The sequence below is a fragment of the Paenibacillus radicis (ex Xue et al. 2023) genome (genome assembly GCF_024722015.1).
Taxonomy (GTDB): Bacteria; Bacillota; Bacilli; order Paenibacillales; family NBRC-103111; genus Paenibacillus_S.
On sequence record NZ_JANQBD010000002.1, the window covers coordinates 173,014 to 230,684 of the forward strand.

Annotated in this window: 54 protein-coding genes, 1 pseudogene, 1 riboswitch and 1 other annotated feature (2 of these 57 only partly in view); of the genes and pseudogenes, 5 read left to right on the forward strand and 50 right to left on the reverse strand. The window is 44.0% G+C overall.

From position 1 onward, the window contains the following. The 3 genes from NV381_RS03435 to NV381_RS03445 form a co-directional block, all read right to left on the reverse strand. A protein-coding gene (locus tag NV381_RS03435) for an alpha/beta fold hydrolase (RefSeq protein ID WP_258211868.1) crosses the window boundary here: on the reverse strand, positions 1-11 show its beginning. 811 nt of this gene lie to the left of the window's left edge; 11 of the gene's 822 nt are visible here — the first part of the coding sequence; its start codon is at positions 9-11; the stop codon falls past the left edge of the window. Between the two features lie 54 nt (positions 12-65). Next, a complete protein-coding gene (locus NV381_RS03440; protein WP_258211869.1) occupies positions 66-488 on the reverse strand; it encodes a MarR family winged helix-turn-helix transcriptional regulator in 423 nt (140 codons plus the stop codon). 271 nt (positions 489-759) lie between these two features. Continuing rightward, on the reverse strand, positions 760-1,551 hold the full coding sequence (locus tag NV381_RS03445) for a DUF817 domain-containing protein (RefSeq protein ID WP_258211870.1): 792 nt from the start codon (positions 1,549-1,551) through the stop codon (positions 760-762). A 348-nt stretch (positions 1,552-1,899) separates the two neighbouring features. On the opposite strand from NV381_RS03445, the gene NV381_RS03450 reads away from it, so the two are divergent. The 3 genes from NV381_RS03450 to NV381_RS03460 all read left to right on the forward strand — a co-directional run bounded on the left by NV381_RS03450 (position 1,900) and on the right by NV381_RS03460 (position 11,143). Next, positions 1,900-2,538, forward strand: coding sequence for a class I SAM-dependent methyltransferase (locus tag NV381_RS03450; RefSeq protein ID WP_258211871.1), 639 nt, complete (start codon positions 1,900-1,902; stop codon positions 2,536-2,538). Positions 2,539-2,633: 95 nt separating this feature from the next. After that, complete coding sequence (locus tag NV381_RS03455) at positions 2,634-9,467, forward strand: DUF7507 domain-containing protein (protein ID WP_258211872.1); 6,834 nt, start codon at positions 2,634-2,636, stop codon at positions 9,465-9,467. Further along, a complete protein-coding gene (locus tag NV381_RS03460) occupies positions 9,464-11,143 on the forward strand; it encodes a DUF11 domain-containing protein (RefSeq protein WP_258211873.1) in 1,680 nt (559 codons plus the stop codon). Before NV381_RS03455 ends, NV381_RS03460 begins: the two co-directional genes overlap by 4 nt. Positions 11,144-11,343: 200 nt before the next feature. Here NV381_RS03460 and NV381_RS03465 read toward each other — a convergent pair whose 3' ends face one another. After that, on the reverse strand, positions 11,344-11,802 hold the full coding sequence (locus NV381_RS03465) for an SRPBCC family protein (RefSeq protein WP_258211874.1): 459 nt from the start codon (positions 11,800-11,802) through the stop codon (positions 11,344-11,346). After that, positions 11,789-12,109, reverse strand: a complete 321-nt coding sequence (locus tag NV381_RS03470) for an ArsR/SmtB family transcription factor (protein WP_258211875.1) — start codon at positions 12,107-12,109, stop codon at positions 11,789-11,791. Before NV381_RS03470 ends, NV381_RS03465 begins: the two co-directional genes overlap by 14 nt. Positions 12,110-12,227: 118 nt before the next feature. Between NV381_RS03470 and NV381_RS03475 the strand changes: the two genes are divergently transcribed. Further along, the gene (locus NV381_RS03475) at positions 12,228-12,632 is read left to right on the forward strand and encodes a DUF6855 family protein (protein ID WP_258211876.1); all 405 of its coding nucleotides are present in this window, start codon (positions 12,228-12,230) and stop codon (positions 12,630-12,632) included. Between the two features lie 81 nt (positions 12,633-12,713). Here NV381_RS03475 and NV381_RS03480 read toward each other — a convergent pair whose 3' ends face one another. From NV381_RS03480 to NV381_RS03550, 16 genes and pseudogenes are all read right to left on the reverse strand, one after another. Beyond that, the gene (locus tag NV381_RS03480; protein ID WP_258211877.1) at positions 12,714-13,241 is read right to left on the reverse strand and encodes a cysteine hydrolase family protein; all 528 of its coding nucleotides are present in this window, start codon (positions 13,239-13,241) and stop codon (positions 12,714-12,716) included. A gap of 78 nt (positions 13,242-13,319) precedes the next feature. Beyond that, positions 13,320-14,687, reverse strand: coding sequence for an MFS transporter (locus tag NV381_RS03485; protein ID WP_258211878.1), 1,368 nt, complete (start codon positions 14,685-14,687; stop codon positions 13,320-13,322). Between the two features lie 9 nt (positions 14,688-14,696). Then, positions 14,697-15,386, reverse strand: coding sequence for a metalloregulator ArsR/SmtB family transcription factor (locus NV381_RS03490; protein ID WP_258211879.1), 690 nt, complete (start codon positions 15,384-15,386; stop codon positions 14,697-14,699). A 214-nt stretch (positions 15,387-15,600) separates the two neighbouring features. Further along, positions 15,601-16,074 (reverse strand): pentapeptide repeat-containing protein, encoded by a 474-nt coding sequence (locus NV381_RS03495; protein WP_258211880.1) that lies wholly within the window; start codon positions 16,072-16,074, stop codon positions 15,601-15,603. Positions 16,075-16,412: 338 nt separating this feature from the next. After that, positions 16,413-16,727 (reverse strand): annotated as a pseudogene (locus NV381_RS38350) (NADAR family protein); the annotation flags it as partial. A 92-nt stretch (positions 16,728-16,819) separates the two neighbouring features. After that, complete coding sequence (locus tag NV381_RS03500) at positions 16,820-17,137, reverse strand: hypothetical protein (RefSeq protein WP_258211881.1); 318 nt, start codon at positions 17,135-17,137, stop codon at positions 16,820-16,822. Between the two features lie 138 nt (positions 17,138-17,275). Further along, positions 17,276-18,322, reverse strand: coding sequence for a stalk domain-containing protein (locus NV381_RS03505; protein WP_258211882.1), 1,047 nt, complete (start codon positions 18,320-18,322; stop codon positions 17,276-17,278). Between the two features lie 261 nt (positions 18,323-18,583). Beyond that, entirely contained in the window at positions 18,584-19,123 is a 540-nt protein-coding gene (locus NV381_RS03510; RefSeq protein ID WP_258211883.1) for a hypothetical protein, read from the reverse strand. A gap of 43 nt (positions 19,124-19,166) precedes the next feature. Further along, entirely contained in the window at positions 19,167-19,649 is a 483-nt protein-coding gene (locus tag NV381_RS03515) for a GNAT family N-acetyltransferase (protein WP_258211884.1), read from the reverse strand. Positions 19,650-19,677: 28 nt separating this feature from the next. After that, positions 19,678-20,271 (reverse strand): DJ-1/PfpI family protein, encoded by a 594-nt coding sequence (locus NV381_RS03520; RefSeq protein WP_258211885.1) that lies wholly within the window; start codon positions 20,269-20,271, stop codon positions 19,678-19,680. 57 nt (positions 20,272-20,328) lie between these two features. Then, a riboswitch (ZMP/ZTP riboswitch) is annotated at positions 20,329-20,408 on the reverse strand. Between the two features lie 73 nt (positions 20,409-20,481). After that, a complete protein-coding gene (locus NV381_RS03525) occupies positions 20,482-22,158 on the reverse strand; it encodes a glutamine--tRNA ligase/YqeY domain fusion protein (protein ID WP_258211886.1) in 1,677 nt (558 codons plus the stop codon). Positions 22,159-22,230: 72 nt separating this feature from the next. Then, positions 22,231-22,484 (reverse strand) — a binding site (T-box leader). A 64-nt stretch (positions 22,485-22,548) separates the two neighbouring features. Continuing rightward, entirely contained in the window at positions 22,549-23,346 is a 798-nt protein-coding gene (locus NV381_RS03530) for an aminoglycoside 6-adenylyltransferase (protein ID WP_258211887.1), read from the reverse strand. A gap of 243 nt (positions 23,347-23,589) precedes the next feature. Next, complete coding sequence (locus NV381_RS03535; RefSeq protein ID WP_258211888.1) at positions 23,590-23,970, reverse strand: VOC family protein; 381 nt, start codon at positions 23,968-23,970, stop codon at positions 23,590-23,592. A gap of 135 nt (positions 23,971-24,105) precedes the next feature. Next, a complete protein-coding gene (locus NV381_RS03540; protein WP_258211889.1) occupies positions 24,106-24,432 on the reverse strand; it encodes an ArsR/SmtB family transcription factor in 327 nt (108 codons plus the stop codon). 268 nt (positions 24,433-24,700) lie between these two features. Next, positions 24,701-25,339 carry a nitroreductase family protein gene (locus tag NV381_RS03545; RefSeq protein ID WP_258211890.1) on the reverse strand — a complete coding sequence of 213 codons (639 nt, stop codon included), beginning with the start codon at positions 25,337-25,339 and terminating at the stop codon, positions 24,701-24,703. Between the two features lie 42 nt (positions 25,340-25,381). Further along, entirely contained in the window at positions 25,382-25,975 is a 594-nt protein-coding gene (locus NV381_RS03550) for a TetR/AcrR family transcriptional regulator (RefSeq protein WP_258211891.1), read from the reverse strand. A gap of 133 nt (positions 25,976-26,108) precedes the next feature. On the opposite strand from NV381_RS03550, the gene NV381_RS03555 reads away from it, so the two are divergent. After that, on the forward strand, positions 26,109-27,299 hold the full coding sequence (locus NV381_RS03555; protein ID WP_258211892.1) for an MFS transporter: 1,191 nt from the start codon (positions 26,109-26,111) through the stop codon (positions 27,297-27,299). Positions 27,300-27,638: 339 nt separating this feature from the next. Here the strand turns inward: NV381_RS03555 and NV381_RS03560 are convergent, their stop codons facing one another. The 29 genes from NV381_RS03560 to NV381_RS03700 all read right to left on the reverse strand — a co-directional run. Beyond that, positions 27,639-28,103, reverse strand: coding sequence for a GNAT family N-acetyltransferase (locus NV381_RS03560; protein ID WP_258211893.1), 465 nt, complete (start codon positions 28,101-28,103; stop codon positions 27,639-27,641). 196 nt (positions 28,104-28,299) lie between these two features. Continuing rightward, on the reverse strand, positions 28,300-28,473 hold the full coding sequence (locus NV381_RS03565; RefSeq protein ID WP_258211894.1) for a hypothetical protein: 174 nt from the start codon (positions 28,471-28,473) through the stop codon (positions 28,300-28,302). A gap of 157 nt (positions 28,474-28,630) precedes the next feature. Beyond that, positions 28,631-28,807 (reverse strand): hypothetical protein, encoded by a 177-nt coding sequence (locus NV381_RS03570; RefSeq protein ID WP_258211895.1) that lies wholly within the window; start codon positions 28,805-28,807, stop codon positions 28,631-28,633. A gap of 116 nt (positions 28,808-28,923) precedes the next feature. Next, a complete protein-coding gene (locus tag NV381_RS03575) occupies positions 28,924-29,349 on the reverse strand; it encodes a hypothetical protein (RefSeq protein ID WP_258211896.1) in 426 nt (141 codons plus the stop codon). 217 nt (positions 29,350-29,566) lie between these two features. Further along, positions 29,567-30,436, reverse strand: coding sequence for a PhnE/PtxC family ABC transporter permease (locus NV381_RS03580; protein WP_258211897.1), 870 nt, complete (start codon positions 30,434-30,436; stop codon positions 29,567-29,569). Beyond that, a complete protein-coding gene (locus NV381_RS03585; RefSeq protein WP_258211898.1) occupies positions 30,437-31,222 on the reverse strand; it encodes a PhnE/PtxC family ABC transporter permease in 786 nt (261 codons plus the stop codon). Next, a complete protein-coding gene (phnC, locus tag NV381_RS03590; protein ID WP_258211899.1) occupies positions 31,212-32,000 on the reverse strand; it encodes a phosphonate ABC transporter ATP-binding protein in 789 nt (262 codons plus the stop codon). The genes NV381_RS03585 and phnC overlap by 11 nt, the downstream gene beginning before the upstream one ends. A 43-nt stretch (positions 32,001-32,043) precedes the next feature. Beyond that, positions 32,044-33,102 (reverse strand): PhnD/SsuA/transferrin family substrate-binding protein, encoded by a 1,059-nt coding sequence (locus NV381_RS03595; protein ID WP_258211900.1) that lies wholly within the window; start codon positions 33,100-33,102, stop codon positions 32,044-32,046. 85 nt (positions 33,103-33,187) lie between these two features. Beyond that, positions 33,188-33,916 (reverse strand): phosphonate C-P lyase system protein PhnL, encoded by a 729-nt coding sequence (locus tag NV381_RS03600; protein ID WP_258211901.1) that lies wholly within the window; start codon positions 33,914-33,916, stop codon positions 33,188-33,190. Between the two features lie 14 nt (positions 33,917-33,930). Further along, positions 33,931-35,109 (reverse strand): phosphonate metabolism protein PhnM, encoded by a 1,179-nt coding sequence (phnM, locus tag NV381_RS03605; protein ID WP_258211902.1) that lies wholly within the window; start codon positions 35,107-35,109, stop codon positions 33,931-33,933. Positions 35,110-35,314: 205 nt separating this feature from the next. Beyond that, positions 35,315-36,160: an ATP-binding cassette domain-containing protein gene (locus tag NV381_RS03610; protein WP_258211903.1), complete on the reverse strand. Its 846-nt coding sequence runs from the start codon at positions 36,158-36,160 to the stop codon at positions 35,315-35,317. A gap of 15 nt (positions 36,161-36,175) precedes the next feature. After that, positions 36,176-37,018, reverse strand: a complete 843-nt coding sequence (locus NV381_RS03615) for an alpha-D-ribose 1-methylphosphonate 5-phosphate C-P-lyase PhnJ (RefSeq protein ID WP_258211904.1) — start codon at positions 37,016-37,018, stop codon at positions 36,176-36,178. Between the two features lie 5 nt (positions 37,019-37,023). Then, a complete protein-coding gene (locus tag NV381_RS03620; protein ID WP_258211905.1) occupies positions 37,024-38,169 on the reverse strand; it encodes a carbon-phosphorus lyase complex subunit PhnI in 1,146 nt (381 codons plus the stop codon). Continuing rightward, complete coding sequence (gene phnH, locus NV381_RS03625; protein WP_258211906.1) at positions 38,169-38,762, reverse strand: phosphonate C-P lyase system protein PhnH; 594 nt, start codon at positions 38,760-38,762, stop codon at positions 38,169-38,171. The genes NV381_RS03620 and phnH overlap by 1 nt, the downstream gene beginning before the upstream one ends. Before the next feature lie 14 nt (positions 38,763-38,776). Continuing rightward, the gene (phnG, locus tag NV381_RS03630) at positions 38,777-39,202 is read right to left on the reverse strand and encodes a phosphonate C-P lyase system protein PhnG (RefSeq protein WP_258211907.1); all 426 of its coding nucleotides are present in this window, start codon (positions 39,200-39,202) and stop codon (positions 38,777-38,779) included. A gap of 80 nt (positions 39,203-39,282) precedes the next feature. Further along, complete coding sequence (locus NV381_RS03635; RefSeq protein ID WP_258211908.1) at positions 39,283-39,984, reverse strand: GntR family transcriptional regulator; 702 nt, start codon at positions 39,982-39,984, stop codon at positions 39,283-39,285. Positions 39,985-40,007: 23 nt separating this feature from the next. Further along, entirely contained in the window at positions 40,008-40,640 is a 633-nt protein-coding gene (locus NV381_RS03640) for a DapH/DapD/GlmU-related protein (RefSeq protein WP_258211909.1), read from the reverse strand. A gap of 29 nt (positions 40,641-40,669) precedes the next feature. Next, positions 40,670-41,530: a PHP domain-containing protein gene (locus NV381_RS03645; RefSeq protein WP_258211910.1), complete on the reverse strand. Its 861-nt coding sequence runs from the start codon at positions 41,528-41,530 to the stop codon at positions 40,670-40,672. Between the two features lie 875 nt (positions 41,531-42,405). Beyond that, entirely contained in the window at positions 42,406-43,059 is a 654-nt protein-coding gene (locus NV381_RS03650; protein ID WP_258211911.1) for a YdcF family protein, read from the reverse strand. A gap of 184 nt (positions 43,060-43,243) precedes the next feature. Further along, the gene (locus NV381_RS03655) at positions 43,244-43,723 is read right to left on the reverse strand and encodes an NUDIX domain-containing protein (protein ID WP_258211912.1); all 480 of its coding nucleotides are present in this window, start codon (positions 43,721-43,723) and stop codon (positions 43,244-43,246) included. 76 nt (positions 43,724-43,799) lie between these two features. Beyond that, entirely contained in the window at positions 43,800-44,141 is a 342-nt protein-coding gene (locus tag NV381_RS03660; protein WP_258211913.1) for a hypothetical protein, read from the reverse strand. 142 nt (positions 44,142-44,283) lie between these two features. Beyond that, positions 44,284-44,934 (reverse strand): HAD family hydrolase, encoded by a 651-nt coding sequence (locus NV381_RS03665; RefSeq protein WP_258211914.1) that lies wholly within the window; start codon positions 44,932-44,934, stop codon positions 44,284-44,286. Then, positions 44,927-45,661 carry a hypothetical protein gene (locus NV381_RS03670; protein ID WP_258211915.1) on the reverse strand — a complete coding sequence of 245 codons (735 nt, stop codon included), beginning with the start codon at positions 45,659-45,661 and terminating at the stop codon, positions 44,927-44,929. The genes NV381_RS03665 and NV381_RS03670 overlap by 8 nt, the downstream gene beginning before the upstream one ends. A 102-nt stretch (positions 45,662-45,763) precedes the next feature. Then, positions 45,764-46,285 (reverse strand): GrpB family protein, encoded by a 522-nt coding sequence (locus NV381_RS03675; protein ID WP_258211916.1) that lies wholly within the window; start codon positions 46,283-46,285, stop codon positions 45,764-45,766. Positions 46,286-47,073: 788 nt separating this feature from the next. Next, entirely contained in the window at positions 47,074-47,742 is a 669-nt protein-coding gene (locus NV381_RS03680) for an alpha/beta fold hydrolase (RefSeq protein ID WP_258211917.1), read from the reverse strand. 27 nt (positions 47,743-47,769) lie between these two features. Beyond that, positions 47,770-49,305 (reverse strand): extracellular solute-binding protein, encoded by a 1,536-nt coding sequence (locus tag NV381_RS03685; protein ID WP_258211918.1) that lies wholly within the window; start codon positions 49,303-49,305, stop codon positions 47,770-47,772. Positions 49,306-49,847: 542 nt separating this feature from the next. Further along, positions 49,848-50,363, reverse strand: a complete 516-nt coding sequence (locus NV381_RS03690) for an SRPBCC domain-containing protein (protein WP_258211919.1) — start codon at positions 50,361-50,363, stop codon at positions 49,848-49,850. Between the two features lie 30 nt (positions 50,364-50,393). Next, a complete protein-coding gene (locus NV381_RS03695; RefSeq protein ID WP_258211920.1) occupies positions 50,394-50,738 on the reverse strand; it encodes an ArsR/SmtB family transcription factor in 345 nt (114 codons plus the stop codon). A 1,348-nt stretch (positions 50,739-52,086) separates the two neighbouring features. Beyond that, on the reverse strand, positions 52,087-57,671 hold the 3' portion of the coding sequence (locus NV381_RS03700; RefSeq protein ID WP_258211921.1) for an S-layer homology domain-containing protein. Its footprint extends 2,410 nt past the window's final position; 5,585 of the gene's 7,995 nt are visible here — the last part of the coding sequence; its start codon lies off the right edge, out of view; the stop codon is at positions 52,087-52,089.

Here is a 57,671-nt window from a genome sequence, read left to right on the forward strand (position 1 = left end):
AAATCTCTCATGATTTTCTCCTCCTCGTTATTTAGTTTTATATCAAACTATTTGATTAAAAATTTTTAAAAATTATTGTAAATCTTTTTTAAAATATTAAGTAAATCTTCTTTTTCTTTATCTGAGATGTTTAAGTAAAACAGGTCTAACAATTCTTTAGATATTGCTTCAAAGATCGGTTCCAGTTCACTCCCCTTAGGGGTTAAAGCAACATAAACAATCCTCGTGTCCTCTCTGTCCCTTTCCTTTGTCACATATCCGAGCCGGACCAACTTGTCAACAAGTGCTGTGACCGTAGATTTATCCTTATTTATTCGTTTAGAAATGTCCGCCATTGTGAGTCTGGAATTTTTAAAAAGCGCATAGATGATATCACCATGCGAAGTGCCAATACCCTCTATCCCCTGCTTCACCATCTCTGCTAAAATGAACCTATTAACTTTCTCTCTAATTTTGGAGATTATTGAAATGACATCTCTAGTTTCCATAACTGCATTATAGTTTGACATCAAACTAATGTCAATACTTGGTAACCCCCCGCTGCAGGATCGAACTTATGAGCAACAAGCGAAAGTTCTTGAGACGGTTATCCGAACGATCTATGAGTTGCGTCTTGAGCTTAATATTTCCCATTACGAGCTCTTTGGACTCCGGGATGCCGATAGTTCCAAAGAAGATCTTTTCCATCAATATGGTATTATGCGGGATGATTATTCTCCGAAACCTGCATACGATACATTTAAAAAATTAATCCAAGAGCTAGGTGTAACTGGACCCTGAAACGTTCGTTGCTCGACTAGCTTTAACATGTTTAAGCTGAGCAACGATAATGACGCTAATAATTACTAGAAGGAACCACGAGCTGATCTTACTGAAACTAACTAGTTGCCAGGTTTGGTGCTGGTCAGGGTATTTCCAAGCGCCCAAAAATGTGGAAATATTCTCAGCTAACCAGATGAAAAAACCTACAATGATAAAAGCGAGCGTTAAGGGCATTCGGTAAGTTACAGTCCGAACCCGATATATGATCCATGTTTTCCGGAAAACAATAAATACAAGCGCCGTCAGCCACCAACGAAAATCGGGCATAAAATGATGGGTGAAAAAATTGAAATAAATAGCTCCACCTAGCAGTACCGAAGAAGTTAGCCCAGGCCAGCCGGTCATGTCCATCCGCAGTCTCCGCCATACCTGACACATATAGCTTGCTACACTTGCATACATAAATCCGCTATAGAGCGTGACACCGAGCAGCTTCGTATACCCAAGCTCAGGGTATGACCATGATCCCATCCATACCTTATATAACTCCAGCACCAAACCAATTAAGTGAAATATACAAATTACTTTGATTTCATCACGTGTCTCTAATCTGCTGCGGTACATGAGGTATTGCACCCCAAGCAATATAATTAGAATGGTATCGTAACGATGAATGAAAGGTACCTTTATAATGCTAGAGAGAGCTAAAGTTCCAAAGATAACAACAGGAAATATGCAGCTCATCGCCTGGTGATAACCAAAATGAAGTAGTTGTATTATAGGTCTCAATAATCTTTCCCTCCTCCCATGCCCTTATTTATCGTACGTTTCATCAATAGCCTACAATTTGAGTACGAGTACTTGTATCTTCTACTACATAATAAAGGTGTATCGATTTGGAAAAAGAGAAAATAACTTGTATAGATTTGCTTATTTTAAGTACACATCCTACGAGTGGAATTTATTGGAATAATTATCATAGGCACATTTGAGTCGTTGAACAAGAAAATCCGTGTTGTCTCTCTATATAATGAACGCATTAACTTGTGCCGTATAGGTACATAGCCGAGTCCACTTCCGCGATTTTTAATACAATGGTGGTAACCATTACAATGAGATCAGGAAGGAGTGATATACGTGAGAATCGATATCGGCTGCGGGTCGGATAAAGCTCCAGGTTTTTTTGGTATCGATCGTCAGTTATTGCCGGGTGTCGACCTGGTCTGGGATCTAAATGAAGCAATTCCGCTGCCAGACAATTCGGTTGATTTTGTTATGGCCAGCCGCTCCCTGCCATATGTTCAGGACCTCCATAAAGTGATGTCGGAACTATACAGACTGTGCATTCATAAGGCGATCGTCTGTATATTGTCCCCTTATGCCCACAGCTTTGTTCACATGTCCAATCCTTATCTCAAGCAAAAATTCGATCAGTATACCCCGCGATATTGGACATCCGATTTTTACCAGCCATCTCATGGAGCGCGCTGTCCAGATCTTGCGGGTTACGTTGAACCGCAACCAGATTTCGATTTCCGGCTGCTTCGCATGGAGCTATTTTACAAACCGCCCTATGTTCCGCCGCTCTATGAGACGGATGAGCTGGAATTACTGCAGGATATAGAAGTTAATGTCGTACACGAAATTATGTATCATCTGGTGGCCGTCAAACTTAACATTTCGCATGATGAGCTTGAGCATATGAGTCGGCAGACTTTTCTTGAACCCCGCTCATTGGAAGCGTACAGAAGGAAAAGGCAGCTTGAAGACAGTTGAAATCGAGTGGTGGAGAAATGAAAGTTAATTGGAGGGCGTAAGCCCTCTTCTTTACTATTCCAGCTGCTGGCTTATCATGACTGGAAGGTAGAATTTTGAGTATTAATAATTCTTATATTTGGACAAACAAGTTTTGGGATGAAGTTAATATACTTAATTGGGGAATTTTGAAACAAGAGTTGCAAAAGTGGTCTTCCTTTATCGAGATCAAGGGGGTGATAAACATTCCTCTCATAGTTCGAGCTACGTTCAACGCAACCGGCGCTATCACCTTTACAGGAAATACTTTGGGATTAAGCCGATCTGATACAGCAGGTGTACCCGGCGTGCAGGACAGTATCGGCGCTTTCATTACAACAAATACCGGTTCTACTTACGGTACTTATCCAAGTGGCACTACAAGTCTGTACCAGAGCAACAGCTCGGCGGCGATTTTGAGCTTGCCAACCGGTAGTACTGTGCTATACGCAGAATTAATTTGGGGCGGTACTTATGTTAACGGTACGGTCAATCTCACATCGGCGATAAATAACCCTGTTACATTTACTACACCGGCAGTAACATCAAGCATCGTGCCTGATTCCGCAACAGCAAATCAGGTCGATCTGGGAAATGGGGCCCTCGCTTATGTTCGTTCAGCTAACGTTACCTCACTTATACAGCAAGGCATGGCTGGTACTTATATAACAAGCGGTGTGGTTGGAACGATAGTTATCCCAGGCGATTCAACAGCAAACCATGCGGGATGGACACTCGGTGTTATTTACCAGAACCCTTCCCTTCCCTTCCGCAATATGTCAATCCGGGCCGGAGCGGTTCTCGTTCAAGCAACATCGTCGGCGGTTAACACAACGATTACCGGTTTTGCCACACCTGTGACAGGGGCTCTAGGTGGCAGGGCCCTTTTCAGCGCCCAGGAAGGAGATGCGAACCGAACAGGAGATCAGGCGCTATTCGGACCAACAACCACCTCTTTGGTAGCATTATCGGGGCCGAATAATTTCGCCGCCAACTTCTTTGCTTCACAAATTAACAACGACGCAGGATTGATCAACACGACAGGCACCTTCGGTAACCGCAACCAAACCAACGGTGCTCCGGGAACCAATATTACTGGAGGAAGACAAGGTTGGGATATTACCAACGTAGATATTTCTGCAAGGCTGGCAAATAACCAATCTTCGGCGGTTCTAAGCCTGACTACTTCCGGAGACGCCTACGTCGTTAATGGAAACGCTATACAGGTAGATATTAATGCGCCCCAAATCAATGTTGTCAAAAGTGCCAATGTGTCCGGCGTCATCAATGGAGATTCCGTGACCTATACGGTAACAGTCAGCAACACAGGAACGGCTAGCGCTGCAAGTGTCGTTCTGTCGGATGCTCTGCCTCCCGGCTCTTCTTTTGTAAATGGCTCTGTTAGCGTTGCAGGTGTAGTCAAGCCTACCTATGACATTACAGCGGGAGCTCCGCTCGGCTCATTAAGCTTCGGCAGCTCGATTACCGTTACATACCGGGCTAACGTAACGTCTGTACCGAGTCCACAACAGCTTGTGAATACGGCTAATGCTGCCTTTACTTTTCAAAGCGTTGCTGGAGGATCGATTATTACCGGTGTTATTCCCTCCAATAGTGTGACGCTTCCAGTGTATTCTCCTATCCTTACGATTGCCAAAACCGCAAGCACCTCCAACGCAACGGTAGGCAATCTGGTCACCTATACCTTGCAGGTTGTGAACTCAGGCAATATTGGAGCGTTGACGACGATCACCGATAATATCTCAGCAGGAAGCACTTTTGTGCCAAACAGCTTTAGAATCAATGGTGTCGTCGTTACTGGTGCAAACCCGTCTACCGGTGTGGTTATTGGTACTGTGGCAGCCGGGGCCACGACTACTGTAACTTTCCAGGTGCTCGTTAACACTCTCCCTTCTCCTCCCCAACTGGTCGATCAAGCTAATTCAACTTATACCTTCCAACCACCGGATGGACGTACAGTTTCAGGTTCTGCTTCTTCAAACACCTTATCCGTTCCCGTTTCGCTGCCTAACGTTACAGTCGTCAAAAGCGTTAGTATGGCGGATGCAGCTGTCGGTGATACGATTAATTATACGTCTGTCGTATCTAATAACGGCGTAGAAGCTGTCAGCAATGTCGTATTTACAGATCCTCTTCCAGCCGGAACCGCTCTGGTCGCAGGAAGTGTTACCGTAGGTGGCACGGCAAGGCCAACCGCTGTGCCAGCAAGCGGGATATCCATAGGTACGGTTGCAGCAGGCACCTCCGTATCGATAAGCTTTCAGCTTCTGATCACTTCGCTTCCCGCACCTGCCCAGCTTGTGAACCAGTCAACCGTATCCTACAGCTCTGGTACCTTCACCGGACTATCATTATCTAACAGCACGACTACCCCGGTTTACCAGCCGATTATTGGGATCAGCAAAAGCTCCAGTCTTTCTAATGTTGTCGTTGGAGACAACGTGACGTACACATTGATAGTTCGCAATACTGGCAATATTGCCGCGCAGGTTACCTTGACCGACAATATTCCTGCAGGCTCGATTTTTATACCGAACAGCATTACCGTGAATGGCGTTATTCGAACTGGAATCTCCCCTGATACAGGTATTCCGATAGGAGCCATAACACCAGGCAGCATAGTAACCGTAACATTCCAAACTTTGCTGAATTCACTTCCTTCTCCTCCGGTACTGACCGACCAGGGGATAGCCGGTTATACGTATCAGCTTCCGAGCGGTAGAAGCCTTTCTGGCTCTAGCAGTTCAAATACTTTGAGTCTATCTGCGTCCACACCTCAAGTATCGATAAGCAAAAGCGTCAATCTGACGGCAGCAGCCGTCAACGATGTGCTAACCTATACACTCGTTGTCAGCAACACCGGAATAGAGGCCATTACCAGTGCGGTGATATCCGATCCGATCCCGACAGGGGCTGCCTTCATTACAGGAAGTGTAATAATAAATGGAACGACAGCCGTAAACGCAAGACCCGATTCAGGTATCTCTGTGGGCACTATTAATCCGTCGGCAGCTATAACCGTCACCTTTCAAATCAAGGTCACATCACTTCCGAGCCCTGCTCAGCTCAACAACTTGGCCAATGTTGCCTACAAGTCTGGTTCATTTAGCGGAACCGCAGTTTCGAATACGGTAGTCACACCTGTATATCAGCCAATTGTAGCATTGAGTAAAAGTGCGAGCACCACGAACGCAACCGTAGGAGATACCTTTAATTACTTGATCCAAGTCAGCAATGCTGGAAATATCGCGGCCAATGTGACAGTAACCGATAATATTCCAATTGGAGCGACCTTTGATATTAACAGCGTGATTATAGGGGGGGTACCCACACCAGGAGTAAGCCCTATTACAGGAATTCCGGTTGGGCAGGTAGCTCCTGGGGATTCCATTGCTGTGAGCTTTTTAGTGACGATCACTTCGCTTCCCTCCACACAACAGCTTGTGAACCAGGCTGCAGCTTCTTACAGCTTTAATCTGCCTGATGGTCGTCAACTGCCTGGCACAGCTAATTCCAATGTGCTGACAGTTCCTGTATCCGTGCCTAACGTAAGTTTGGTTAAAAGCTCTAGTCCTGCATTCGTCGTCACTGGTGATACACTCACCTATACAATAGTTGTAACTAATAGAGGCATCGCTAATGTCAATAACGTAAATCTAAGCGATATCCTACCCAATAATACATCATTCATATCCGGAAGCGTACTTGTGAACGGTGTTTCCCAGCCGAACGCAAATCCGTCATCCGGCATTCCAATCGGTACCTTGGCCCCAGGCGCTGCGGTTACCGTAACATTTGAGGAGAAGATAACCATGCCGATTCCTTCACAAATTAACAACCAGTCTACGGTCAGCTTTACTTCCGGTACCTTCTCAGGCTCTTCATCATCCAATGTCACGATAACTCCGGTCATTCAGCCGCAAATTTCTTTGGTGAAGAGCTCCAGCTCGAACAATGCGACTGTTGGTGATGCGGTCATTTACACAGTCGTTGCAACCAATTCAGGTAATTTGGACGCAGTGGTTACCCTGTTCGATACGATTCCTGCAGGAGCTGTCTTTTCCCCGAACAGTGTGAATGTTGGCGGTGTCCCCCAACCAGGTGCCTCACCTGTAACAGGGATCAGTCTGGGTACGGTCAAAGCCGGCACGAGCGTCAGCGCCAGTTTTGAAATTGTGGTCACCACCCTGCCCTCACCACAACAGCTGAGCAATACTGCTTCGGCAACCTATACGTTTATGCCTCCTGACGGAAGGTTGTTGAATGGCTCAGCCACATCCAATACCGTAACTTTTCCCGTATCCGCCCCGAATATAGCCGTTACCAAATCAACATCTTCCACCTCCGTCGCCATCGGAGATACAGTTACTTACTCAATCACAATTACGAACAACGGTATCGAAGCCATAAGCAAAGTTCAATTTAACGATCCTACACCCGTAGGAGCTTCATTTGTTGCTGGCAGTGTTACTATTAACGGGGTATCCGTACCTACTGCTGTCCCAGCTGCTGGTATTGCTCTAGGCACCCTAGCTCCCTCTGCTTCTGTAGCGATTGTGTACAGCATTATCGTTAATTCCATTCCCAATCCAGCTGTATTGAATAATCAAGCGGCAGTCAGCTTTACATCCGGTGCTTTCTCAGGGACTACCTTTTCCAATACAGTCACCACATCCGTCTTTCAACCTATCATCGCCCTCGTGAAAAGTGCGGATACCATCAATGCAACAGTTGGTGATACCGTTAATTATACAGTCGTTGTGAATAATACCGGCAACTATCCGGCCCAAGTTACGCTTACTGATAATATTCCAGCCGGCACCACTTTTTTGCCTAACAGCGTACTTGTCAATAATATACCGCATCCCGGAACCGATCCCTCATCCGGTATTGATGCTGGTGTGGTCGATGCCGCTTCAAGCACGGTTGTGATGTTTTCTGTCGTCCTAACTACATTGCCTTCACCACAGCAACTAACTAACCAGGCATTGGGAGCCTACGTATTTACCCTGCCTGACGGGCGTATTCTTAATGGTTCGGCGGCATCAAACACAGTTATTATCCCTGTATCCTCTCCCAATGTAGCTGTTGTCAAAAGCACGCCATCCACATCCGTAGCCATCGGGGATATCGTCACCTACACAACAGTGCTTACTAATACCGGTATTGAAAGTGTCAGCAATGTCGTATTCACAGATCCTACCCCTGCAGGAACCTCGCTGGTAGCCGGCTCTGTCACCGTAAATGGTGTAACCCGTCCTAGTGCAAACCCAAGCACAGGCGTTTCCCTTGGAACCATAACGGCAGGCACTACTGTAACCATAGTTTTCAATGTAACTGTCACTTCGCTGCCCACACCGAGCGTACTGAACAATCAATCTACGGTAAGCTTCACTTCAGGGGCCATCGCTGCCGTTACCTTCTCCAATACGGTAAGCACTCCTGTATATCAGCCGATATTGGCCGCAACCAAAAGTGCCAATACAACAGACGCTACCGTCGGGGACACTGTCGTCTATATTGTAGATATAACAAATTCGGGCAATTATGGAGCCTCTATCACATTAACCGATTCGATCCCTGCGGGTACATCATTTGTTCCCAATAGCGTCCTCATCAACGGATTTCCGGCAGCTGGGACCGATCCATCAGCAGGCATACCGCTTGGTAACGTTACTACCAATATCGAGGTCATGTTCTCGGTTATTATTGTTTCCTTGCCCACCAATCAGCAAATTAGCAATCAGGCATCCGCCGCATATTCGTTCACGCTTCCCGATGGACGCACGTTAAATGGCTCCATAGTTTCCAATTCAGTAATGATTCCTGTATCCTCTCCAAACTTGAATGTGCTCAAAACAACACTCTCTACAGATGTCGTCGTTGGCGAATCAGTTCTTTACAGTATAGCCGTAACGAACAATGGGATTTCCAATGTTAGCAATGTTATTCTGACCGACCCTGTTCCAACAGGAACCGTATTTAATTCGGGCAGTGTAACCATAGATGGAAACGCACGGCCAGCAGCCAATCCATCCTCAGGCATTTCACTTGGTACAATTGCACCAGGTGCTACCGTCATAGCGACCTTCTCTATAACGGTCACTTCACTCCCGAATCCAGCACAACTTGCCAACCGAGCTTCTGTCAGCTTTACTTCCGGAGCCTTTTCAGGAGCTTCCTTCTCCAATACGGTTATTACTCCTGTTTATCAGCCGATTATTGCAGTCGCTAAGAGTGCCAATACAACTAATGCTACTGTTGGAGATACGATTTTGTATTCATTTAACCTGACCAACAGCGGAAATCTGGATGCACAGGTCACTTTGACAGACAACATCCCTACTGGTGCGGAATTTATTCCGAACAGCGTATTAATCAATGGAGTGCCTCAGCCAGGTGCAAATCCAGTCGGAGGTATAGCGGTGGGCACGGTGTCTCCGGGTGATTCCATTAACGTCACAGTAACTCTGCAGGTAACCGTCGACTCACTGCCTTCACCACAACAGCTTGTAAACCAGGCTTCAGCCAGTTTCACCTTCACGCCGCCCGATGGAATCCAACGTTCAGGAAGTGTTCTATCCAACCAATTGGTTATTCCTGTTTCCTCTCCAAATATATCCGTGGTTAAGAGTACCTCTGCAATAGATGCGGTGGTTGGCGATATAATCACGTATACCATTGTTGTCAGCAATAACGGTATCGAAACCGTTAATAATGTGATCCTCGTTGATCCTATTCCAGTTGGAACCAGCTTTGTGACTGGCAGCACTACCATCGACGGAACACCGCGACCAAGCGCTAACCCGAATACAGGTATTGCTATTGGTTCTATTGCCGCAGGCGGGTTTTCTACGGTGTCCTTCCAGGTACAGGTCATTACGATATGACGTCCAATTCACTATCCAAACAACTACTTCTCAATCAATCCCGGGTAACTTTCAGCTCAGCTGGGATTGATAGTGTTGCATACTCCAATACGGTGAGCACACCATTAGTAGGACCTATACTCAAGCTGGTGAAAAGTGCGGAACATACTCAAGTCACTCTGGGTCAGACCATTACCTACAGTCTGACCCTGCACAATACTGGCAATAAAGACGCTCTGGTTACCCTGTATGATAGGCTCCCTGAAGGAACAGCCTTTATATCCAACAGCGTACTAAGGGACGGTGTTCCTCTTCCTGGTACGCATCCGTCTGCGGGTATCCAACTGGGTATCGTTAGTGTACAAACGCTGGTTCGAATTGTATTTCAGGTTATTCTTATAGCCCTGCCAAAAGACCTTCAGCTAGTCAATCAGGGTCTAGCTGATTTCAGCTTCCAAACGGATGAGGGACGAAAGGTTACAGGATCCGTTTCTTCCAACTCCTTCATTCTTCAGGTTCAAGGCGTTAAGGTAACCGCCCACTTAAAGGCGAATACCGAACAGACTTTTATCGGGGATACAGTAACTTATTCAATTTCTGTTATGAATCAAGGAAGCCAGACGATTCATGATGCTGTAGCTACCTTCCGGGTATTGGAAGGAGCCGTGTTCGTACCCGGTAGTGTAATGGTTAATGAGGTTTATATGCCATCATCCAATCCCAATCTGGGTATTCCGGCAGGCTCGATAGCACGGGACACTTCCATTAACATCAGCTTCCGTGTACAAATTACACAGGTACCGGCGGATTCCCAATTTACCAATCAGGCTTTTATCCGGTATCAGGCAGATCACTCTTATCAAGAGGTAGACAGCAACTTTGTGACAATCAACGTTATTCAACCAGCTATCTCCCTAAGTAAACAAGTGAATTGGCTACGAGCCACGCATGGTGATAAGCTATTCTACGAACTTGTTGTGACCAACGATGCCGCCATTGCCGTAGATGCTGTACTTGTGGATGTGCTGCCCAAAGGAGTTCTCTTCATATGGGACAGCATGCAGCTAAATGGACAATCATTTAATGGGGGTCGACCTGAAGAAATTCGTCTCGGAACACTCCGGGCGTATACACAAACTACCATTTCGTTTCAGGTAAATGTCACGACATTGGTTGGAGAATTGACAACAGCTGAATTGGTTAATCAAGCGAAGGTTTATTACACTTTTCGCCTCCCTGACGGACGGCTGGTTCAGGAAACGATTATGTCCAACACTGTATCCACAGGGCTGTTCTCGCCCATCATTCAGCTGAATGTCGATGTTCGGCCAGATGTTATTGAACCTGATGAAACGGTTGAATTTGTACTCGAATTAACCAACTCCGGGAATTGGACTGCCGATGTTATTCTGACCGATCTGGTTCCTATGGAAGCTACATTATTAAATGTAAGCATTCAGATTCAAGGGATGCCAGCAGCTTCACTTTTTGCAGGAGGTTTGTTATACGTAGGCAATATAATACCGAAAGCAAGAATCAACATCACTTATTTGGCTAGAATTAGTGGATATATGGAAGTTTCAAGAATTAGAGGGCATGCAGTAGCTCAATATCGGTTTGATCTGGATGGCAGAACATACAGAAGTGAGGTACGCTCGAATAGCTATTTAATTATTGTTGAAGATCCTGATGAATAGACAATATCCCAGCAGCCAACTTGATGGATTTCGATCTTTGTTCCAAGCTGCCGTTTTCAGCTCTTAGAAATGTTTCCAACACTGGTATCAAAAATTGGATCAAGGTTGTGTCGTGAGCTGACAACATACCTTGATCCAATTAAGTTATATGATATGTAAATATAGGTACTTTATGGGGAATTGTTTGCGATTACAAAAAATTAATGCACAGCACTATCAGACCACGGATCGACACCTGGATCTTGGCCTTGAGCCATCGATTGCAGTCGAAGCATATAATGCGTCCAGCCTTGTACATGTGAGGCAACTTCTATTGCCGGCAGCTCGTAATGAGTCATCACTAAAAGTGTCCCATTATCTTTGGGGGTTAATTTGAATTCAACCGTACTGGCTCCAGGCGGTACCAACTTCGATTTCTCCCAGCCCCATGTCATGACGATTTTTTCGTTTGGAACTAGCTCCTTATATTCCCCCATCGCAATATCACTTCCGTTGACATCAATACGATATTTACCACCGATACTCGGATCGAGTAAGACTTGGCGTCCCATCCAACGAACTAATTTATCAGGGTCAATAAAAAAAGAGTACAACGTCTCAGGTCGACATTCGATAAAAATCTCTTTCTTGATCATATCATCGCTACTAATTGGATTCATGTCTTTTCCTTTCCTCCTCTTCTGCAGCTTCCTTCAAACGCAACAAGCTGTCGTCCCAGAAGCTCTCAATATACTGCATTAATTCGACAAACCCTTCCCTCCTTATGCCATAAAATCGTTTGGTGCCGGCCCGTCTGACAACAACGAGTCCCGCCTCTTCCAGAATCTTAAGATGCTGCGAAATAGCAGGTGCTGAAACGTCAAAATGTGACGCAATGGCGCTTGAGGTCAGCTCCCCTTTACGGACGAGATGTAATATATCTCTGCGCCGAGGCTCCGTTATAGCTTGAATGGCTTTATCGATCATGCCTTTAATTTAGCATACACTTAATTAAGTGTCAACTTAACATGATGCTTGCAAACCGACCTCTTTTGATATATTCTGACGTGGAGACAACAAACTAATCTATAAGGAGTAATGATATATGTCTACACCCGGAACCAAAGAACATCCATGGAAATTAAAGACGCCTCCTCAATCCTCCGAATTTGAGATGTATAAGGAAGAGAAAGACGGCAAAACAATCCTCGTCTGCACTGTAGGCAAAACCGTTTTGCATTATGACTACCGCTGTATTGATGATTTATATGCTAAGCTTAAAGAGCACGGTGACTGGGTAGAGCTCGGTAGCGCCGATGAACAAAAGCAGGCCAAAGAAGGGACGGTTGAAGCATGGGGACGTTCTCCCGAGAATCCCATTGGCGGCTGGTACGGCTTGAAAAAAGGTTTTCGAGGCAGATTCGGTATGTATATCCCACCATTGATGGAGGAATTGGGACTTGCGGAAGTCGAGCACAACCCAAGAAACAATCGAATGAGGGCGATTTAAGTAATGATATTTCCAGATTAACAGGTATTGGAAATATAAAAGCCCTCACTAAGAGGGCTCGATCCATTCTTTTACACCTAGCTAACAGAATTCAATGTTCGAAAATTCAAGAATTTCCGCGAAAGATCGAAATTGATCGTTGTAATGCTCTATAATTTGTGTCGCGCTTTGCTCACCTTGATTCCATGTACTATGACAGTCTTTGACCACAGTTACTTGAAAGCCTAATTCGTTGGCTCGACGGCATGTTGCATCGATGCATATATCTGTTTGAATTCCTACCAAAACAACTTTTCTAATCCCGAGCTCTACCAATTTCATATGGAGATTAGTATCATGGAACGAATCGGCTGTATGCTTTTGGATAATGGTGTCTCCGCCAACTGGAGCTATCATGGGGTGTATGTTCCAATCTGGACTATTGGTTACCAAACCTTCATCTTCATTATGTTGGATATATAAAACGGGAGTACCGCATGCTCTAGCCTTTTGGATAAGTCCACTTATGCGCTCTAGTAAACCCTCACCGTCGTATACTGGATAGGCTTCATGAAACATGCCATTTTGAACATCAATTACAAGCAAGGCACTTTCAATATTCGTTATCAATATCTCACCCCATGATTATAATAATGGGCCATGTCGTAACTATGCAGCTATTGTACTTTCTGAACGTCCGACTACTCGTCATTCAACACCTTTTCGCATGTTCCCTCTGGGCATCCTCACGGTCAAAGCAAGCATCAGTACACCAATTCCCGCACATATCCACGCCATACTGTGCAGATGCGGGGTGGTGATGTTTTTGCCGAAGAGCGCTACAAGCAGGCTAGAAGAAAGAATCGTTCCGATAAACCGGGAAGTCATGAAAAGTCCGGAGGCAATACCGGTTTCTTCTTTCGTTACGAAATCGTAAAGTGCCGTCTGCATGCCCAAATTGTTAAAGCCGTTGGCGATCCCGAGCACGCAAAGCACTAGGAATATCGTCACCGCGCTCGCCTGATCCTGAATGAGCAACAGCAGCAAGCTTCCCCCAACGACCGAAGCCGTACCGGCAATCAGCGGCGGCTTTGATCCGCTCCGGTCAATCCAGCGCCCGACCAGCGGCGTAACCAATACACTAAAGCCGGCGATCGACAACATGACAAGACCTGTCTTCTGCGGGTCCATCATCTGCACACGCTGCAAGTAAGACGGAATGCCAAACATGATAGAATAAAACGCAATATTCGTCAAAATAAACTGCACATAGATACGGGTTACATTCATATTTTTCCGCAAAAATGCAACATTGATAAACGGCTTGCTTTGTCTGAGCTCATATCGGTAAAGCCAGAACGACAATCCCGCTCCGACTATGAGCTTCCATAGGCTTAATCCATCAGCCAGCGACAGGAAAAACAGCAGCCACATGAAAATGGTAGCAGAAAATAACGCGACGCCCGGCCAATCCATATCGGCGGCACGTCCGGCCGTTTTTGGATCTTTTGGAAATACCTTCCACGCTAGCAAAAAGGAACCGATAATAAACGGAAAGTTGCAAATGAAAATCAGAGGCCAATCTCCGTAGTGCAGTAACAATCCTCCGAGTGAGGGACCGAATGCAGCCGATGTGCTGGAAAATATCGATATGATGCCAAGCGCCTTCGCTTGATTGGAAGTGATTTGACTACGGATTATTCCCATGCCGGACGGAAACAAAGCCGAACTGCCCATAGCCTGGATGATCCTAAACCCGATTAGCCAACCGAAGCTAGGAGACAGCGGAGCGAGGCTCGACGACAAGGTCACGAGCAGCAGCCCGAGCATAAACACCTTTTTGCGGCCGAACAAATCGCTCCACTTGCCCATGAGCGGCTGTCCGATCGCACTGGCCAAATAATAAGTGGAGATAAGCCAGGATACGTCGGCAAATGTAAGCTGGAAATCCTCTTGCAACCGGGCCAAAGCAACCGAAATCATCGTGGTATTGAGCGGGTTTAGCAAGGTGCCGAGAGCTACAGCAGTAATAAGCAGCATTTCTCTTCGTTTGACCGCGGTCTCTTTGAGCTCCATGATATAATGTCACCTCATTATTCTTTCATCCGAAAACCGTAAGGACTTCATGTGTTGTTTCCACTCATTTATCCCCTCTTCCAACCGGTATGCTTGGAACCCTTTATTACGTAACTCCTCTACTGCTTGTGCCGCGTATGCGCAGTAAGGACCGCGGCAGTAAACTACAATATCAAGATTACTAGACTGCTTATTCATTTGCTCTACTAATTCATTCATCGGAATGGAAAGCGCTCCAGGAACATGGTCATATTCGTACTCTTCGATAGGTCGTACATCAATTAGTATGATTTCTCCCAGCTTCTGTCTGGACAATACTTCATCTAAAGTAACTTTATGAAAGCTGTCACGAGGATTCAAAAATTGTTCTTTTATCCTCTGTACGTCTGATAGCTGGTGCTCTCCTGCTCTCCATAAAGACAGCAATAATTCATTGACCGCCGTGTTCGCCAACTCATAATACACAAATGTTCCCTTCTTCCTAGATGTCACCAAACAAGCTTCAGAGAGGACTTGAAGATGTTGAGACACGTTGGCTATGGTCATATTCGTCTGTTGAGCAAGCTTTTCGACGGACTTCTCGCCTTGAGATAGCAGGTCGAGAAGTTCAAGCCGCCTTTCGCTAGATAAACATTTTCCGATCCGAGCAAATTGTTTATAAATAGCATCTTTGAAAGGTCTTCCGTTGGGTACATCCATCTCATCGCCACCTATATTCAAGAATTCAATTGAATTATATATAATCTTCCTTTCATTGTCAAAACTTTTATTAATGCAATATGGGATGTGGGATGTACGGTTCAAGTCCTTCTAGGGGGCTTAAAAGGGGAGTAAGCAGTTGATGATGTTAGGCTTCAATTTATGGGAACTGCTTACTTAGGGATAGTGGGGGTGGATCACGAGTATTTTATTATCAAGCTCTGTTATTGATTAAATCCGAAATTAGGATACCGTTTATTTTTAATCCTGAAATGTCACAATCTACGATCTCAACATTTGATAAATCACAGTTTCTTAGCTGCCCATTTGACAGATTACAGTTATGAAAACTTATTGGTTTATATTGTCCTTCGGGATTATAGTTTCCGTCTTCTTCCTTAGGAAGGACCACATTGTGAAATTCTGTTCCAAATAAATGGACATGATCAAGAACAGCGTGACTAAAATTAGCATGCTTGATTTCTACACTAGATAAATTAGCATTTGAAATCTTCATTCCACCCATGTTTACATCATTCAAATTCATTTTGCTCATGTTCGTGTTATTAATTTTTGTCTTTGCTAAGCTGACATTATTGATATCAAGCTCCTCAGCTCTGACATCCTGTAGCTTAGAAGCAGTGATGTCTGCCATTTGTAAGTCGAATGTCTCCACCTTTAAATTCATGATTGTTTCTCCTCCGTATATATCAATTAAACTACATATGTTATTTCTCTATAAATCCAATTTAACCTCTTTTATCCATTATGTTATCCTGCCTTTTCGTAGCGACGGACTGCCCACATTGCATTTCCAAGTATAAAATATTTCTCATTAACCATAAAAAGTGATAATAAAAAGCCCATGCGCCGTCTCCTCAATGGACTTCTTGCTGGATGCTTGAAAATCAATGACTCTACTTGGACGTTGTTGGAGAGGAATCTATAATCGATATCGAACAAGTGGTTTAATAAACCATGGAGCAGCTGCCGCGGCATACTGCTCTTTGGTTTCGGAGGAATGGATCATCCCAAATTGTTGTTTTGTCGAACTGCTAGCTCATCACGTAACTTGGTTAGAACTTCACCAAGCCAGTTTGTTCCCCTCCAAGTAGATCTGTTTTGAGCCATTGGATCCTCAGCTGATAACCCTATTCCCCAAATGTTGTCATCGGGACTTGCCTCAACAATCGTTGTACCAACAGTTTTAAGCAGCTCTCTTAGAATAACGTCATTCTGCAAAAATTTGGCCTTATTTGCCAAGTAAACATACTCTCTGCATTTACTTTCCCAGACTACTCTATCAAAATTTTTAACAGCTCTACCTAATGCTTTCTGTTGTCTTGGATCTTTAAAAAGGCGATTGCGTCCTCCAAAAGAATGTAAACTTCTCTTTCATTCGTACCACTCCCATAAATTATTTTTTATTGTCTTTAATCGGGAATAGTATCAAATTGATTTAGCTCAAAGCTGTCTTCAAGAACATCTGTTGGAATTTCTGTCCAAAAACTCGATTGTAGCGGTTCATTTATCTCAAACAAACAATAAACAGTCTCTTCATCAAGATTATAAACAACTTCTTTTATCACAGGACTCAGCTCTCCAAGTTCAGTTTCCCACATAGTGGTACCACTTCCTTGTTTAAATTTCATACCTAAGGTTGGAACAAAAGGTAACTCTATACTTCTAATATAACCAGCAAGCATATACTCATTTTCGTCAATTACTCTAACAACTAGGCATACTTTCATATTCATACCCTCCTCAAAAATCTTGCAACCTTTGTTTGCTTCAATAATTCTGCATAGTCACCAAGTTGTCCTGCCATATAGCACAATGAGGCTGCCGTAGTTACCAGCAGCCCCATCCACTTTGTTATTGAACTCCTACTATTCTTTCATCAATATAGCTGTTATTCCAGGTTCAATCAAATCAATAAATTTTACCGCATCGTCTCGGGTGCCGACTACATCGGCATAATGATACGGGATAACAATTCGCGGATGAATAATATTTGCTGCTTTAGCTGCTTCCTCGTAAGCCATCGTATACGTGCCACCCATTGGAAGGAATGCAACGTCTGCATCGATGTCCTTCATCTCCGGAATCAAATCCGTATCCCCAGCCATGTAGTATGACGCTCCGTTCACCTTAATAATATACCCTACCCATTCCTTATCTTTCGGATGATTACTGGATTGAGTATTATACGCAGGTACAGCCTTATAAGAAATACCCTCCACAGTCCCTTCTTCATTAGGAACTGCACCGACCACTTTTTCGAATCCGGCTGCTGTCACTTTGTCCTGCTCTTTAGTTGGAAATACAATTGTAGCATCTTTTTTAGCTACCTTTTGAATATCATTGATGTTGAAATGATCACCATGCGTATGTGTAATAAAAATAATGTCTCCATCCATAGGCTCGCCATCCACCTTATAAGGATCGACGTAGATCACCTTCTCGCCGGTTAGCTTCACCATTGACTGCTTGTACAACTGAACTCCCTTTAACACATTCGATTTGGTCTTGATAGAAACCGCCATTGTCTCTTTAGTCCAGACAACTCCAGCACCCAGCTTGTCTTGAATGAAAGTAAGATCGACATAGACCCGATTATCCTTCAGAAAGGGCTTATTCCCGCTCATAGTAGCTTCAGGTTTAAACGTTACAACTGTATCTCCCTCACCGATACGTACCGATTTAGTATTCACATCCCAAATAACTGGAATCCCCATATTTTCAGCAACGATCCTGACTGGGAGGTAAACGCTTGCCGATACCGAATATGGCTTAGCATCCGGAAACACAATATTGCGGCCGTCCACCTGGACAGTCGCCTGGTCATTCGCCATCTTTTGATCTGCTGCGAATAGCGTCCCGGCACCTGTGAAAGACAGGAGTAAGACTAGTAAAACGGTAACACTCAACTTCATTTGGATACCCTCCTAAATATTATAGTTATTACCATCTGGAATGTTAACGGACCGAAGCCTGATTATTAGGTATTATCAAACCTTAGCCGCAGCTTCCATTGAGGTTAACATTCTACAAGTACCATAAAATTCCTTTATGCAGGAGAACAAAATATATAAAAAATCATACGTTAAACAAAGAAGTATGCGATACAACGGAATTACGATACTTGCTACATTCTTTGGAAAGTAAATAGTCAAATAATTGAGCTTTAGTCTCCGTTATTTCAAAAGCCAAGCGCTTAATGGTTCATCATCCCAAACTTGTACTTCTATGTACCTTTCTGGTCCATAATTACCCTGAGGATTCCATTCTTGCGGTATTCCGAATTCATTTATTACTTGATTGATCTCATTTAATGTATATACCTGTCCCCGGTACTTCTTTCCATCCATATATCTCATCGTTGGAAACAAATCCCCATACGTAAAGCTTATGGAATCAGGATCGAATAATGCAACTGGTATACGAAGCTCCTTGCTCTTCTCAAACCACTCTAAGAGCCATGGACACTCTCCAACAGTCATGTAATGAGGATATCTTCGAATAGGCTTTCCACCTTTAAGAATAAATAATTCTCTTGCTTTCGTTTCAAGACTTCGACGAATTGTCAGATAGTCCATTGATCTATTACTCGCAAATCCCTTCCTCTGAACACGAATTTCGTTAAGAACTTGTTCAGCTTCTGCTGGTTCCAGATCCGATAAATTGCGAAAAGGTCCTGTAGCTTCATCAAAATAATGGCATAAAAAATCTATCATAACGAAACCTCGCAATACAGTAATATACATCTGTTCAATCAGCTTAATGGGTAAGATCCTTAATAAACGTAACTCTACTGTAACCACTTCTAAAAAAGTCTTTATCCTCGGATACCATGTCGAAGCCTATATTTCGATAAAATGTTAATGTAGTCTCATTCATCTCATGACCTAATGTGTAAAGAATAATCTTACTTTGCTGCATCTTTTTAATTCTGTTACAAATAGTGTTGATTAACTCCTTACCGATACCTTGACGTTGTAAGTCTTTTTTTACTGCTACTCCCACTATTTCATAAAAGCCTACCTCATCGTTAAATATATATCCTGCATGGCCATGGATTGCATTGCTCTCCCCGTCGTCACATGCAACAAAAAATCCAATTTTATCATCTTCATCCTTAAAGAACTCATTCCATCTGGACGGATATTTTTCTATTATGAAATTTGGAAATTGTATGCGATGTTCCATCATAATGTTTATAACATCCACTGTGTCATTACATGTAATAAGTCGAATGTTCATCTGAGCACCCCCCTGATATTAAGTATCTTCAATAAATATAGTCAGAATCGAGTTTACCTGTCTGATAGTAAGGATAGTCCATAGATTTTTGTATTTTTCGTACCGTTTCTGCATCAGTAAAGTATTCAAGTAGGTACAAACCCAGGTCAATCGAAGTAGCAACTCCGCCACCCGTAATAACATTTCCGTCCCTAACAATTCTTGCTCTAACTACTTCTTCACAATATGGTTCGAGAAAATCGTAAGCTTGAGGGTTTGTTGTGGCCCTTCTTCCAGATAAAAAGCCAGCTGCCCCTAATAGTAATGCTCCTGTACAAACAGAAACCTTATATTGAACATTGTTTGCTGTCTTTAACCATCTAAGAAATTGTACATCATCTTTAAGTTTTCTTGTCCCGATTCCACCTGGAACAAATATTAAATCATATTGAGATAAGTCAGGAGAAACATGTTCTATTTTCATTTTGATGCCTAATTCATCTGTAACTTCCGATTGGGTTGCACACACATCCCAAGACACATCCTCCATAAGTTTTAAGATCCTAAGACGTGTTATGGCATCATAAAACCCGACGAAATCTAACGTTGTCATTTGGTCAAACAGAATAAAAGCCATCTTCATTTGGAACACCTGACCTTTCTATTATGAAAACAAAAAAAGCATTTGATCATTGATCAAATACTTTGCCCAGGCGTACGGCTATTTATCTGTGTACTCCCTCATGGTTCTCCATGTTTACGCCAGTCACACACAGTATTAAGTTATAAATAATCATACACATAAATACCAATATTTTCAATAAATAATGTTCAAACTAGCTTTTTCAAAGCTTCATCTTTTACTCCAAGTATCCTTTAACGACACGATACGGTTAAATACAAGGCGTTCACCGGTTGTATACTTCTTATCTAGGCAAAAATAGCCATGACGTAAGAATTGAAAATTCGGTTCCCGGTGGGCATGTTCAACGAAAGGTTCCATTAAAACGTCCTTTAGGGTAACCTTTGAGTCAGAATTTATCTTGGTCGTCCAATCTTCGTTATCCTTCGGGTTCTCCTGGTCAAGCAACAATTTCTCATATAGATGGATATCAGCCTTAACCGCGTGGCTCTCTGAGACCCAATGGATCGTCCCCTTTACCTTACGCCCGGCAAACCCGGTACCACTCTTCGTGAGTGGATCGTAGGTACAGCGGAGCTCTGTAATTTCACCGGTATCCCGGTCCTTAATCACTTCCTCGCACCTGATGAAATACGCCCCCTTCAGCCTTACCTCGATATTCAGGCTAAGCCGGTGAAAACCCTTGGACGGCTGCTCCATAAAATCGTCCCGCTCAATATAGATGATTTTGGAAAAAGGAACCTCTCTACTCCCTAGCGCCTCGTTCTCGCTGTTATTTTCAATCATTAGCAGTTCCGTGTCATTATCCGGGTAGTTAGTAATGATGACCCTTAAAGGCTGCAAAACAGCCATGACGCTAATCGTTTTTGCTTTTAGATCTTGCCTGAGACAATGATCCAAGAGCGAAATATCAACCGTGCTTTGGTTTCGGATGCTGCCAATCTCCTCAATAAAGCTGCGTATGCTTTCTGCCGTGTAGCCTCGTCTTCTAAGTCCTCGGATGGTAGGAAGTCTTGGATCATCCCAACCGTCTACGTGGCCCCCTTCTACCAGCTGCCTTAAGAACCGTTTACTTGTCACGACCCCAGTTAAGTTCAGCCGACCGAACTCCCTTTGCCGTGGAGGCTCAGGAATCTCAAGCTCCCTCAAGACCCATTCGTACAAGGGCCGATGATCTTTAAACTCAATAGAGCATAAAGAATACGTAATACCTTCAATCGCATCTTGAATAGGATGAGCAAAATCGTACATCGGATAGATGCACCATTCATTTCCCTTCCTGTAATGCTCAGCATGGATAATTCGGTAAATAACAGGATCTCGTAGATTTAAATTAGGTGATCCCATATCGATTTTGGTGCGAACAACCTTGGAGGATGCTGGGTAGTCGCCATTTTTCATTTTCGTAAAAAGCTCCAGATTCTCCTCGACTGATCGGTTTCTATAAGGGCTGTTCCTGCCTGGTTCCGTCAAAGTCCCTCGATACTCCGTTACTTCCTCTGGCGTTAAATCACATACATAGGCCTTACCATGCTTGATCAAGGTGACAGCAGCATTATATATTTCGTTCGAGTAGTCTGAGCCGTAGTAGATATGTTCCTCCGGATCGTAGCCAAGCCATTTGATATCCTCAATGATCCCATGCACATACTCAATGTCCTCTTTAAGAGGGTTTGTATCGTCAAAACGTAAGTGAAACGTTCCGTTAAACCTTTGGGCTATTGTATAATTCGAGTGAATGGCGTAGGCGCTTCCGATATGAAGATAACCGTTAGGCTCGGGAGGAAATCGTGTGCACATATCCCTGCCAAATGCACTCTGTTCAAGTTCCTGACTAATCAGCTTTAACAAAAAGTTTTCTGTAGGATGCTCCTTCTTATTATCCAATGTCGACTCCTCCTAATGAATGCGAAAGTTGTACCCAGAAACAAAAAAAACCTCACCTCCAAGACCTTCTGTCTTGGGGACGAAATTTTCGTGGTACCACCCCAGGTTCATTAATATGTCGCCATATTAACCTCTTCAAGTACGGCATTGCAGGCAATGCTTATACTCTAGCTCTATAACGGGAGCTCCCGTCATGCCATCACCAATGAAGGTTCCGACATGCTGCTCAGAGGCTTGTTTCGTGGAAAAGCTCTTTGCTCCTTTTCAGCTTCCGGAGCTCTCTGTGCAAGAACATTTTCCCTTACTCTTCTCATCATCGCGTTTGAATATTGACTATATAATATCAAATGATTCCCTTTTTTGTAAACTGCTATTCTCTTACTCAAATTCTTAAAATATGGACTTCTGCATTCCTCCATATACGTCTTCTAAATACTTAATGGATTCTTGTTGAGCTTCTGATTTTATTTGGATATCGCCTTCATAACCTTGTCTAAAATTTAAATATAGTGATATTGTAGATTTCATTGCGTTATAACAACTTTCTTTTTCGTGAATAGCTACTGTTTTTTCTAATGCTTCGATAAAATCAGGCGCATTCATTTCAATTTTACGAACACCTCTTGGTAGTAAATTGTTATTCATTAACACTAATGGACCAATAACAGTACCTCTAACAAATGAAAGGAAATCGATTAATTCAAAAAGCTCTCCTCTGCCAAGTTTAGTAGCACCGTAATGTACCCATACCCAAAATCGATCTTCAATCCATTGAAAATCAGGATAAGGGAAAGAATAATTCGTTTCATTAACCAGCTGACTTAAGGATGAATCCCGTTGCCACATCACAAGAGGTTTTTCCACACCAACCTTTAACTCCTCAATGGTTAAAAATTTTAAATCTACATGAAGAGGTGCTTTGTACAAGCAAATTAGTACTCGAGGTTCACCTACATGTTCTCCTGTAAATCCTGCTAGAAGATGACCAAATTTATTTGCAATTTGTAGTCTGTTCATCATAATATCCTCTTTATATGTTGGCTCATAAACAAGAATCAAATCAAGATCACTAAACTGATCCATACTGTTATTTATCATTGAACCCCCAGCAAGTATACCTACAAAGCGTTCATCATCTTGTATGTTCTTTATTACATTTTCAACAAATTTTTCATGATGTTTTAACATCCTGATCACCCCTGTTAATTTAACCTATTAAAAAAGGCATTACGCCGACATAACACACCTGATATATTGATTTCAATAGTATTTATTAAATCGGAACCAATATAAGTTCTTATTGAAAGACCTTTTAAATAGTGAAAAGGCAGCCGACAATTTCTGTCAACCGCCTAGATATTGGTTCAGTGCTCAATTTCACAAATGCTACGATAAGCGCAATGGCTGATCGTTATTTTATTTAGTAATTATTTATTTGTTTTCCATTACAGCAAAGTAATTATCTTCATTATCTGCAAAGTTAAATACTCTACCGGAAGGTATATTTACAATTTCTCCGACTTTGATACTTTTATTTGATAACTCACTACGTAATTCATCGATATTCTCCGAAAAAAACATTAATGAAGGTGTACCAAGATTTAGCCCCGGTGACATTTTAGCAACGAAATCCTTATTGTGTAGGATGATACTTGTTTGTGCTCCTTTTGTTGGTGCAATTTCAATCCATCTCATTCCTTGACCGTTATTTTCTTCAGAAATCACACTAAATCCTACTTTTTCTGTCCAAAAATCGACTGCCTCATCTTGGTTATTTACATACAACATAATTTGACCAACTTTACTAATCATATGTTTTTCTACTCCTTATATTATTAAATTCTAAACCCGATGCTCTTAATCCTGTCCATCGTCAAAGTATATGACACCCAATGGCACCTAATCTTACCTTTCAAGCTTCATTCCATTCCTGTTCTACCACAGCGTTCACATCCGTGTTTCCTTGTCCTGCAGCTTCTGTAAATAGTCATCCAGGCGGTCGAACCGCTTCTCCCAGATGACGCGGTAGCTCTCCAGCCAATCGTCCAGTTCCCGAAAGGGATCAGGTAGCAGCCTGTAGATCCGACGATTCGCATCCACCTTGGCTTCCACGATTCCAGCCTCACTTAGAACACGCAAATGCTTGGATGCTTGAGGCTGGCGCAGTTGCAGCCGTTCGGCGATTTCCCCTACAGTGAGCGGAGTTTCGCGCAAAAGCTCAACAATCTGCATGCGGTTAGGCTCTGCCAATGCACTCATGACGTTAGTATTCATGGTCATCATCCGTTCTCTTGCTGATTATTGTAGGCATCCTTGGTTAGTATTTGTATTTGTAGTTTATTTGCATTGCCTTAGTAAATATACCATAACAGGAATATTACTGAAAAGGAATGGTTGAGACACATTTCATCTCAAAATTCAATGCCGTTGGCATCGGATTTAAATAAACAAGATGAGGCTGCCTTTAAATAAGGCAGCCTCAAATCGAAACGAGAAATCCCCAATATGCGGGATCCTTGCTTGAGAATCGAGCAAGAGAAGGTTACTTCCACTGAGCAACTTTTTCGATTGGCAGTCGAACTGATCCGTGTCCAGCGTTGGCCGCTTTTCCTATTGAGATCAACATAACAGGTATGAAACGATCCGCTTCGAGACCGAAAGCTTCAGCAATCCGGCCTTTATTAAATCCGGCCATAGGGTTTGTTTCGTATCCGTGTGCACGGGCAGACAGCATCAGTTGCATGGAGACGAGACCACTGTCGATTAATACGGATTCCTTCTTCGCTTCGACAGATAGATTCTGAAAATAAGGCACTGACATTGCCAATTTCTTGTCTTTCACTTCCTGAGGCATAAAACCGAGTTCTACTGCTTTGCCGTAGATTTCTTCCGCATTGGATACGATCTGAAGATCTCCAAAAACAGCGATAACTGCCGAAGATGTATTTACCTGTGCAGCATTATAAGGAGCAAGCTGTAATAAAATTGCTTTAGCTTCTGGACTCTCGATTACAAGAAAGCGCCACGGCTGCATGTTAAAAGAGGACGGGGCGAGCGTAGCTTCCGTAAGAATTTCCCTCATCTCTTCGCGGCTGATTTTTACATTGGGATCGTAATTGGCAATCGCTCGGCGTCCGGTAACGATTTCGTTAAAGTCCTTCCGTTTGTTCACATCGTGCATGGATATCTCCTCTTTCGTTTGATGGTTTACAAGCAACCAACATTAGCCTTTTTCTCCTCCTAATAGCCGGTCAAAGATCCAACGTAGCGCATGTTTTTTTTTCGCCAATTCTTCTTCGGTCCATCTGAACACACCGTCATCTAGCCAGAAGGCAGACCCGATAAGCAGAAACTCAGCGGCTTCTTCAGGCTGCTTAACAGAGAATACACCCGAATCTACACCTTGTCTGACGATTTCCGCCACGTAAGGAATCAGTGCCGTAATTTCGGCGACTTTCCACTTCTGATGCAAGGTGATGTTACGCGCATCATGCAGATAATCTAATACGGTTTGTTCTTGAGGCGTGGGTATAGCATCCCAAATTACTTTGCTCAGTTTTTCGAACGCGGTCAATCCAGCGTTTTCTGTTGTATGCTTCACATCGGCAAGCCTTGAGGATAAAGTACGCTCGCAAGCTGCGTTGACGACCTCTTCTTTTGAACTAAAGTAATAATAAAACGTCCCTTGAGCAACTCCCATTTTTTTCACAATATCGCTAACTGACGTATGCTCAAACCCATTGATTTTAAATAGCTCCATCGCAACATCCAAAATTTCATTTCTCCGTACTTCGGGATCTTTCGAGATTCGTGGCATTTGTTTTCCTCCATTTTTCACTCCATTTCTTATATTATAATATATTTATTGACTGAGAGGTAGTCAGTAAATTATACTTCATTTTATATACTGACTGACAATAAGTCAATAATAAAATAAGGAGTCTGATTTTATGAATAATCGAAAAATTTTGTATGCACTGGGATTCTGTGCAGCAATCGTATCTTTTGCGCAAAACCTGTATGTTCCACTCATGCCGGAGATTCAAAAGGACCTGCATACGTCCTTGTATATGGTAAATCTCAGTGTTACCCTCTTCACTGTCGCTCTTGCAGTCCTTCAGATTGTTTACGGTCCCTTAATTGACCGAAATGGGCGCAAAAAAATTCTCCTACCCGGGATGATTATTTATGTTTTGGCTACACTCGGTTGCAGTTTGTCCTTTTCCATAGAAATGCTTTTAATTTTCCGATTGTTTCAAGGCATTGGAGCAGCTGCAGTTCCGCTGGTAGCAGCAACCATGATCGGTGATTTATTTGAAGGAAAAGAACGCGCCGAAGCAATGGCGACATATCAGATGATATTGGGGATTGCACCCGCTGTTGGCCCGCTAATCGGTGGTGCGATTGGTAGCGTTGCCGGTTATTCAGGTGCATTTGGATTTCTGGCTGTCACGGCATTCATTATGCTGTTGGTAGTCATTCTTGTTTTGCCGGAGACTCAACCGGTCAACGTGCAGAGTAATCGTCTCGATCTCGGGTCTTTTGCACGAATTTTCAAAAATAGAACCGGCTCTGCTGTGCTATTTACGGGCTTTGTTTTATACGATGTCTTTTATACGTTGATCGTATTCCTACCTGTCATCCTCGAAGCCCGATACCATTTATCAGTCGCACAGATTGGTCTTGCTTCAATGCTGCTTATGGCTTTCAGCCTTGTTGGCAGTAAACTCAGCGGAAAATTACAGGCAAGGATCGGTTCGTCCAAAAGTTTAATTCTGACTTTTTCGTTTGTTATCGTCAGCTTAATCTTGTTCATTATTGCCGTCCAGATGTCCTTGCTTGTACTTCTGATCACACTTGGCATCATAGGTTTCTTTTGTGGACTAACGATGTCAGCACTGCCTACACTATTAGCGGTAGAATTCGTGAAGGAGCGTGCTACGGCTATTGGAGTCTACAATTTTGTACGTTATTTGGGTATGGCTACAGCGCCAATGCTTGGAAGCTTGCTTTATTTTTACGGGGGACTGACGTTGCTTATAGGATTTACAGCGTTTCTGGTAGGGGTGGCGGTTGTTTTTTCCAGTCTACAACTCGGACTTTTGACAAAGAAGACAGATGGAGCAAAGGGTATCCATTAATCAACCCATTTGAAAAAGGTCAAATTTGAAGATCCGCCTGCCCCTACCATGGTCTAATGTCGGCGGTGATTCTATTTTCAAGAATGCCGTTGGAGTTTAGTGATCTTTGGATATTAAATTAGCCTCATTAATAATTAATGATATTAATTCAATTCCACACTTTCACTTCATAATTCATCTGAGATTAATAATGGATATTCAATGTAATAATAGAGACATGCTAACACCACGTGATTCTACTTTTCAATTAAAATAAAAAAGAAGCCGCAGTGAAGCAAGCTTCTCCATACTTTTTCCATTAACCATTAATCTACAGTTATTTCAAAAGAAATAATGTTTCTATATGTTTTCACCCTGTATGGAGAAGTTATACTTCATTATTTTAAAACGGATCCCATGCGGCTCATACAGCTTATGATCCAACCATGGTGAATCTTCCTTAAAGCCGAGGCTGCTCCAAAAATGGATCGCTATATTCCTGGAATGCAGCTCAACCGTCGAAATATTCGTTTGGTGGGTGATGTACGTAACAATTCCTTCCCATAGCCGGCGTCCGATGCCCCGCTTCCGAAAATGTGAAGCGACCGCGGCAAATCGGATTTCCGCTGTTGTACCGTTCACTATCAAAACCATGGCTCCAACGACGTCCTCACCCTCCAGATACGCGAAATTTACTTCCTCTCCCGACATGGCGAGAGCTTGTCTCATATCTCTACCCATTCCGTATGGCTCCCACATCTCAGTGTACAATAGATCCTCTATCTTCTCTTTAAGAGCCTCATTATCGACAATAACCACATTCATGCCTGATCTGCTCCTTTTCCTATTACTTAGGGTACTCTACCTTCTTCCTCATATTTATGTATTTTCTCAATTGCACAGTACATGGAAGTGGAAAAGGATCTTGACTGAACTGGCAAATGGCTTTGATTAAATTGTTCAAAACAAAGAGTCTCGTGAATACGAGACTCTTTGACAATTATACATAAATGCGATTTAGTTACCGATAGAAATAGTACCAGCTTGCTGTATAGACACAATCCATAAAAGTATCACATGGCGGAAAAATTGCTGACATGGCATCTGCTTTGCTTGGGGCTGAGGAAAGTCCTACTCCGGTTGCCAGTGTTAATGCCAAAACTCCCATTATCAAACGTTTACGTAACAGCTCCATTCCAATTTGCCTCCCTTCATTTCAGTTATTGGTTGTTGCATTGATAATGTTATCAATTCCATAATTTCTAAACTAGTTACTGCAGGCATGTAGACGCTAATGACTTAGTAACGACTTTCATCATTACATTTATTGGTATATTTACACATAATGTGGATCAAGTCACTGTAAAATTCACTCCGTATAAGGATAAGGCTGATTTTCTCGCCACACTTTGGGAGGTAAGATTTCCCCACAAAGTACTGTATAACGGGACACACTCCAGCTTACGTACCGCCATTGCCCATCCGGCAACAACGGCTGCAGCATACCCTTTCCCACGAAACATGTCCAAGGTCTCAAGCCCTGCTTCGTGTGCCCTGGATGTAATACGAACACTGCGGCAGATGGAGACAGCTCGACCTTCGCACACTAGCGCTATACAGGGCTGGACGTAGTCTATTTCTGAAGTCAGCCATTCAAACCCCTGCGTAAAAATTCCGTCATATTGTCCCTCGTGATGCTGACTGTCTTCATAGTCTGTGCTGCTTCTGTAGGAACAATAAAACAAGGTCCCATCGTAAACCTTTCCCCTTGGAGGAGTTTCATATAGGTTTCAAAATGTTTTGGTTTTGTCTGAAAATCGCTAACGATGGGTTCATCGACGCCTAATTTCTCCAGCTTTTCGATAAGTATCTCCGGGACATCATACCGGAACCGGCAGAAAGCCGTTCCTTCTATAGTCCGCCCCAAGAAAAATCGGGGAGCAGGGTCCTTTCCCGGCCAAGGCTCGTTTATCGTACGAAGTCTCATATTCTGGTCATGCGTAAACAGCGCCTCAACATGGAGTTCCATCAGTTTATGGGCAGTTAGTTTGATTTCATTCCGACCCCTCATGGTTTTATCCCTCAAATCCATTCAAAATGCCTGTCACTATCGAAAATATCAAAATATTCAAAGATAACCTGAGAATATTTTATTATAGTCGAATAATCCTGCCCATAGATAAAAAGACATTTTTCTCATAAATAGAAAAGAACAGGTCGAATACAATCATTCGCCTGCCCTATCAATAGTTGAATCCATAATCCAGCAATTGGTCGGTTCATCCTGCTTACACATTAACTCTAAGTTTTCTTTTAATACGGGTAGCCAAGATTTCTAACAGAATGGCAAACGCAAGGATGAAATACGTAATGCTCCCAATTTCCCTCAAATCGTAATAAAATGCGCTTGCCATAAACATATCAAAACCAATCCCGCCTGCCCCGGCCGCTGCTCCCATGGCAACCGCCACGGCAAAATTGATCTCAAACCTCATGAAAGTCCATGAAACCAGATAAGTGATAGAGGAAGGGATAACTGCCTGAAACACAATCTGCCACCAATTAGCTCCGCTCGCCTTTAATGCTTCGATAACACCCTTATCCAGTTCTTCAAATGATTCTGAGTAAGCTTTAACCAAGTAACTGACCGAGTGAAACGTCATGCCGATGACAGCCGCTACGCTTCCCAAACCCGCAGATACGGCAAATATTAAAACCCATAACACTGTAGGAACCGCTCTGATAAAAGCACATCCGCCTTTGATAAATGCGGAGACGGAATTTGTGGACAGATTACGTGCCGCCAGCAACCCTAGAAGCAAAGCGATGATCGCACCGAACAAAGTAGTTAAAAATGCAAGGCCGAGTGTTATTATTATCTGCTTAAGTGCTTCGGTAAATGTAAAATGTTGAAAATGTGGTTCAAAAAACATGGTTTTGACAGAAACGGCCGTCGAATAGATCGCTTCGAATACATGAATACCCTTATAATCGAATGTGCTGAAACCGTATACAGTCAACGCCATAAGTGTGAATAAAGTGAACTTTATAACGAAAGACGCTTTATTGAAAGGCTTAGCCTTAATTTTGCCAGGAATCGGTTCGATTTTGTTGCCGGCTCTGTCATAAACCGCTCTGACGGATTCATCAAGTCCCATCTACAAAATCACTCTCCTAACATAATTTGAAATAGATTCAATCAATAAAATAGCGGCAACGATGACGATCACTACCAAGCTCGCCGAGCTATAATTAAGACTTTTATAATACAGGTTGAACAAAAATCCAATTCCCGTCCCAGTCAAAATTCCTACTATGGTAGCATGACGAATATTCGTTTCCACCATAAACAGCATCCAGCTTAGAAGCTGAGGAATACTCGACGGGATCACCGATTGAAAAATAATGGAGAAATAACCGGCTCCTGTCGCTCTTAGTGCTTCCACTGAGCTGTTGCTCACCTCATCGATTGCTTCCGTAAACGCACGTGTAAGAAATCCAAAAGATCCAAAAAAGAGAGCGAAATACCCTGTCATAACGCTTTGGCCGAAGGAGAACAACAGAATCATGGACCATGCAGCAACATCAATATTACGAAACAAAGTAGCGATTGCTCTGCTTAATTGGCTCAGCACTCCGCCGACTCCTGTCGTTTTAGAACCAAAGATAGCAAACAATAAGGCAAACACGGCAGATACGGTGGTTGCGGCAATCGATATCAATACAGTTTCAATCAGCGTGTCGAAGATAACGGGAAGCTTTTTCAAGGCTTTTTCATTCGGATAAAAGTTCGCAGAGGCCCATTCTATAGCTTTCGGTATGGATGTAAAGCCCTTAACTACGTCATATTCCGTAATGATGATTGCGGATATTGTCAATAGGATCAATAAGGCACAGTAGAGGAAGGAATTTCTTCTTTTAACGGCAAAGAAATTAACCTGCATATTTCCCTCCCTGGTCCACTAAAAGTTCATCCAGTTCGGAGCCATAAATTTTGCGAAGCTGCTCTGAATGGATGCCTTCAGGGGTACCATCGTACACAATACTGCCACTATTAACACCTATGATTCGATCGGCGTATTTCAGCGCCACATCCACCTGATGCAGATTGATGACAACTGTAATTCCCATCGTGGACGAAATATTTCTCAGGTGATCCATAATGATTTTGGATGCGTTCGGATCCAGAGAAGCGATCGGCTCATCGCAGAGCAGCATTTTGGGGTCCTGAACCAAGGCTCGGGCTATCCCTACTCGTTGTTTTTGTCCGCCGCTTAGCTGGTCGCAACGCTTGTACATTTGTTCCTCCAAGCCAAGGGTTTTCAAGACGGTATAAGCCTGTCTCTTCTCTTCTTCCGTGTATAATCCTAACACACCTGCAACGGTAGATTTGTAGCCGAGCCGGCCATGAAGGACATTCTCTATGACGCTCAGGCGGTTGACCAGATTATAGTGTTGAAAAATCATGCCGATTCGAGTTCTCAGCCTCTTTAATTCCTTTTTTCTATACCCCAAAACGTTGGCGCCATCAAAAAAGATTTCTCCGCTGCTCGCGTCAATCATACGGTTAATACAGCGAAGGAGAGTCGATTTCCCCGCTCCCGAAGGACCGATGATCGAGACGAACTCCCCTTCTTTAACAGCGAAGTTAATATTTGATAACGCTCTTGTATCTGCACCGTATTGCTTCGATACCTGCTTGAATTCCAATAACGTTGTCATGGTTAACTCCCATAGTTTAATTTGTGGAAAAAGACTTGGAGCATCATTTCGACAATTCTCTAACAGGGTTGAACCATGCATCTTCTACTGCAAGGAAATGTTCTTTGCCGGTACTTAACTTGAACAAACCGGAATCCTTGGAATCCTTCGGCAAGAAAATCTTAGGATTTTTGGTCACTGCATCGGAAAGGAAGGCATCCTTCATCTTCTTCAGATCTTCGGCGCTAATCGTACCTGTGTTGACTGCAAATGGAGAATTAAGAACCGGTGTAACGGAGATTAAGGTGAATTCTTTGCCCACCAATGTATTAAACGGCTCAGCAGCGCCCTGTTTCACTTTGTAAACCGCACCTGGCTTGTTTGCGCTACCGGACGACAATTCAACATAGTTAGCTACACAAGTGTCGCAGAATGCTGCGACGTCCGCCTTATTCGTCAGCAAGTTAACCCCGGAGCCTTGGTGTGAACCTCCGTAAAGAACCTCGCTGAAGAACTTGTCCTTACCGCCTTGAAGCAGATCATCGGCAGTCAAGCTTTTGTATTTATCCTTTTTGCTGAAATAACTTACAATTCCGGCAGACGGCACTTTAAATCCTGAAGTGGAGCTGTTGGACACGAAGGAGAATTTTTTGCCGGCAATATTGTCAATAGCAAAACCGCTTCCGTTTTTATAAGGCTCCTCTTCCCCTTTTCTAACGTTTAACCAGCTGAAATAGACGGCGTCGTCCAGTGTACCTGAGGCTCCACTTGGCACAACCATCGGTTGAACCTTCTTATTCTTCGCATTCGCTTCAATATATCCTTGAGGTCCCATAAAAGCTACGTCCGCAGTGCCGTTGGCAATAGCCTCGATAGCAATGATATAATCCGTTGTTGTCTTATGCTGGACTTTCTTTCCCGTTGCCGTTTCAATTACTTTGGCCAGCTCTTCCCGCGTATCTTTCAAATCCGCACCCGATTCGTTAGGGTACCATACCATTGTAAGAGTGTCCTTCGTTTTTACAGGTGCAGCTGCGTTCTGAGAATCCGCCGCTTTTGAACCGCAACCTGCCATTACTGCTGTGAGGGATAAGGAAATTGCAAGAGCCATTAACTTTTTCATTTTCAAACTCCTCCCGAATTTTCAAAAATATTCAATAACCTTACTTAGTGTACATGCCATATATCAACGGATTGTTAATGCAGCTTTAATTTCTTGTATGGTTTTTTTGTTTTTCAGTCAATAAAAAGCTGCCATCCTTTATGTTGTATTCCCGGTTGCATAAATTTTGCATGAACTCAAGATCATGAAATATTCCCAGCATAGTGGTTCCTTCGTTCATCAACTGCTGGATCAGAACCTTAACCTTACTCTTGGAAGCTTCATCCAGACTCGCCGTCGGTTCATCCAATAGCAGTAGTCTTGGCCGCTTGACCATCGCTCTTGCAATGTTTAAGCGAAGCTTTTCACCGCCTGAGAAGGTAGCAGGGTAGCTATCCCACAAGCTGCTGTCAAGTTCAAAATGCTCCAGCATCCTGATTGTTTTTAAATCGGCTGATTCCGAATCATGGCCTGTCTCCTCGATAGCTTCTTTGACCAGTTCCCGGGCCGTCGTTCGAGGCATGACGTTCAAAAACTGCGACACATAACCGATTTCGTACTTGCGTAATTCAATGATGGCTATCTCGGAAGCTGTCGCCAGATCAATCCGTCCGAATCTTTGAGAGTTATACCAGATACTTCCGGACTGCGGCAGGTAAGTGCGATAAATACATTTCAATATGGTAGACTTACCGCTGCCGCTTTTGCCGGTAATTCCTACGAATTCGCCTTCTTTAAGAAATAAGTTTACCTGATCGATGGCTCTGATCTGTTTATTCAAATTGTGCAATGTAAACGATTTGGTTAATTGCTCTATTGAGAGTATGTTTTCCATGCAATCACCCCTTATTAAATCCTGTAATTCGTTTTTTGTATCAGCTTTCCATCTACCCATACTGCAGTAATGACAGGGAAATCCGGCTCAATCTTTTCAATAATGAGGATATCCGCCTTTTTCCCCTCCTTGATAGAGCCGAATTCTCCATCCATGTTAACCGCCTTCGCAGGATGAAGGGTGACCAGCTTGAACATGTCCGCCAGATTTTTCCCGCACTGGCCTGCTAGTTGAAACACCGCGTGAAGCATTGCAGCCGGGTAATAGTCACTGCAAAGAATATCAATGCATTCATGCTGAACAGCTTCTGCTGCAGAGAGGTTTCCGCTGTGTGAGCCGCCAAGAATTACATTAGGCGCACCGGCAACGGTGAATAATCCCTTCTCCTTTGCTTTCTTTGCAATTTCCAATGTAATCGGGAACTCACTGATTGCTGTACCAAAGCTTTCAACCAAATCCAGCTTTTCCAGCGAATCGTCATCATGAGAAGCAATGGCAATGTTTCGATCCTTGGCCATCTGCGCAATTTCCTTAATTCCCTCTATGGTCATTATTGGTTTCGTTTGATGATTGGCGATAATCTGTTCGATGCCTTCATCGGTTAGATCGTCATAGCCTCTGATTGTCTTCTTGTATACCTCCAGATCCCTGTATTGCCCTTGCCCTGGTGTGTGATCCATGAATGAAATCAAGTGGACTTTTTCCTCTGTAATATAGCGCTTCAAATTGTCCGTCTCATCGAGATTATCGATCTCAAATCTGGCGTGAAACCGGTGCCGCACCAAATGCTTGCTTTTATGGGTTTGGTCAATCAAATCAATTAATTTTTGAACATTCTCCGGTTCACGGATAGGGCGGTATTTATAGTCGGCTGACTTGAATATCGACAATGAATGAAACATAGTCGTGATACCATGAGAAATCAGTTCTTTCTCGGTTTCAATCAGACTGAGACGAAAATCAAATAGTGAGGTTGGCCTCGGCGCAGTCATATGCTCGATGTAATCGGAATGAATATCGATGAATCCAGGGGAAACGTACCCTCCGCCTGCATCGATCACTTCCATCTTGCTATCCAGCATGATTTCACCCCGTCGGGCAATTTTCTCTATTCTGTCCCCTTTCACCAAGAGGTCGAATCCTTCAAGTAGTGTTTCTTCCGTAATAATGATTCCATTGGTTATTAGATACATGTGGACAGCCTCCATCTATTGAATAAGTGAACTAGAACTCCGGTGAATAAGTAGTGTAGAGGGCGGACTCGTTCTGGAGAAGCGTCAGCGTTCACCTTTGTCATCGAATTTCAACCATTAAAGCGTCATACATTCAAGAAATTCGGGGACAACAGTGATCGGAAGAATGATCCGCCATCGCAACGGGCAATTGTTCACCGTACTTCTAGAGCAATGAATGAACCAATTGCTGTGTATATCGATGCTGCGGATCCTCGAGTATTTGATCGGTCAAGCCATGTTCTACCACTCGGCCATCCAGCATCACCATCGTCCGGTCAGCCATCATACGGATCACACCGAGATCATGAGAAACTAACAGCATGCTGATTTTCAATTCCTTCTGCAGATGCTTAATCAGATCGAGTACATTGGCTTGAACCGATAAATCGAGTCCCGTAGTCACTTCATCCAGTAAAAGAATCGGGGGATTGTTGGACAACGCCTTGGCAATTTGGACTCTCTGCTGCATGCCGCCGGAGAAATTCTTCGGTGCTTCCTTCATTCGGTACACGGGAATGTGAACCCGGTTCAGCAGCTCACTCGCTCTGGATTCCATCGCTCCTACATTCCGGTTCCCGGCTGCGATCATTTTCTCCGCAATGTTGCCAATAGAGGAAAACCTCATCCTTAGGCCCTGCACCGGATTTTGATACACCTTGCCCATCAGGTGATTCCGGATGTATCTTTTTTGTTGCGAGGATTCATCAAACAAATTGCTTCCGCCCTCTTTATAGGGTTGAAGGTAGGCCTCGCCGCTGCTCACTTCCTGATCAAAGTAGAGGCATTGCATCAAAGTGGATTTGCCGCTTCCGCTTTCACCGACGATTCCTAACACCTCTCCAGGATACAGGTCAAACTTAATATTTTGACATGAATAGACGGTGTGGCAGGCAGGGCAGTAGTTTTTGTCCAGTTTACGGTCTTCCGCGTTGCTGCATCGGTCGCAGCCACTTCCGAAGTGTTTATTCAAATTATTTACGGTCAGAATTGGTGCTGAATATTCACCCATCTTTATGTCACCCCCTTAGGTAGACTGCTGATTCAATCGGGTCAAGCAGTAGCTGGTATCGTTGCACTGGTAATAAGCGGCTTCGGCTTCCGGATCATACAGCTCGTCCATAAATACATCCTGTGCCCCGCATTGTTTACATTTTTGGTTAGGGAAGGATTCGACTTGAAAAGGTACATCATCAAATGAAAGGGAGACGACCTTGGTGTAAGGAGGCACCGCATAAATTTTCTTCTCCCGTCCGGCGCCTAACAGAATCAAAGCCTCTGAGCTGTCCAGCTTAGGATTATCGAACTTGGGTATGGGACTTGGAGCCATGATATATCGTTCATGTACCATTACAGGATGGTCGGCTCCGGTCGCTACATTGCGATACTTCATAATTTGTTCGAACAGCATAAGCCACGCACCGCTGTAATCTTTTTCTCCATGCAGCCTTTTGGTTTCCAGCTCACTCGATTCATACATCCGCAAAGGCTCAGGCATCGGAACCTGTAGTACCAGAATTTGACCAGGCTGCAGAGGAACCTCAGGTATACGGTGTCTCGATTGAATGAGGGTGGCTTCCGACGTTTCGTCTAAGGTTTCTACATCCGTTGTTTTGTGAATCAGCTTCTTGATGCTTACTGCGTTAACCGACTCATCCGAGCCTTGGTCGATAACTTTGAGCCTATCCTTTTTACCGATCAAAGATAGGGTGAGCTGAAGACCACCAGTTCCCCATCCACGGGCGATTGGCATCTCTCTGGATGCGAACGGGACTTGATATCCCGGAATGGAAATGGCTTTTAGCGTCGCTCTGCGGATCTCCCTCTTGGAACCTTCATCAAAAAAAGCAAAGTTGTATTGGATATGCATATGCGTTACTCCTCCTCAGTTTCCTCGAGTTGGTCTTGCCTTGTCTTGCGCACATCGTTCAGCTTCGATTGGAAGGTGACGTAATGCGGCATTTTCAAGTGAGAAATAAACCCTGTCGATTCTACTGAGTCGATATGATAGAGAACGAATTCTTCATTTTGGGTGGGAATGGATTTGTCGCCTCTTTCCAAGCTTTTGTCCAGAATGCTCATGGCAATGGCTTTGGTTTCATTTTGTCCGTAGCAGAGCCCGTAGCCGAATTCCAATTCAAGCTCTTCCCTGCCCTTTTCTTTTTCCACGGTTACCGGGACCAGCATTTCCACTTCCGTTACTTTGATTTCACCTATATAATAGGCATCCTCTCCGTCCTCGGAGGGTGATAACGGGTTGTCGATATAGATTGGCATCTGGCCGACACGAAGCTCTCCTACTGTGGGATGAACCATCCCGTAACCGCGAATGACCGCATAACCCAAGGAGGTTACAGTTCCGGTCTGTCCTCTCGTCAAAATTTGAAGCTTCTGGCTCCGGCTGGCGGGAAAAGTCAAGCTCTTCCTGGTGACATCGTCCGGCTCAGATGGGTCCGTAGGGCAATCGGTGATGAGTCCTTCATTCCTCAGGTAATCCAGCACCTTGGGCAAGCGGCCCAAATCAATATCGTTATTGCCATCTGAACTAGATGCATCCCGATCGTCTTCATCCTCAAGTTCAAACGCCTTTAACCAGTCGCTTATCGCTTTTTCTGTTTCTTCAATGAGGTCAAAATCTAGTAATCGATGGGAATAATCATTGGATGAACCTAAAATTTGTCCTCCAGGTATATCTTTAAAGCTGGCAGAAATTCTTCGTTCAACCCGCATCTCCTCGGAATGTACGGTTCTGGAATAGTGCATTCTTGGTAACGTGGATCTGTAGGCTCTAAGCAAAAAGACCGCTTCCTCCGGATTTCCCTCTGCCTGCTTGATGGCAAGAGCTGCGAGAGATTCGCTGTACAAGCTGCTCTCCGACATGACCTGGTCGATAAGACCTCTCATTCCACCCTCAATCGTTTTAACTTCCAGCACGGTATTTTGTTTTATTCTTTCGTATTGAATTCGTTTCAACGATTCCTCAATAGCCGTTGTTCCGCCTTTTACCGCTACGTAACCCATTACCGCTCCTCCTTTCTAACCTGAGTGGTTCTCGGCAAACAAAGGAGACGATGACCGGCATCGATGAAAATCAAATCCAGACCTAACGGATACTCCGCGTTTCTTTCGGCCCGAATCTCCATCCAATCATCCTTCGTTTTCACTTGAACCAAGGCGGCATCCTTAATGCCCGGACCGGTTAATTTAAACTCAGCATCACTGGATATACCATCCGTCTCCACGATAAGTGTTGCGGAGTGATGAGGATCGATCAAGTCTCCGATTTTCGCCGTTTCCAGGGCATGTGCTAAATCACCGGGCGCTGAATCGCTTAGAACAAAGATATAGTCCGCCTGATCTGTCTCCGCTGTTTTGGCATACGTTAATTGGTTGAACAGATGGGTCACCTGCGCTTCACGTTCGGAAACCACCTTGAAGCTAACTTCCGTATCAAGCAGCATCAAAGCCAACAGCAAGCTGGCCGGCAAACAAATGGTATCTGTATCCAGGTTGTTCGCTTCCTCAGAAAGATCTGTAATCCATCCCGGTCTCGACATCGAGTCGAGCAATTTTCTATAAGCAGTCTGTATATCATGAACCAGGTCCAGCTTCATCAGGTTCGCTCCTCTCAATCCGTATCCATCGTTTCAAAATTTACTTTGGTTCTCAATACTTTCTGATGGAATGCTTTCCGCTCTGCAGCTATCCGGTCGGCCTCTGATTGAAGGATGGCTTGCCATGTCCCGGTTTCACTCAAATCGGCTCCATACGCCGCATCGACCACGGCTAAGTCGTAAGCTCTATCCGGTTCATCACCTTTGATGATTCCGACGCCCATAGCTCCCCCGATTTTGACCTTACATTCCGTAACTAGCACCTCACCCAGATAGAACAGACTTTTTTGCGCGGTTTCTCTTACTTGAACCATCACGAGTCCGTACTTAGGCTCCTGTATCATTTCGATTTCGTACTGACTCTTTATGACTTGAGACAACTCAGAAGCAATCTTACTTGATCCGTTAATCAAAACTTCCGTTCTTTGTTTTCGCTTCATATCCGGGCCTCGTTTCTCCAGTGATCAATTCCCAAAACCAACTCTACCTTGTTGCCAAGTCAGCGGATATTAAGATTAAGTTAAATTACATAGGTGAAATAGTCAGCTCGATACAGAATCCTGCTGTATTCCAGTGTCCTGCCTGAAGCACTATCCAAACATTCGGACTCCAGGACCAACAGAGGAATCAGACTGGAGCATGCAAGCAGCTCCCTTTCGTATTTAGAAGGGTATATCACGCTTAACAACGTTTGTGTGGATCGAAATTCGGTAAAGCCTTGACTCTTATAGAACTCGAACATCGAGGTGATTCCTCTCCCGGTCCGCTCTATTTCACTGAACATCGATTCTGCGACATAAGAAATATGCAAGGCGATCGCTTGACCTTCGATAATGCGCAATCTGCCCACTTTAAAAACTCTGTCTTGTTCTTCCGCTCCCAGGGATTGGTAAATTTTGTTATTATAATCGATAGGTTCACAAAAAATGTTTTTTGATTGATAGTCATAGCCCTGTTCAATCATTTTTTGGCTGAAGCTCACATGACCGGACAGGATCAAAGGAATACGTAGGTGTCTATCTTGTACAAAGCTGCCTTTTCCTTGTTTGGAGTAAACGTAACCTAGCTCCTGAAGCCTTACGTAAGCTTTACGTGCAGTCATCCGCGGGACTCTGAACAGGTCGGCAAGTTCATTTTCTGATGGCAATTTATCGTCGGGGTCATACTTCCCCCGTTGAATCTCTTCGATCAGGTGATCCATGATATCGATCTCTTCCGACATTTCGATCCGCCTCCACTCTGGAATCAGCCATATTTTTTGATGAAGCTTTGGATATCGTTTAATTCAAGGAAACGTTCCTCCAGCAGCTCGCGGGGCCAGTCCCACCAAGCCATTTGCAATAAGCTGTCGACAATCTCCCGGGGGAACCTTGTTTTGATCGGTTTGGCAGGAACCCCTGCGACTACCATGTAGGGTTCTACATCCTTCGTAACAACAGAACCTGAGCCGATGACAGCGCCTGTTCCTATACGGACGCCTTTCATTACGATAGCCCCGTGCCCGATCCAGACATCATGGCCGACCGTAACACGGTTTTCGCGACGCCAGTTGAAAATATCATCATCATCAGTATCGGCAAATCCGAAAATCGTCCTGCGATATGTCATGTGATGCTGGGACACCCGGTCCATCGGATGATTAACAGGATTCAAGCAAACATGTGATGCAATGGAAGTAAACTTCCCCACCTCCGTATAGTTGATCGTCACTTCATCCATCGTGTACGTGTAGCTTCCGATTCGGGATTCGATTATCGAATTTCCCGGGCCGATAGAGGCCCATTCTCCGGCAAAGCTGTTCTCAATGTGACTGCTTTCGTGAATTCTCGGCTCAACCGAAAGTTTGACGCTGGCGTGAGTCTGATGGATTGAGTACATGACCAATAGCTCCTTTTAGAAAAAAGTAATTAGTTTCCAACGATAGCTTCTTTCCGTGCTTTAATGGCTTTCACTATTTCTAAGCCTAGGCTCTTGCTGCCTAATTCAACTTCTTTCTCTCCATAAAAGCCATGGAAATCGGAACCTCCGGTCATCAGTAAGTCATATTTCAAGGCGTATTCCTGTGCAATTGCTTCATCTTTTGGCTCATGCAGCGGATGCCATACCTCGATTCCCTGAAGACCGCTTTCCACAAGTTCCGGTACTGCTTCGAAATTCCCATATTGCCCTGGATGAGCGAGCACCGGGACTCCTCCTGCTTGTAGAACTGCATGAATGGCTGCCTTAGCTTCGACATATTCCATTGGGATGTAAGCAATTCCCGGATTCTCCCCGTTTTGGCCTCTAGAAAACAGCTTTTTATATAGATCTCCATAAATAGTAGTGGTATAGCCTTGCTCGATCAGGGCATGCATAATGTGCTGCTTGTAAATACCTGTGCCCCCTACGGCAAACTTCTCCACATCTTCTAAGGTGATGGAATATCCGGCTTCTATCAGCTTATGCACCATAGTAAGGCAGCCTTGATGTCGCCTCTCCAGGATCGGACCGCATATGGCTTCAATTGTCGGATTACCCGGATCAATGTAATAGCCTAGAATGTGAACTCTTGTGTTTCTTTTAAAATCATAGGCAGAAATTTCGATCCCGGGAATAATTTCCACTCCGGATTTGCCGCCAGTGATCACCATATTTTCCAAATCCTTTGTCGTATCATGATTCGTGATGGCTAGATGGCTAACATTCTCTCTTAATGCCAATTGGATAATTTCATCAAAAGTAAAAGAACCATCGGATAAATTCGTATGGCAATGTAGTTCAACTTTCATGATGAACCTCCTAAATTTTATTCATATCACTGTAATGGTCTATTTGGTTTTATAACTATGGATCTAGTCTAACTTGGTGCCAAGTAAGAATGGTTAATGCAGTGTAAAGTGAATATTAATATAATGTAAGGGTCCGGATCACACTACCGTCTGTTGTAGAGGTTTAAAGGTATGATGTTAATTCAGAAGCTTTGACGAAAATCGTTTGTCCAGCCATTATGTGCAGGATGATGGGCAAAAAAAAGAGACCCGTCAACGGGTCTTCAGACTGTTGTTAGAGTCTAGCTAAGAAAAATGCCTTACGGTATCCTTGGTGGTGTTCTTTTGAATGGAATGCTTTAAGCGGGAGGAACACGCGCTTCAAAGGTATGTTGCATACCCGAACAGTCACCGGAGGTGACGACCAGGGCGGACGCTCACGCTCCTCCCCCCACACCGTTCTATTCCGTGCTTTGCGCCGCTTCCTTACTCCACTAAACCGGTCTTCGAGCCGTTATTGAAAGCCATGAACTCCTCTACAGTGTTCCATGTACGTACAGTTAGCTTCACTATACTCTAGCGAAGAGATAACCTACACATAACATTAAACAACACGCCAGTACTCCATTCACGTAAGTGAAGGGCAATGCGGAAGTAATTGTTCCTTTATCGCCTGAAAAGTCCAAAAATCCAAGTGATACGGGAACAGCCAGTTCCGTTATTGCTCTGTTTTTGTTCATAATTGCTCCATTCGGCCAACATAACGGAATTCCCACTTCCGCTATCACCCTAAGATTAGAGGCGGCAGACGGAATAGCGGAACTCTCAGTTCCGTACAAAATCCTCCAGGCTCATCGCCGCTATCCCTTTAAAAATCCCCCTTGACCCATATCCGGTTATAATCCTTCTACTTTTTCAGTTAGAGCTAGTATATCCCCTCGATCACCATAGTTACATATTCTTAAATACTCTCCATAAACACGGGATCGGCCCTTTTCAAGGTTCATCCAATTGTTTCTTGTTATCAAATCGTTATTATACGACGTATCAAAAACATACGGTACTAACTCCAAACCATGAGGTAAATATTTGGCTAAAGTACGATATTGACGGCCGGCCCCATGTGCTTTGCAAATAAACAGCAGGCTTTTTATAGTGTTAAAATCGAACACATCTTTTGCGAATTTTACATTTTCAAGCGTGTTTCTTGAACGATCCTCATACACTATATCCTTCTCCGGGATGCCAGCTTGAATGATTCTGGATACGATCACATGGGATTCCGGTATAGAATCCTCTTCCCATTCAGGATGTCTGACGGCAGTTGGACTGACTCCTCCTGACACAATAATGGTTTTTCCAAGATCAGCCTGGTAGGCCTCAATTGTTTTTTCCCAATGACCTGGATGTGTCCCACCAAATACAAAAATGGCATCACAGGGAACAGGCTCCTGTTGTTTGAGAAAAACAATTTCTGTTAATTCATTCATTTGTTGCTGAGTCAGATTTGGAACCTCGGGATCCTTTGGGAATTGTGGCTTTTTATACATAATCCACCCTCATCTATTCAATTTCTTCAAAGTAGATTGTCCTAGCACATTTTCAATTCAACATCATAATTCATTATAAGATTGAATTCCTTTATTTAACATATTTACTTGCTGATAACTAAATGACGCTTCCCTGAGTGGGGGGAAAACTCATTTAGGGAGCAGCTTCACGAATAGAAAAAATCTAAGGAATAATAGTCACCGTAAATTTTTCAATTGAATCTGGTTTATTCCATTCAAGCCTTGCATTTAGAAACTTTTGATCGATTAAAATTATCTGTATGAACTCTTTATAGTAATTTGGTACCAACTCATTATCACTTAAGCTATTTAATTCAACCCATCGAGGGATATGTTTTTCAGGCTCTTTTGTTATTAGTGTACCTTGGACATGATCTGACGAATAGAAGAATGTTACCGAATGACCGTTATTCCCATGATTAATATACGAAACTACACCTTTTAAAATCGGATTTTCAATGGTTAATCCGGTTTCTTCGTCCATTTCTCTAATACAGGCTTCCTCCAAAGTCTCATGTAATTCAACGCCACCTCCTGGGGGTGTTAATTGTTTGAAATTGAAGTAACTAGGAATTAATTTTTCCATAAGAACAATTTTCTCATCTTTTAATGCGATACATGCAACCCGGACCCTTATTGTCATTCAAAAATTCTCCTCTTATTTCAAAATTAATACTCGCGACAGGCAATCGCAGTAAGCGTTTTCAATCCAACCTTGACTACAGCCCCTTATTTCGAAGGCTTTTATCCCGAATGAACAAAATACCTGATACAAGGTACAAAACTGAAGTCATTCCAAACAAATTAAAAATACTCGGAGTCATGGCGGTATAGAGGCTTATAGGAAGTGACCAGACAAATGCAATAAACATCAGGGAAGGATTTTTGATGACGGACCCAAACAGCGCCACACATGCTGGAGCAAAAAGTGTAAATAATGTATTAATTAGTACGTCATTTTCAACACGTTCATGAGTGTATGGATTGTAAAAAGTAAATATAAACCAAAGGATCATCGAACCAACTGAAGCTGATAACCCAATGAGCTTAGTTATTTTCATTTTCCGTCCCCCTCCTTAACCCAAAGGTTATTCCAATGTCTATTCTAAGGGTGCATTTTAACAGCATCCGATTCAGTACTACCGCGCTCTGTGCCGGAAGCAAGCTCTTCCACTTTAATTTCCGTTAAAGAACTACCGAGGATTAAAATCGTTTCTGTAATTCCTTTATATTGAGTTCATTGAAACTAAAAAATAATAGGTCAGAACCGTCCATATTTTCCTTCACATGACTTAAACCCTTAAATCCAAGACACTTCATATTAGCTTTCTTAGCGGCAATTTTCCCATTTTCTGAGTCTTCAATTACCAAACATTCGACAGGTTCAACAGCAAGCTTTTCGCTCGCCAACAGGAATATCTGCGGGTCTGGTTTGGAAGCTACTACATCTTCGTCACAGACGATTACATCAAAAAGTGTATGGAGCCCAAACAGGTTAATCACAGCATCCATTCTTTTTTTAGAAGCGCTGGTGGCTAAAGCAGTCTTTACTTGATTTCTTTTGATGTCATATAGAAATTCTTTTACTCCTGGAACAGGTTCCATAAATTTGTAGAGTTCAATTTCCCTGTCTTGATTGTAGCTCTTGATCAATAAAGAAATCTCATGTGGCAGGATAAATTGTTCTTTCACCTTTGTCCAAAATTGCGTAGAACTTAGACTTCCCCAGGTCTTGATCTCTTCAATGGTTAAGTTGCAACCAAATGTATTTGCTGTCTCACATAAAAGCTGATAAGCAACCGAGTGAGAATCGATAATGACGCCATCCATATCAAAAATGATCCCTTTAATCATGGTTTCCTCGTTGATTATCCACCGTATCAGCTTTGTATAACTTAAACCAAACCGTCCCTAGCCAAGAATCAATTCGATACCAGTTTTGCCATTCTTCTTTGACCACCACGGTTTGCGCAGATAGACTTGAGCCTGTTTCCAAGCCGTCCGGATATCGCATCAGTGGCGTGAGATTCGACAATTCCACTTCCTTATGAACTTCCTTTACCCCATCCAAAAAAGGAAATGTAGGCCGAATCCATTTGTCTCCGGACTTCGTTTCGATCAAATAATGGGAATCCCACTTTGCTTTTGTCGTTACAATCTGAGGCGCTAATTTTCCACCGGACGGCTCTGAAAGTAACGGATCGTTATATAGCGTTTCAATCCGGCCAAGATCGAGTTTAGTCACGAGCGGCTGCGGATTTCCCCGTAAGGCCTTGTTTGGCACAATAGATAGATCGCCTAGCCATGTGGAGATTAAGTAAATCGGCACCAAATATCCTTGGCCATGTCCCCAGCGAACCTCTCCCGTCTTCAGAATTTTCACCGTCTGTGGGCCCAACATCCCGACCTTTTTACGTTGATCATCATACAAATCAGTATCTTCCAGCAAAGTAATCGTATTCTCACCTGGATGAGGAAGCGCTAAGACGGTAGATTCCGCATAAGCAGCGCTTATCTTCCATTCACCACTCATACACAAAAAACAGGTGATTATTAATGCTAGCATCACTTTTGTCCGCAACGTTTGCTGCACCTCCATTTCCTTACTTTCAGATCCTGTCCCGCCAATAATACCCACCAAATAGAATGAAATCGTCTAAAGCACTTACATTTTACAGCACCCCTAATTACTTTGGAGCTTTATTTTATCTAAAATGTATCTCACAAATTCCGTTTTATCATTTGCATATTTATGCTTATTTTTGCTATTTACCAATGATAACTCCTGTTTAAGGTTTTCGTATTGAACCCTTGCCTCATCGTTAATTCTTAAATAATCTCTGAATGCTAATTGCTCCAGCAAATATCTATTATCACTTTGATACATATGTATCTGGTGTGTTCTTGGCTCACCTTTGTTAAAGTAATGTCTATCTGGTAAGAGGTCTGGTCCTTTATAGGCATAACTAAGCTTCTCTAGGGGAACCACACAATCTGTTCCATCTTGAAATGACTGAATCACAATAGCAATATCAATAATGGGCTTTGAACTTAAATCTTTGATTGAGGTACTGCCAATATGATGGACAGATAAAATCTTATTTCCTATTACCTCTTCTATCCTCTCTTTTTCTAACAAAAACTCCTTTTCCCACTCCACAGTCCAAGGAATTAAAAACACTTCTCCTTTAGGCAATCCAAGCATCGCAAGCCCCCCAATTTAACAGGAATAAGATGTTGCTACCCATCCATTTTATAACAGATTGATGAATATGTGGATACATTATTACTATTGCCACATTCTGCCTGTACATCGGTTTAGCACAATACCCGAATGCCGTTTCGGTGGGTTGTTACGCCATTCCAAAAGCCCTCACCGAGATAAAGCCCGAAGGGCTGGCGGCGACTACGGTAAGCCGATGCAGTATCTGTCTGACTCCCCCTCCGACCACTAGTCCTCACAAAATCCTGCAAAAACGCAGTTATTTTCCTACCGAAATTGCTGTAGAGAGAACAAACCTGCAAAAGTGCATCAATTTTCATGGAAAACGCTCCGGTTTAGCTAAGAATGAAAAAATAAATGCACATTTGCATGAATTCATTAAGACTTCGGGTATACCGGCCAAAGGCTGTATAAATGCAGGTTTTTGGGAGCAGGCGATGGCTTCGAGTCGAAAAAAATTCGAATAAAGTTGTGTACACTGTCATTACCGTCTAGGGCTAGGCTAGGCACGGAGACGAAAACGGATGACTTCGTCAAGCACCGATTTCGGTTTTGAGCCATAAATCGTCTTTGTCGCTCTTAAGTTAAAGGGTTTATCAATCTTTTAAAAGTCTTTCAAGAAATCAGATAGTCTTAAATAAATATACCACTACCTGTAAAAAATGGTAATGGTAATGTTCGTACTACGTTAATCTCTCTTCGACGTAAGATGGATTGGAATCTTTTCCGTTTGTACAGCATGTGTTGTAAAAGCGTCCTCCATTGTATGATTATTCAGAGGGGGGCTGGCTCCTGCTGTGCTGCAGGAACCAATCGTAAATCTCCATATTGTAGAAAACGGGTGTCAAAGCAGCATGGTCGGCTTCCGGATAAATCGTCAGACGCGGATTGCCTCCGCATGCTTTCAGCTTCTCAACCATTTCTTCTGCATGATATACGGGTACAGTTGTATCTTTTGCACCATGAAACACCCATACCGGAACATCCTTCAGCATATGGACTTTTTCCGTTGGACCTGTGGAACAAATCGGGGCGATTGCAGCGAATCTATCCGGGTCTTCCGCTGCCAAATTCCACGTTCCAAAGCCACCCATGCTAATTCCCGTCAAATAAATCCGCCCTCTATCAACCGCGTAACGCGCAGACACATCATCAAGCAGTGCAAGTAAAGCATCGTTTTCTAAACCCCAAGTTGTGTATGAGGGACATTGTGGCGATACCACGATAAATGGAAAATCCTCTTGTTCCTCAACGAGCTTCGGAATTCCGTATTGTAGTAGACGGTTCAGATCGGTGCCTCGCTCACCACGTCCATGCAGGAACAGAATGAGCGGCCATTTGCGGTTGGCTTCTTCGTATCCGGTTGGCAAATAAAGCAGGTAATCAAGACTTACTTGCTTCGTAATTTCTTTTTCAAGCTTGCATTCTTGTTGTTTCACAATTGTTGTCTCCTCCCGTATGGTATTCTATTTACCGCTCGCTTTAACACGGTCCTGATATGCTTTGTTATATTCCTGAATAATCTTCATATAGTTGGCATCTGCCTTCAACAGTTTTACATAGTTATCCCAGGCATCGATTGTTTCTCTGCCCATGATCACTTTTACTTTAAAATCGGCAATTTTTTTCGAATAATCGGCTCCGAGCTTTTGATTCGTTTCCGAAATAAGGCCGATCGAAGGATCCGCAATGCTCACCTTTAAGCGCTCGTCGATAATCTTTTTGTTGCGTTCGAATAATTCTTTAGGCATTCCCGTCCGGTAAGCCCACAAATATTTGTCGTACCGTTCGAAAATTTTCCCAAAGGAGCTTTGCGCTACACTGTCCTTCAACGCTTGCTCAGTCGTTATTTTAAATCCGTCCTGAACCTTATAGTGCACACCCTCGAACCCATAGCAGGCCAACATAAACCCTTCCTCCGTTGCTCCGTAATCCAACAGCGCGAGAATTTTTTTCACCTTGTCCTCGGGAACCTTTTTGGGAATCAGGAAAAGCCCGGAAAAACCCGAAGTTTGGAAAGCGACATTACCAGACGGGCCCTTTAAATAAGACAAAGGAAGGAAATCCGCCTTCTGGTTCGTTTTAACCAATTCGGCTGTCGAACGCCAGATGCCTTCCACGGTATCTATATGTAATCCTGCCTTCCCTGCCTTTGCCATATCCTCCGTTTGCGAACCCTTCATTGCAGCGAAATCTTCGGGTATCAACTTCTCCTTGTACAACCTGTTCAACCAGATCAAGGCGTCGTGTGTGCCCGGTTCGAGTTCAGTGTTGATCATCTTCCCATCCTGCAGCTTCCATTTGCCGTTGCTCTCATTCAGCACATTTTGCACAAAATTATATTCATTCATCGTATAGCCAAGCGTGTTGGGCTTGCCGTCACCATCCGGATCATTGAGTGTAAAGGCTTTCAGAACCTCGTACAATTCATTCAACGTTTCCGGCATTTTCAAATTCAGCTTGTCCAACCAGTCCTTGCGTATGGAAGGCAGCGTGTTTCCACCCTCGAGTGGACGTACCGATGGGATGATGAAATGCTTTCCATTGATTGTCGTTTTCTCCCATACTTCCTTCGGATATTCCATCAAGTGCGGATAATCCTTCAGAAAAGGTGTCAAATCCCAAAATGCCCCCTGATCGACCATCTGACGCATAAGCGGATTGATTAAATCGCTGACTTTCATCAGATCCGGCATTTCTCCCGAAGCCAGCACGGCATTTTGCTTTTCCACGTAACTATTCGGTGATACCCATGTAATCTTCAACTTCGTGTTTGTGCGTTTCTCAAATTCCTTTAACACCGGATTATCATCACCTGGTGGCTCAGTTGTATTAAATTCGGTAAGAATACTGATTTCCGCAGGCAATTCCTTGACTACAGTTTTCGCCGCTGTCCCCCCGTCTATTTTGTCACCGCCGCAGGCAGTCAACAGTGATGCCATCAAACAGACAGCAGTACCAAGCTTTATGTTTTTGTGAAACCAATGTTCGTATCGAATCATGAAAAATCCTCCCCTTTCGATTCTCGACCCCCACGCACTTGCTCTACAGATAATTGTCCCGCCTTAGGCTATGCCAGGAGGATTGGATTCTTCCTTTCCCCTTCGATCCAACGACTCCTCGCGATGAATGTATCTTAATCGCATTTACCTCCTTCACGTGCTGTTCGCCTCTTTAATTAACTCTATTAAATATAAAAATCGCACACGACAAAGTCTCCTTCCATAATTACTGAAACCGATAATTGATCAACTTGGGTTACATTTAATTATAGGGCGGGAACTAACGTTAGATAATGTGTGCGTTTGACCTATTTGTAATTATTTTTACATTATTCGGTTGCAGCATTGCCTCTATTAAAATTTGGGCAACAAAAAAAGCCCTCTACTCCAAAGGAATGAGGGCTGAATTAAAGAATATACTGTCGCCTCGAAATGAAGCGGGTATTCTGTGCTTTACTTCGAGGTAGCCTCCCCGCTGCCATACAGCTTACTGTCGGAACGACCGCCGGTTATCAAAGCCAGGTAGCCATTCCTCTTGTTCCTTACTTGACCTCGTTCAGACGTTCTTCCAGTCGATCCCACGTTTCGGTGATGCCTTGCATCATGCCCATATCTATGACCGTCTTGAGTGCTTCCGCCGAGACATATTCAGCACGATTAACTAGCTTCGTTTTGCCGCCCAAATCGATGAATTCCAATGTGACCTCCGTCGAAGGCATAGATTCATTCGTATTGCCTTCGGAATCCGAGAAGGAGTCGACCAAGACGATTTTCTCCGGCTCAACAATTTCCTTATAGACCGCTTTACCCCAAGATTCCATACCGAAAAATTGACCTTGGTTCTCATCGACACACTTCATACAGAAGTGCCAAACTCCGCCCACCCGGAAATCGACCTTGCAAATTGGAAGCTCCCAGCCTCTCGGACCCCACCAGTGCTTCAGATGCTCAGGCTCTTTAAACATCTTGAAAACGAGATCGCGCGGTGCGTTGAAGACACGCTCCAGCACCAGTACCCGTTCATTCTCTACCCTCGAAACCATTGTGTTGTCAGACATTGAAATTCCTCCTCATCAATTTGAATGATCCTATGAATGATTCTTGTTTTGCAGTTCCCGCAAGTAGTCGTCCAGATTGTCAAATCTTTCTTCCATGGTGCGTCGAAAGGACTTCACCCAAGAATCTAGCTCTTGGAAGGGCTCGGACTTCAATCTGTAAATTCGGCGGTTGGCTTCGGCCTGAACATCCACAATCCCGTTGTCACTAAGCACCTTCAGATGCTTCGAGGCTTGGGGCTGACGGAGTCCCAGCCGGTCAGCAATTTCCCCTACGGTCAGGGGACCTTCGCGCAGGAGTTCAACAATATGCATACGATTCGGTTCGGCCAAAGCGCTCAGCGTCGTCATATTCATGCCCGGATTCTTACCTGACATGATGCTCACCTCATGTAATCAGTGTCTTCTTATCAAGCCATCCTCCTTCATCACTATAGTCAACTTGTTGTTGAATTAAATATACTCCATAAGGAATATACCTGTCAAGGAATATTCATGAAAAATGTTCAACAAAATCTATCGAGTATCAATATCTATTACTTCCCACTCTGTCTCTTTGTTATCAAGTAATAAAAAATATTCTCTGATAAAGCCCTTTTAGGCAAACTGGAGGAATTGATGGGTAAAAGTTTCAGTTCATTCTAAAGTTGCTTGAAACACATATGCAATAACAGAAAAATGCGTTACGGCATCCTTGGTGTACGATCTACGTTCATGAGCTTTGGAGGGATGGTTGTGAGATTATCGCCGCTGTTGAGTTGAAGTCGTGTCCCTTGAACGGAAGGCTTGCAGCGGGAGGAACACAAGCTTCAATGGTAGGTTGCATACCCGAGCTATCACCGAGGTGACGACCAGGGAGGACGCTTATGATCCTCCACCCCATACCATTCCCTCTTATGTTCTACTTCGTGCTTTGCGCCGCTTCCTTACTCCCCTAAGCCGGTCTACGAGCCGTTATTGATAGCCATGAACTCCTCTAGCAATGTTCCATGTACAGTTAGCTTCACTATACTTTTAGTGAAGAGATCATCTGCACATAACCTTAAACAACACGCCAGTACTTCATCCACGGAAGTGAAGGTCAATACGGAAGTAATTGTTCCTCTATCACTTGAAAAGTCCAAAAATCAGAGTGATAAGGGAACAGCCAGTTCCGTTATTGCTCTGTTTTTGTGCATAAATGCTCCAATTCAGCCAACATAACGGAATTCCTGCTTCCGCTATCGCCCCGGATTGGAGGCGGCAGATGGAATAGCGGAACTTTCAGTTCCGTATAACCCTCCCAGAGCTCATCGCCGTTATCCCTATAAAAATCCCCCTTGATCATGGGAAGCATTTAAAGGTCTTAAGCCTTTATGTAGCTCTAATCTAAGCAAGGTAGACGGCTCACTCACTCTTCATTCATTCAAAAAGCTTTCTGGTCCAAATCCAAAATTTTTCACTGAAGAGACATTTCAATCTTAAAGGCAGCTTGTCTTGCGAAATAAATAGGGTACCCTTGGTAAACTTATATTAGAAAGGACACTTCACTTTAGTACTGTAAAACAAAGCACTTAAACTTTCTTTTACATAGAAAAGCAGCCATCGCAGAGGAACCTCTACGACAGCTGCTTTCTCAATTCAAGGAAAGCAAGCTATCCCTAAGATCAAAGCCGATTGAAAATCTCCAACTTGATTTGTGAATGGACCATTTATAATTTATAGTCAATTCTTCGAGTGAGAAATGCTAAAGCTTCTTCTGAATTTCCTGAACTTCGTGCTTTTTCAGCAATCTTCCAATCACAATCACAGCTTGAGCGCGGGTCGTAACACCTTCAGGCTCGAAGGCCTCGTCTTTAACACCCTGCATCAAACCTTCCTGCAGCACCATTTCTACATCCGCTTTGGCCCAGCTCTTAATCTGGCTGCTGTCCGTAAATACCTCTAATACAGCTTGCTTGGCAGGCGAGTTGCGGCTTAAGCCAGCAAGTGAGTAAGCCCGGCTGATCATTACGGCCATCTGCTCGCGCGTAATGGTCTCGTTAGGTGAGAAAATTCCAGACTTTAAGCCATTTACGAGCCCTTGGGATGCGGCTGCCACAACAGCCTCGTAGTACCAAGCTCCTCGATCCACATCGCTGAACAGATCCGTTTGGTTGTTAACAGGTACCTGGATACCCAATGCCCTTACAAGCATCGCGGCGAATTCAGCTCTAGTTACGGAACCTTCCGGATTGAACTCCGTTTTCGAGACTCCATTAACCAATAGACGCTGCTCCATCCAATCGATATCCTGCTTGGCCCAATGTCCTTCCGTATCCACAAACCGGCTAGATAAGCTCAATACGGCATACAGGCCAGAAGCTCTGATTCCAAATAACAGCCCATTGCCACTCTCTTTTTTATTCGGAACAAAACTCCATGACGAGGTAGCTGAATCGTAATGATATACCGCCTGAGGAAGCCCTTCCTTCACTGTAGAAAATTGCCCCTTCAGCGCATTTTTTGCTGGCAACGTGAGAAGGGTACGCTGATCGCCGTATACAGTTTCCGCAAAAACAGCTACCGCCCCTGTAATCTTTTGCAAAGCATCATTTTGTCGTTGCGCTGCTGCGAAGGCTGCTTTCTCCTGCTCTTCCTGCCCCTTGGCAACTACAACACGGAACTTTGTCCCTTCAGCCAACCCTCTAATTTGAAGCGCCGAGGCATCCAACCACAGATTCATTCGTTCCGTCTTTATGAACAGTAGCGCTTGAGCATCCTCCAATTGGTATAGCACTTCGATTGGAAATTGAAGGATAACCTCATCCACCTGCTCCATTACCTCAACGTAGAGCTCCTTCTGTTTCTTACCATCCTTTAAAGCTTCAGTGACCGCAGCCTGGTGGATTTCCACCACTAGGGCAGTTCTTCCATTAGAGTCCGTTATCTTCTCCCTAACAGCCGTCTCACTTAAGTTCAACATATTCTCGACTGCCACACTTGGGGCAGAAGGTCCTGAAGCTCCCGATGATTTGCCGGAATTCGGATTGTTATCCCTATACAAGACTTGAATTGTATAAGATTTCTGCTGGCCCGATTCCGATTCGACCACTACCCGGATGATTCTGTCGCTTGGTATTGCCACCTTGTTCGCAACACCGTTTTCGACAGCCTTTCCGCCAATTTGCAGCTTGGCTTTAGTATCAGCCACCTCTGCTGTTACCCCCAACTCCGTTGTACCAGGTGTGACCAACACGCTGTATTCAGTCGTTACGGGGTTAAACTCCGGCGTCAATATGCCGGTGCTGACCGATAAAGCTCTAAGATCGTTAACTGCGCTATGAACATAGCCAACCTGTATGAGATAGGTTTTCTCCAATACTCCACCGCCAAGCTTTACCGTAACCGTAATGATTCCGTCCTCGGGTACGGTCACGATTTTGCTCAACCCGCTTACAGCTAATTCCGTACCTATTTTTAATGTGGCGTTCGTATCCATTGCAGTTGCCGTTAAAGCAACCTCCTTGGTACCTGTAGGAAGCTGCAGGCTGTATGAAGTTACAGACGGATTAAATATAGGAGATAGAGCTCCATTGCTTACGGTCAACCCGTTTAAATTCGGATTAAGATCAGGCTGTAATGAGAAGACAGCGGCAGCTGTCCCATTACCTTCGATATCCTTCACCGCTCCCTCCAAAAGCTTTAAGCTTGATGCCTCCATGACGGAATCGCTTAGAGTCAACAACAGTTCACGGGTTTCGACGGTACCTTGTTTCATAACAGCAACGGCAGAGCCGACTGTATCGGCTATTCCGTTCAATTGGAACTTGGCTGCATCAGCCGCGATTTGAATAGGCTCATTAAACTTGATTCGGACAATCCTGCCTCCGCTTTCTACCTTAACGGATTCCACCACTGGGCCTGCCGCATCCAGCTCCTTCACCGTGAACGGATGAGGTCCCGCATCCTTCTCCAGCATAGAAGCATTTGCATAGCTGGTAAAATAACTCCGAACCAGCTTCATGTTGTAGACTCTGCCAGCCGTGAGAGGTGTCTTCGGAATAAAGCGGACCGTCCGAGAAAGCATAACTCCCGGCTCCTTTGCGCTCTCCTCTTTTTTAATAAAAGCAAACGTCCCCTCAAGCACAGCATTGCTCGCATCGGTAACCACAACTGCGCCTTCTGTGAGGCCGGATGTTTTAAGATACTTGGAAAACGTAATATCAACATAGCTCCCGCCTGTGTAGGTCACTCCCGTTACATTTGAAACCACCGGAGGAGTCCGGGAAATCAAGCCTGCATTGACCTCCGTATGCGGAGGTGGTACATCCAGCTCATCACTTGTTTGGGTCTCATATGCTCCTTTATTCCAAATGACCTTCCACTTGCCTGGAGGCACATCCCAACCATATTTACCGTTGCTATCCGTTGATTGAGGATTAATCTGATCATACTCCTCTGCATTCCATACCTTCCACGTACCGTTGTCCGTATCCAGATACAGAACTGTTGCCGTCACACCCTCAATGGGGTTGCTCTTCACAGCTTCATAGACGTAACCACTCGGATCATAGATCCACTTGGGATTCGCTACCATGCGGCCCTTCTTCTTTTTTCTGTCCGGATTATCATTACACTTATTGTAGCCCGTACCAACGGCATCAATCTGCTGGTCTACGTAATTATCAATTTTATCTCCGATAACCCCTGTAGCAGCACCTGCAACGAATGCACCTGCTCCTGAAAGTGCCATGGCTCCAGTCCATGCTCCCAAAGCCGTTTTGGCAACCTCGCCAATAACTACTGCCGCTAACGCTTTACCGGCCTGCTTGGCTGTTGCTGGCATTTCATCTATGCAATCCATTCCACCGGCTTCTACATTGTACATGATCTTGTTAACTTTCTCAGCGTAGCCCTTATAGCCTTCATACTGCTCTTTAACTCCCGAAATATGTTCCTTTACTCCATCCACATCCGCCTTAATTTCCATGAAGTATTCGGCTGTATGTCCCCAATCACCCGGTTTTGCTGATGCCTGAGCCATAACTCTCCCTCCCTTGGACTGAAGCTGGGCAGCGAGAAGATCCCGAGGCATATATCCCCCCGTAGTAATAGTAAGGGATTCATTCGTTTCAGCGATGTCGAAGCTTTTCTGCACAGCCGGCACACCGGAATGTTCCGCGAGTACTCTTTCCTCCTCAGTCGGAACGTACTTAGATTCAGGATCAACGGTGAACGTAACACTTATCATCGTATTTCCAAGCTGTGGAAACTTGAGCTTCACAATCCCTGAATATTTACCATTGGATAGCTCAAATGGCGTCGTTGAAATAACCTCGAAGTCCCGCATTTTAGGAGGAAAAGCTGCACGAATCTGATCCAGATTAGGTAGACTGCCATCATAGACCCTCTGTGTCTTCTTCACATCATAATCAACATATATACCACCTAACGCATCATGAGTAGTCGGAACAATAGCTCGGAACAGATTGCCTTCCTTCATAGCAGGAATGGGTTCCCCCTTTTGTCCGTCCATATAAACACGGACATTCTCCACCTGATCCGCATTCGTGAACTCGAAATCGTATTGGAACGGATTTCCCGGAACTACCGTGTAGGAGAAGTTCGGGGCTTCCTTCCCGGTTTCCACCGCCACCCATCTCTGAGCAGGTGCTTGGGAGAAGGCCATACGAGCCAACTGAGGTCCATCCTTGTTGTATTGTACATAAACCTTCTCCGATTGCAGATTTACATTATTCATGGTTGTAGTTGCCCACAAAGCGTGCATACTGGGACTTCCCAAGTCAGCAAGACTAACAAGGGCTTTCCAAATTCCGGAGGTATTGGCAACGGCACCTCCTATTCGGACATCGGTATCATAAATGCTAACCGCGCTTCCCGCAGGGGCATAACCGCTCAATGCGGTTTCCATATTGGCGTTGGAAAGCCATTCAGGAGCATCCAATGTAACCTTGGATGTATCCATGTACATCGTACCAATAGTTTCCTCGACTATATTGGCATCCAATTCAGTCTTAATCCTTGCGGCCGCGGATACACTGGCTTTGTTGAACGAAGCGGCTACGGCTAGTTTATACGTAACGGTTCCGTTGTCGCCTTTGGCCAAGTCACCAACAGGCACTCGAAGCGTGTGCCCCTCTACTGAAGCAGGGCCTTTACCTCCGGTGACAGCCTTATTTCCATTGGAATCGGAAACGAGTGTCATTCCTTCCGGGATCTCGAGTAACAAAGCAGCGTTGGATGCTGTTTGATCATTATTATTCCGGTAAGATGCTCTTAATAAAATTGTACTGCCGGGAATAGCCTGGGATGGCTGTGCTGAAAAAGCATTACCCGATTTATTCGTAAAATAGCTGGATGGACTGAACGTAAGGGTACCCAGATTTTTGATTTGATTCTCCTGTAATGTAAAGTCTATAGTCGCATACTCATAACGGTATCTTAAGCTCTGATCCTTGATCGTTTTGATTACTTCCATCCGGTAAGTACCGCCTGCAGGAACATTTACATTAAACGGATGGGATTGAAATTGTTCATCATTAGCTCTGGCAGCATATTCCTTGCCCCCGTTTTCCTTCACCCTGTAGATGGTGGCACTGTAATAAATATTGCGGCTCATTTCGACGGTTCCCTGAACGCGGGCACCATTTTCTTCGAGCCGGATCTCCGCGGTGGCATTCGAGTTTTGATCCAAGATGACGTTCTTGCAGGAGCTCACAAAAGCGTATATTGAGCCCGACACGCAAACATCAACCGGTGTTCCCGGACCTCCTCCCAATGTAACAGCATTGGAAAAGTAAGTGCTGATCCATCCATATTTGGATTGAACACGGGATAGGAAATTTTCGTTTGCCATGTTGAGCGGCCCCTGCCATTCGGTATCGAGTGCTTTTTTATATACTTTCAGGTTAATAACGCCCTTCTCTGGCTGCTTAACTGGAATATCCATCGAAGTGGTCTCTTGGTTTTTAACTTGCGTCGTGATGGTACCAGAGCTGTACCCATAGGAAGACTCCGATGCTTCTATAACAGCCTCCCCAGCCAACAGCTGATCAAACCTGACCTTACCATCCAGGCTGGTGCGGGCTTTCAAGACAACAGGCCTGCCCTTGTACATTTGACTGACTGTAACGTAAGCGTTAAATACGGGATTATTCTCAGGGGTCAACACGGTCAACCTCAGATTCCCTCTATCAGGAGAAATGAGATGAACCGTCCATACATTATTTCCGTGGTCGAGCGTGAAGTTCATATTAGTGCCTGGCGCCAGCTCGTAATCAAACTTCTTCAAATCTAATTCAGCCGTTATCATCTGATCGCGCAGCAGCC

What these genes read in the sequence shown, in the direction of transcription:
- NV381_RS03440 (WP_258211869.1), bottom strand. Translation starts at nt 488, where the DNA reads ATGGAAACTAGAGATGTCATTTCAATAATCTCCAAAATTAGAGAGAAA.
- NV381_RS03460 (WP_258211873.1), top strand. Translation starts at nt 9,464, where the DNA reads ATGACGTCCAATTCACTATCCAAACAACTACTTCTCAATCAATCCCGG.
- NV381_RS03465 (WP_258211874.1), bottom strand. Translation starts at nt 11,802, where the DNA reads ATGAATCCAATTAGTAGCGATGATATGATCAAGAAAGAGATTTTTATC.
- NV381_RS03470 (WP_258211875.1), bottom strand. Translation starts at nt 12,109, where the DNA reads ATGATCGATAAAGCCATTCAAGCTATAACGGAGCCTCGGCGCAGAGAT.
- NV381_RS03475 (WP_258211876.1), top strand. Translation starts at nt 12,228, where the DNA reads ATGTCTACACCCGGAACCAAAGAACATCCATGGAAATTAAAGACGCCT.
- NV381_RS03485 (WP_258211878.1), bottom strand. Translation starts at nt 14,687, where the DNA reads ATGGAGCTCAAAGAGACCGCGGTCAAACGAAGAGAAATGCTGCTTATT.
- NV381_RS03490 (WP_258211879.1), bottom strand. Translation starts at nt 15,386, where the DNA reads ATGGATGTACCCAACGGAAGACCTTTCAAAGATGCTATTTATAAACAA.
- NV381_RS03495 (WP_258211880.1), bottom strand. Translation starts at nt 16,074, where the DNA reads ATGAATTTAAAGGTGGAGACATTCGACTTACAAATGGCAGACATCACT.
- NV381_RS03500 (WP_258211881.1), bottom strand. Translation starts at nt 17,137, where the DNA reads ATGAAAGTATGCCTAGTTGTTAGAGTAATTGACGAAAATGAGTATATG.
- NV381_RS03505 (WP_258211882.1), bottom strand. Translation starts at nt 18,322, where the DNA reads ATGAAGTTGAGTGTTACCGTTTTACTAGTCTTACTCCTGTCTTTCACA.
- NV381_RS03510 (WP_258211883.1), bottom strand. Translation starts at nt 19,123, where the DNA reads ATGATAGATTTTTTATGCCATTATTTTGATGAAGCTACAGGACCTTTT.
- NV381_RS03515 (WP_258211884.1), bottom strand. Translation starts at nt 19,649, where the DNA reads ATGAACATTCGACTTATTACATGTAATGACACAGTGGATGTTATAAAC.
- NV381_RS03520 (WP_258211885.1), bottom strand. Translation starts at nt 20,271, where the DNA reads ATGAAGATGGCTTTTATTCTGTTTGACCAAATGACAACGTTAGATTTC.
- NV381_RS03530 (WP_258211887.1), bottom strand. Translation starts at nt 23,346, where the DNA reads ATGTTAAAACATCATGAAAAATTTGTTGAAAATGTAATAAAGAACATA.
- NV381_RS03535 (WP_258211888.1), bottom strand. Translation starts at nt 23,970, where the DNA reads ATGATTAGTAAAGTTGGTCAAATTATGTTGTATGTAAATAACCAAGAT.
- NV381_RS03540 (WP_258211889.1), bottom strand. Translation starts at nt 24,432, where the DNA reads ATGAATACTAACGTCATGAGTGCATTGGCAGAGCCTAACCGCATGCAG.
- NV381_RS03545 (WP_258211890.1), bottom strand. Translation starts at nt 25,339, where the DNA reads ATGCACGATGTGAACAAACGGAAGGACTTTAACGAAATCGTTACCGGA.
- NV381_RS03550 (WP_258211891.1), bottom strand. Translation starts at nt 25,975, where the DNA reads ATGCCACGAATCTCGAAAGATCCCGAAGTACGGAGAAATGAAATTTTG.
- NV381_RS03555 (WP_258211892.1), top strand. Translation starts at nt 26,109, where the DNA reads ATGAATAATCGAAAAATTTTGTATGCACTGGGATTCTGTGCAGCAATC.
- NV381_RS03560 (WP_258211893.1), bottom strand. Translation starts at nt 28,103, where the DNA reads ATGAATGTGGTTATTGTCGATAATGAGGCTCTTAAAGAGAAGATAGAG.
- NV381_RS03565 (WP_258211894.1), bottom strand. Translation starts at nt 28,473, where the DNA reads ATGGAGCTGTTACGTAAACGTTTGATAATGGGAGTTTTGGCATTAACA.
- NV381_RS03575 (WP_258211896.1), bottom strand. Translation starts at nt 29,349, where the DNA reads ATGAGGGGTCGGAATGAAATCAAACTAACTGCCCATAAACTGATGGAA.
- NV381_RS03580 (WP_258211897.1), bottom strand. Translation starts at nt 30,436, where the DNA reads ATGGGACTTGATGAATCCGTCAGAGCGGTTTATGACAGAGCCGGCAAC.
- NV381_RS03585 (WP_258211898.1), bottom strand. Translation starts at nt 31,222, where the DNA reads ATGCAGGTTAATTTCTTTGCCGTTAAAAGAAGAAATTCCTTCCTCTAC.
- phnC (WP_258211899.1), bottom strand. Translation starts at nt 32,000, where the DNA reads ATGACAACGTTATTGGAATTCAAGCAGGTATCGAAGCAATACGGTGCA.
- NV381_RS03595 (WP_258211900.1), bottom strand. Translation starts at nt 33,102, where the DNA reads ATGAAAAAGTTAATGGCTCTTGCAATTTCCTTATCCCTCACAGCAGTA.
- NV381_RS03600 (WP_258211901.1), bottom strand. Translation starts at nt 33,916, where the DNA reads ATGGAAAACATACTCTCAATAGAGCAATTAACCAAATCGTTTACATTG.
- phnM (WP_258211902.1), bottom strand. Translation starts at nt 35,109, where the DNA reads ATGTATCTAATAACCAATGGAATCATTATTACGGAAGAAACACTACTT.
- NV381_RS03610 (WP_258211903.1), bottom strand. Translation starts at nt 36,160, where the DNA reads ATGGGTGAATATTCAGCACCAATTCTGACCGTAAATAATTTGAATAAA.
- NV381_RS03615 (WP_258211904.1), bottom strand. Translation starts at nt 37,018, where the DNA reads ATGCATATCCAATACAACTTTGCTTTTTTTGATGAAGGTTCCAAGAGG.
- NV381_RS03620 (WP_258211905.1), bottom strand. Translation starts at nt 38,169, where the DNA reads ATGGGTTACGTAGCGGTAAAAGGCGGAACAACGGCTATTGAGGAATCG.
- phnH (WP_258211906.1), bottom strand. Translation starts at nt 38,762, where the DNA reads ATGAAGCTGGACCTGGTTCATGATATACAGACTGCTTATAGAAAATTG.
- phnG (WP_258211907.1), bottom strand. Translation starts at nt 39,202, where the DNA reads ATGAAGCGAAAACAAAGAACGGAAGTTTTGATTAACGGATCAAGTAAG.
- NV381_RS03635 (WP_258211908.1), bottom strand. Translation starts at nt 39,984, where the DNA reads ATGTCGGAAGAGATCGATATCATGGATCACCTGATCGAAGAGATTCAA.
- NV381_RS03640 (WP_258211909.1), bottom strand. Translation starts at nt 40,640, where the DNA reads ATGTACTCAATCCATCAGACTCACGCCAGCGTCAAACTTTCGGTTGAG.
- NV381_RS03645 (WP_258211910.1), bottom strand. Translation starts at nt 41,530, where the DNA reads ATGAAAGTTGAACTACATTGCCATACGAATTTATCCGATGGTTCTTTT.
- NV381_RS03650 (WP_258211911.1), bottom strand. Translation starts at nt 43,059, where the DNA reads ATGTATAAAAAGCCACAATTCCCAAAGGATCCCGAGGTTCCAAATCTG.
- NV381_RS03655 (WP_258211912.1), bottom strand. Translation starts at nt 43,723, where the DNA reads ATGACAATAAGGGTCCGGGTTGCATGTATCGCATTAAAAGATGAGAAA.
- NV381_RS03660 (WP_258211913.1), bottom strand. Translation starts at nt 44,141, where the DNA reads ATGAAAATAACTAAGCTCATTGGGTTATCAGCTTCAGTTGGTTCGATG.
- NV381_RS03665 (WP_258211914.1), bottom strand. Translation starts at nt 44,934, where the DNA reads ATGATTAAAGGGATCATTTTTGATATGGATGGCGTCATTATCGATTCT.
- NV381_RS03675 (WP_258211916.1), bottom strand. Translation starts at nt 46,285, where the DNA reads ATGCTTGGATTGCCTAAAGGAGAAGTGTTTTTAATTCCTTGGACTGTG.
- NV381_RS03685 (WP_258211918.1), bottom strand. Translation starts at nt 49,305, where the DNA reads ATGATTCGATACGAACATTGGTTTCACAAAAACATAAAGCTTGGTACT.
- NV381_RS03690 (WP_258211919.1), bottom strand. Translation starts at nt 50,363, where the DNA reads ATGTCTGACAACACAATGGTTTCGAGGGTAGAGAATGAACGGGTACTG.
- NV381_RS03695 (WP_258211920.1), bottom strand. Translation starts at nt 50,738, where the DNA reads ATGTCAGGTAAGAATCCGGGCATGAATATGACGACGCTGAGCGCTTTG.